This window comes from bacterium (assembly GCA_041649255.1).
GTDB lineage: Bacteria > Hydrothermota > UBA3073 > JACQXS01 > JAQTXJ01 > JAQTXJ01.
Genome location: JBAZNK010000018.1, coordinates 1 through 57671 on the forward strand (window position 1 = coordinate 1; position 57671 = coordinate 57671).

40 protein-coding genes and 1 tRNA gene (1 of these 41 running past the window's edge) are annotated in these 57671 nt (G+C 37.8%); 20 read left to right on the plus strand and 21 right to left on the minus strand.

Annotated features, from left to right (window positions below):
- From WC614_11450 to WC614_11485, 8 genes are all read left to right on the plus strand, one after another.
- The coding region (locus tag WC614_11450; protein ID MFA5033619.1) for an SBBP repeat-containing protein at positions 1-857 on the plus strand (857 nt) is incomplete at its 5' end.
- Positions 858-1166: 309 nt separating this feature from the next.
- Positions 1167-2270, plus strand: coding sequence for a glycosyltransferase (locus WC614_11455; GenBank protein MFA5033620.1), 1104 nt, complete (start codon positions 1167-1169; stop codon positions 2268-2270).
- A 24-nt stretch (positions 2271-2294) separates the two neighbouring features.
- Positions 2295-3488, plus strand: a complete 1194-nt coding sequence (locus tag WC614_11460) for a glycosyltransferase family 4 protein (GenBank protein ID MFA5033621.1) — start codon at positions 2295-2297, stop codon at positions 3486-3488.
- Positions 3489-3551: 63 nt separating this feature from the next.
- The gene (locus tag WC614_11465; protein ID MFA5033622.1) at positions 3552-5369 is read left to right on the plus strand and encodes a HEAT repeat domain-containing protein; all 1818 of its coding nucleotides are present in this window, start codon (positions 3552-3554) and stop codon (positions 5367-5369) included.
- A 97-nt stretch (positions 5370-5466) separates the two neighbouring features.
- Positions 5467-6807 (plus strand): electron transport complex subunit RsxC, encoded by a 1341-nt coding sequence (rsxC, locus tag WC614_11470; protein ID MFA5033623.1) that lies wholly within the window; start codon positions 5467-5469, stop codon positions 6805-6807.
- Positions 6808-6845: 38 nt separating this feature from the next.
- The gene (locus tag WC614_11475) at positions 6846-7898 is read left to right on the plus strand and encodes a hypothetical protein (GenBank protein MFA5033624.1); all 1053 of its coding nucleotides are present in this window, start codon (positions 6846-6848) and stop codon (positions 7896-7898) included.
- Positions 7899-7966: 68 nt separating this feature from the next.
- Positions 7967-8896, plus strand: coding sequence for a glycosidase (locus WC614_11480; GenBank protein MFA5033625.1), 930 nt, complete (start codon positions 7967-7969; stop codon positions 8894-8896).
- 100 nt (positions 8897-8996) lie between these two features.
- On the plus strand, positions 8997-12062 hold the full coding sequence (locus WC614_11485) for a hypothetical protein (protein MFA5033626.1): 3066 nt from the start codon (positions 8997-8999) through the stop codon (positions 12060-12062).
- Between the two features lie 81 nt (positions 12063-12143).
- Here the strand turns inward: WC614_11485 and WC614_11490 are convergent, their stop codons facing one another.
- Positions 12144-13331: a phosphotransferase gene (locus WC614_11490; GenBank protein MFA5033627.1), complete on the minus strand. Its 1188-nt coding sequence runs from the start codon at positions 13329-13331 to the stop codon at positions 12144-12146.
- 9 nt (positions 13332-13340) lie between these two features.
- On the minus strand, positions 13341-14294 hold the full coding sequence (locus tag WC614_11495; protein ID MFA5033628.1) for an NDP-sugar synthase: 954 nt from the start codon (positions 14292-14294) through the stop codon (positions 13341-13343).
- Between the two features lie 138 nt (positions 14295-14432).
- On the opposite strand from WC614_11495, the gene WC614_11500 reads away from it, so the two are divergent.
- Positions 14433-14693 (plus strand): hypothetical protein, encoded by a 261-nt coding sequence (locus tag WC614_11500; protein ID MFA5033629.1) that lies wholly within the window; start codon positions 14433-14435, stop codon positions 14691-14693.
- A gap of 151 nt (positions 14694-14844) precedes the next feature.
- Here WC614_11500 and WC614_11505 read toward each other — a convergent pair whose 3' ends face one another.
- The 10 genes from WC614_11505 to WC614_11550 all read right to left on the minus strand — a co-directional run bounded on the left by WC614_11505 (position 14845) and on the right by WC614_11550 (position 27886).
- The gene (locus WC614_11505) at positions 14845-15951 is read right to left on the minus strand and encodes an LptF/LptG family permease (GenBank protein MFA5033630.1); all 1107 of its coding nucleotides are present in this window, start codon (positions 15949-15951) and stop codon (positions 14845-14847) included.
- Positions 15952-16025: 74 nt separating this feature from the next.
- Positions 16026-17912: a DNA topoisomerase (ATP-hydrolyzing) subunit B gene (gene gyrB, locus WC614_11510; protein ID MFA5033631.1), complete on the minus strand. Its 1887-nt coding sequence runs from the start codon at positions 17910-17912 to the stop codon at positions 16026-16028.
- Positions 17913-17987: 75 nt separating this feature from the next.
- A complete protein-coding gene (locus WC614_11515; GenBank protein MFA5033632.1) occupies positions 17988-18302 on the minus strand; it encodes a DUF721 domain-containing protein in 315 nt (104 codons plus the stop codon).
- Positions 18303-18304: 2 nt separating this feature from the next.
- The gene (hutU, locus tag WC614_11520) at positions 18305-19942 is read right to left on the minus strand and encodes a urocanate hydratase (GenBank protein MFA5033633.1); all 1638 of its coding nucleotides are present in this window, start codon (positions 19940-19942) and stop codon (positions 18305-18307) included.
- 12 nt (positions 19943-19954) lie between these two features.
- Positions 19955-20383, minus strand: a complete 429-nt coding sequence (locus WC614_11525) for a hypothetical protein (GenBank protein MFA5033634.1) — start codon at positions 20381-20383, stop codon at positions 19955-19957.
- 1 nt (position 20384) lies between these two features.
- A complete protein-coding gene (locus tag WC614_11530; protein MFA5033635.1) occupies positions 20385-21080 on the minus strand; it encodes a hypothetical protein in 696 nt (231 codons plus the stop codon).
- A gap of 47 nt (positions 21081-21127) precedes the next feature.
- Positions 21128-22480, minus strand: coding sequence for a TldD/PmbA family protein (locus WC614_11535; protein ID MFA5033636.1), 1353 nt, complete (start codon positions 22478-22480; stop codon positions 21128-21130).
- Between the two features lie 202 nt (positions 22481-22682).
- A complete protein-coding gene (locus tag WC614_11540; GenBank protein ID MFA5033637.1) occupies positions 22683-26264 on the minus strand; it encodes a S8 family serine peptidase in 3582 nt (1193 codons plus the stop codon).
- Positions 26265-26282: 18 nt separating this feature from the next.
- Positions 26283-26825: an RNA 2',3'-cyclic phosphodiesterase gene (thpR, locus tag WC614_11545; protein ID MFA5033638.1), complete on the minus strand. Its 543-nt coding sequence runs from the start codon at positions 26823-26825 to the stop codon at positions 26283-26285.
- Complete coding sequence (locus tag WC614_11550) at positions 26810-27886, minus strand: aminopeptidase P family protein (protein MFA5033639.1); 1077 nt, start codon at positions 27884-27886, stop codon at positions 26810-26812. Before WC614_11550 ends, thpR begins: the two co-directional genes overlap by 16 nt.
- 454 nt (positions 27887-28340) lie before the next feature.
- Here WC614_11550 and WC614_11555 point away from each other — a divergent pair, with 454 nt between their 5' ends.
- From WC614_11555 to WC614_11580, 6 genes are all read left to right on the plus strand, one after another.
- Positions 28341-29591 (plus strand): T9SS type A sorting domain-containing protein, encoded by a 1251-nt coding sequence (locus WC614_11555; GenBank protein MFA5033640.1) that lies wholly within the window; start codon positions 28341-28343, stop codon positions 29589-29591.
- 42 nt (positions 29592-29633) lie between these two features.
- Entirely contained in the window at positions 29634-30218 is a 585-nt protein-coding gene (locus WC614_11560) for a hypothetical protein (protein ID MFA5033641.1), read from the plus strand.
- A gap of 683 nt (positions 30219-30901) precedes the next feature.
- The gene (locus WC614_11565; protein MFA5033642.1) at positions 30902-32074 is read left to right on the plus strand and encodes a hypothetical protein; all 1173 of its coding nucleotides are present in this window, start codon (positions 30902-30904) and stop codon (positions 32072-32074) included.
- Positions 32075-32565: 491 nt separating this feature from the next.
- Positions 32566-33762 (plus strand): hypothetical protein, encoded by a 1197-nt coding sequence (locus WC614_11570; GenBank protein MFA5033643.1) that lies wholly within the window; start codon positions 32566-32568, stop codon positions 33760-33762.
- 226 nt (positions 33763-33988) lie between these two features.
- Entirely contained in the window at positions 33989-34189 is a 201-nt protein-coding gene (locus WC614_11575) for a hypothetical protein (protein MFA5033644.1), read from the plus strand.
- Between the two features lie 50 nt (positions 34190-34239).
- The gene (locus WC614_11580) at positions 34240-35457 is read left to right on the plus strand and encodes a hypothetical protein (GenBank protein ID MFA5033645.1); all 1218 of its coding nucleotides are present in this window, start codon (positions 34240-34242) and stop codon (positions 35455-35457) included.
- A gap of 746 nt (positions 35458-36203) precedes the next feature.
- On the opposite strand, the gene WC614_11585 is transcribed toward WC614_11580, so the two are convergent.
- On the minus strand, positions 36204-36908 hold the full coding sequence (locus WC614_11585; GenBank protein MFA5033646.1) for a hypothetical protein: 705 nt from the start codon (positions 36906-36908) through the stop codon (positions 36204-36206).
- Positions 36909-37651: 743 nt separating this feature from the next.
- On the opposite strand from WC614_11585, the gene rlmD reads away from it, so the two are divergent.
- A complete protein-coding gene (gene rlmD / locus WC614_11590) occupies positions 37652-39589 on the plus strand; it encodes a 23S rRNA (uracil(1939)-C(5))-methyltransferase RlmD (protein MFA5033647.1) in 1938 nt (645 codons plus the stop codon).
- Between the two features lie 762 nt (positions 39590-40351).
- Here rlmD and WC614_11595 read toward each other — a convergent pair.
- The 8 genes from WC614_11595 to WC614_11630 form a co-directional block, all read right to left on the minus strand.
- Positions 40352-41758: a pitrilysin family protein gene (locus tag WC614_11595; protein MFA5033648.1), complete on the minus strand. Its 1407-nt coding sequence runs from the start codon at positions 41756-41758 to the stop codon at positions 40352-40354.
- A complete protein-coding gene (locus WC614_11600) occupies positions 41755-43443 on the minus strand; it encodes a pitrilysin family protein (protein MFA5033649.1) in 1689 nt (562 codons plus the stop codon). Before WC614_11600 ends, WC614_11595 begins: the two co-directional genes overlap by 4 nt.
- Positions 43444-44029: 586 nt before the next feature.
- Complete coding sequence (locus WC614_11605) at positions 44030-44446, minus strand: hypothetical protein (GenBank protein MFA5033650.1); 417 nt, start codon at positions 44444-44446, stop codon at positions 44030-44032.
- Positions 44443-44868 carry a hypothetical protein gene (locus tag WC614_11610; GenBank protein ID MFA5033651.1) on the minus strand — a complete coding sequence of 142 codons (426 nt, stop codon included), beginning with the start codon at positions 44866-44868 and terminating at the stop codon, positions 44443-44445. Before WC614_11610 ends, WC614_11605 begins: the two co-directional genes overlap by 4 nt.
- A 275-nt stretch (positions 44869-45143) precedes the next feature.
- Complete coding sequence (locus WC614_11615) at positions 45144-45653, minus strand: hypothetical protein (protein MFA5033652.1); 510 nt, start codon at positions 45651-45653, stop codon at positions 45144-45146.
- Between the two features lie 57 nt (positions 45654-45710).
- Entirely contained in the window at positions 45711-46271 is a 561-nt protein-coding gene (gene efp, locus WC614_11620; GenBank protein MFA5033653.1) for an elongation factor P, read from the minus strand.
- 39 nt (positions 46272-46310) lie between these two features.
- Positions 46311-46393: transfer RNA gene (locus tag WC614_11625), tRNA-Leu, on the minus strand.
- Positions 46394-46995: 602 nt separating this feature from the next.
- Positions 46996-48102 carry a nitronate monooxygenase gene (locus WC614_11630; GenBank protein ID MFA5033654.1) on the minus strand — a complete coding sequence of 369 codons (1107 nt, stop codon included), beginning with the start codon at positions 48100-48102 and terminating at the stop codon, positions 46996-46998.
- Between the two features lie 1626 nt (positions 48103-49728).
- Here WC614_11630 and WC614_11635 point away from each other — a divergent pair.
- The 4 genes from WC614_11635 to rpsL form a co-directional block, all read left to right on the plus strand.
- Positions 49729-49860: a hypothetical protein gene (locus tag WC614_11635; protein ID MFA5033655.1), complete on the plus strand. Its 132-nt coding sequence runs from the start codon at positions 49729-49731 to the stop codon at positions 49858-49860.
- A 33-nt stretch (positions 49861-49893) separates the two neighbouring features.
- A complete protein-coding gene (gene rpoB / locus WC614_11640; GenBank protein MFA5033656.1) occupies positions 49894-53235 on the plus strand; it encodes a DNA-directed RNA polymerase subunit beta in 3342 nt (1113 codons plus the stop codon).
- A gap of 205 nt (positions 53236-53440) precedes the next feature.
- On the plus strand, positions 53441-57538 hold the full coding sequence (gene rpoC / locus WC614_11645; GenBank protein MFA5033657.1) for a DNA-directed RNA polymerase subunit beta': 4098 nt from the start codon (positions 53441-53443) through the stop codon (positions 57536-57538).
- 10 nt (positions 57539-57548) lie between these two features.
- Positions 57549-57671 carry the start of a 30S ribosomal protein S12 gene (gene rpsL / locus WC614_11650; GenBank protein MFA5033658.1) on the plus strand. 255 nt of this gene lie beyond the right edge of the window, so 123 of the gene's 378 nt are visible here — the first part of the coding sequence; the start codon lies at positions 57549-57551; the stop codon falls past the right edge of the window.

A 57671-nucleotide genomic window follows, 5' to 3' on the forward strand; every position in this document is an offset into this window, starting at 1 on the left:
TGTATGTTGCAGGATGTCATTGGGGAACGGATAGTAGTTATGTAACAATAAAATATAACAATTCAGGGGATACGATGTGGGTCAGAAAATACCGTGGTTCTGGCAATAGTGGCAAAATAGACGAAGCAACTGCACTTGCTATAGATAACAGTGGCAATGTGTATGTAACGGGAAAAAGCTATGGAATTGGAACCAATTATGACTATACTACAATAAAATATGACGGTTCAGGGGATACAATGTGGGTTAGAAGATATGGTGGACCCGGGAATGGTGAGGATTGTGCAACGGGAATTGTATTAGATAGTAGTGGAAATGTATATGTAACAGGATACAGTGAGGGGAATGGAACATATCTTGATTATGCGACGATAAAATATAACGGTTCAGGAAGTGAAGAATGGGTACAAAGATATAACGGACCACCAGGTAATGGAGACGACAGAGCTTATTCAATTGCATTGTATAACAACAATTATGTATATGTAACCGGAATGAGTACTGGTTTTGATATTTCTGGCTACGCAACTCATTACGCTACAATCAAATATTCGTGTGTAGGGATAGAGGAACCATCAAATTTGGATTTTGGAATGGGGAATGGGGATTTGAAAATAATTAAAAACCCATTTATTAATTCCACTACTATTAAATACTCTGTTGCTCTTCCGAGCATGATATCATTGACAATCTATAATATCACAGGTGTAGCGGTGAAAACATTAATCAATGAGAAAAAAGAAATTGGAACTTATGAAGTTAATTTTTCCGGGAAAGGATTAACTACAGGTATTTATTTTGTAAAATTGACGGCAGGCACATTAAAAGAAACAAAGAAACTCATATTGATGAAGTAGAGCCCAGCCCCAGCTAAGCTGGACAACAAACTCTAAGGATTGTATCCAAGAGTTTGTAGCTGAGCTGGATAAGCTAGAGTAATGTTTCTGACGAAACAAACTCTAGCTAAACGAAAAACGTCTGGGTAGGTTGACCGACGTCGGTCAACCTACCCAGAAGGAAGCCCTTCTGCTAAACACAGGAAGGCTTCTTATGAAGCAATACCGCAAAGCAAACAACAGCTTGACAAATTATTGAATTTACCCTATGAATGTAAATGTGTTTAGTGGCTAAATTAACACTGTGTTCTATAAAAACAATCAATCATAATGCATAAATTTTTATTTTTAGTCAATGGCAGCCCTGACAGTTGGGCGGGGATAAGAGCAAAGAGATTTTTAGGTTTTGTGGATGATTTTTACCAGACTGCGATACATTATAAAACTGAAACAAAAATCAAAACAGTATTAAAGTTTATTAAAGTTGTATTAAAGAATAAACCCTCATTAATATATGTTTTACAGGTTGGATATGTTAATTCTATTCCTGCTCTTTTGGCAAAAATTATTTTTAAGACAAAAATAATTATTGATATAGGAGACATAAACTATGAAGTAGCAAAAATTAACGGGGATAGATTATGGATAGAGATTATGTTTATAAAAAATATGGAAAAATTATTATGGAGATTATCAAACATAATTATTGTCAGAGGAACATATCATAAAATATATTTTGATGTGCTTGGTTATAAAAACGTGTATTTTATCCCTGATGGTGTGGATACGAATGTTGTAAAACCAATAGAAGACAGCGGGGCTTTTAGAAAAGAATTTGGTTTGGATGATTCTTTTACAGTAGGAGTTTTGGGAAGCATTAACTGGAGTAAATCATTGGAAATGTGTTACGGATGGGAAATAGTAGAAGTAATAAAATTGCTTAACGATATGGATGTGAAGAGAAAAATAAAAGGTATAATAATAGGCGAAGGTGACGGGGTTCCGATATTAAAAAAGAAAGCAGAAGAGTATGGAATACAGGATAAGATATTATTTCTCGGGAATATTAAATACGAAGAAGTATATAAATATATTAGTCTTATGGATATATGTATTTCCACTCAAACCAATAATATTTTGGGCTGGATGAGGACTACGGGTAAAATACCGATATATTTATCCTGCAATAAGTATATTTTAGCGACCAAAGTAGGAACCGTTGTTGGATTATTGCCCGAAGCAATGTTAGTTCCTTATTCCGGAATGAAAGATTTGAATTATCCTTTGGAATTAGTTGATAGAATTTGTAAAATTTATGATAATCGTGATTTATTGTCATTGGGAAATAGTAGTAGAGAAATTGCGAAGAAACATTTTGAATATAAAATACTCGGGGAAAAAGTAGGGGATATTGTCCGGAATAGCTTTCAATAAAGATTTTTTGTCCAGGATTATAATATGGGGTATAAAAAAAAGATAGGAATTTCTAATCCGCCAGAGGCGGAAAGAGCTTCCTATAAAGTTATTTTAGTAACGCCGGATTTTCCGCCTGAAAATGGGGGAATTCAGAATGTATTATATGGAATTGCAAAAAGCATGGGAATAGATGTGATTGCACCGAATAGTCCGGGGGCAAGAGAGTTTGACAGGAAACAGAGTTTTAGAATTTATCGTGTGCCTTATGTTAAAGGGGATAAGAAATTATCATTACCTTTTATTATTGTAAAAACTATATTATTAATCCGACTCAGGCGGACCGACTTTTTAATTTGTGGGCATATCCTTACGGCAATTGTGGGAGTATTAGCGTTAAAACCATATATAGTATATACTTATGGGATGGAAGTAACTACTTTTAGGTACAGGTTATTAATGAGATGGTTAATGATGAAAGCATACAGAGTAATTACTATATCAGAGTTTACGAAGAAATATTTATTAAAGTTAGGGATACCTTTATCAAAAATAGTGAAGATTTATCCCGTAGTGGATATGAGAGTTTTTAATTTAGGGGTTGATGAAACTCCTGTCGTTAAAAAATATAATCTTTATAATAAGTCCCAAGGCGGTGGGATGTCCAACAAGTCAATTATGTTAACTGTGGGGCGTATGTCAAAGGAAGAGAGATATAAAGGGCATGATGTTATGATAAAAATATTACCTGAAATAATTAAAAAAATTCCTGATGTTGTTTGGGTAGTTGTCGGGACCGGGGATGATTATGATAGATTTAGAGAAGATATAAATAATTTGAAATTATCGGAGTATGTTGTATTTACTGGAAAGGTAAGCCAGGAAGAATTAGCCGGTTTATACAAAGCTGCGAACGTGTTTGTGATGCCAAGCATTGAAAAGTCTGTATCAGAAGGGGTTAAGGGAGAAGGATTTGGAATAGTGTATATAGAGGCAAATGCCTGCGGGACACCTGTAGTTGCATATAAAACGGGTGGGGTTTCGGAAGCGATAATAGATGGTGTTACGGGAATTTTAGTAGAGCAGGGAGATAGTAAGAAACTTGCCGAATCAATAATTAAATTATTGCTGGATAAAAAGCTTTCAGAAAAGTTAGGACTTCAGGGGAACCAGAGAGTTAGTAAAGAGCTGAATATAGAATTGTTAAGGGAGAGATTTGAGAGTTTAATAAAATTATAATTAAGACTTGACATTTTTCTCTCTTGAAATACAAGTATATAGTAGATTTTAGATAAAAAGTTAATGATAATAAAAGAATTAAGGGTAGCGTTAAGCAATATACTATTATATCCACCTGATAGTGAAATCATAAAGCAATCCCTGGAAAATTGCAGTGCGGATATATTGAATTTTCTTAAAATACAGCCTTCTCTTACTATTAGTGAGTCGGAAGGCAAGTTGCTTGTAAATGACAAGTCAACTGAAACGGCGGGCGGGATATTTTTTGATTGTCTTGCTGCTTGTACAATAAGAAGTATAACTTTTAAACCCGGTTTTACCCAGCAAGAGCTTTATAACTTTTTACATAAGCTTTCTCTTAAACAAAAACCGGAACCATCAGAACATATAAGCATAAATGAAAAATTATATATGCCTATGGGGGATAACGATATTCTTATAGCAAAAGGGCAGGACTTATTGGGAATAAAAGATAAGGTATTATTATATGCCGATGAAATCGCTAAACTTATAGATAAGGTTGAAGATTCCGGCGTCAAATCGGATTTAAAAAATAAAGTGATAGAGAAACTCGGAACGGAAGTTTTTTCTAATAAAGTAGAAACTCAAGTAGTTGCGGATAAACGTCCTATTCCTGATAAACTTGAAATAAAAGACTTTTTGGATATGGACAATAAAGATATGATAGAAGAAGAGTTGTTGAATAAACTACCTTCTTTACTGGAAAGTTTACGTTCGCCGGAAGAATTGGAACAAGCGAGTGATTTATGCAATAAATTAGCATCTAATTTGGAAGCAAGTGTTACAGATATAAGATTGAAAGCAATAATAGCCTTCAAGAAACTATATTCAGTTATTGAGTTTATCAGAGAGCCTAAGATTATAAAAGATATAGACAAAAAGTTTGTTGAAGTCGGGCGGAAAGAGACGAACGGGGAAATTTATAAAGAAATAGTAAATATTCTTGGTAATGCAGCAACAAGATATCTTAAGCAGGGAGACTATGCCTCTACTCATATGATTACGGAAATGCTTGGAGCGCATGCAAGTTCTACGGAATTTGATGAAAGAAGAGAAAGTGCAAAATCTACAATTGACAGTCTTATAGGGACCGAGTTTACGCGGTTATTAGTCTATGATTTACATAGTGATGATGAATCGAGGAGAGAGAAGGCGATATCAATATTATTAGATATCGGAGATTCCTGTATAAAACCATTAATAGCCGAATTAAAAGAAGTGACAGATATAAGGTTACGAAAGGCGATTGCGGATATTCTTATGAAAATAGGGAAATCAGGAATTATCCAATTAATGGAGGAAATAAGGGTAGAACCTTTGCCCGTTGCGATTTCAAAAATGCTTGATGTCTTAGATGGTATTGGTTATGAGGAACAGGTAGTAGAGGGATTGAAGAAGATAGTGCATCATCCTAATTTTTATGTTCGCAGGAAAGTCGTGGATATTCTTTATAAGATAGGCACAGAATCCGCAAAACAATTATTATTTGAGGAAATAAACGATGAAATAAGCGCAATTAAAGAAAGAGTAATTACTTATTTAGGCGAACTTCATTATTTCCCTTTAGCTGTAAAGTTGGTTGAGATGCTGGATAAACGTAAAGATGAAAAAGAAACGGTACAAATATGTGCATGCAAGGCTTTGATTGAATTAGGGGATGCGAGTTCAACACCTGTGCTTTTAAAGGTAGCAATGCCCGGGAGTATGTTTAGACAGGCGAGATCAAGAGAAGTAAGAATGGCAGCCATAGAAGCGCTTATTATGTTAGGGGACAAAAGGGTTCATCAGTTTATGAATGATAAAGATAAGGCTGTGCAGAGGTTTGTTCGTGAACTTATTGGGAATAAACAAGATAAATGAATACAATTCTAGTGACAACAATCTCTAAAAAAAAGAGAGTGCGGTAGGCGTAGATAAGAAGCTCTAAAAAAGGTAAGAGCTTATAAAAGGAGTTTATATGCAGGTTAGAACATTTTTAGGTGGAGTAAGTCCTCACAGCAAGAAAATTACACAAAATAATACTATTGAAATAATGCCTGTTTCTGAAATGGTTATTATTCCTTTATCCCAACATATGGGGATTCCTGCAAAACCTATTATTGAAGCTAAAATGAAAGTAAAAGCCGGGACAAAAATAGGTAAAATTGATGGGGATCTATCATCTCCAGCGAGCTGGACAAGAATCCCTAATCGTCCGTATGAGGCTGACTCAAGGGCTTCCTGTAATATACATTCAAGTATTTCGGGGACAGTAAAAGGCATTGAGCCTTATTTTTCTTCTTCCGGGGAAAAAGTACTTTCTGTGGTGATAGAATCGGATGGGAAAGATGAAATGGAATTATATTCTGACGAGGCAGTTTCTCCCGATGAAATTATAAAACGGGTGGAGGATGCCGGTATTGTAGGGATGGGGGGAAGAGCTTCCCCGACATATATAAAACTAATTCCACAAAAAGACAAATCAATAAATACTATAATCTTAAATGTATGTGAATCGGAACCATATTTAACGGGAGATTCTAGATTGATAATGGAAAAAACAAGAGAAATATTTGAAGGAGTCAAACTTATAATGAGTGTTGTTGGTGCGAAAAGATGTTTTGTTGGGATAGGAAATAATAAAATTAAAAATTTATGGCAAATCAAAGCAATTGCGAAGGAATTTGGTTTTTACGTTCATATATTGAGAGCAAAATATCCTCAAGGAGAGGAAAAACAACTTGTACCGGTTGTTACCGGTAGAAAAGTGCCACCGGGAGGATTCTCTTTTGATGTTGGTGTTTCGGTGTATAATGTAAGCACTGTTTATGCAATATATGAAGCCTGTAAAATCAAGAAACCCTTAATAGAGAGGGTAATAACAGTTACGGGCAGGGTAAAACAACCCAAAAACATTAAAGTAAGAATAGGAACATTATTTAAAGATGCAATTGAATTTTGTGGCGGGTATAGTGAAGAACCGGCTAAAATTATAATGGGTGGTCCAATGATGGGGATTGCCCAAGCTGATGATAATGTACCTGTAATAAAAACAACATCAGGTATTCTTGTACAAAGCAAACGAGATGTTTCTTTATATGAGGAGTATCCCTGTATAAGATGTGGCGCGTGTGTTTCTGTTTGTCCGACGGGATTAATCCCATCAAGGATTGCAGATTGTGTTGAAAAAAATAAGTTTGACGAAGCAAAAAAACTTTGTATAATGGACTGTATTGAATGTGGTAGTTGTGCTTATATATGTCCATCAAAAAGGAATTTAGTACATTTGATAAAATACGGGAAAATTAAAATAAAATAAAGAGCCCTAATGTAAGTTGGGGGAAAGGTAATTTAATAATGAAAATAGGAATGATGGGGGGATGGAATACTAATTCAGGTTCTTCTTTTCATGCCGAACTTATTGGGAAAGAATGGATAGAAAGCGGGCACAAATTAGAAATTTTTACTTTTTATGACTATGCATTTCATGGGACAGCAATTACAGCTATAGATGAACCTTATGTCACAAGGTGTTTTACCGTATCGAGTTATATTCCTCCGAAATTAGATCCTATTCCATTTTTAACTTCAGAATGTGAAGTATTTGTTACACAGGATTTAGGAATGCTGCCTAAAAATGAATTAGGAAAGATTTTTAAAAGGATAAAAAAACGTTCAAAATGTGTAACTGTAATTCACGATGGTAATTTGTCTAAAAACCCTGATTTTTATCAGTTTGGATGGGATTCTGTCGTATGTTTTGATAAAAGATATAAAGAATTTTTAGAACCGGTATATGGAGATAAAACTCGTATAATTCCGTATCCTTGTTTACCATGGAATCCCGGCAATAAAGGAAATGCAAGAAGAAAATTAGATTTGCCGATGGATAAAAAGATTGTTTTTTCTTTTGGTCCGGCGGCAAAGCACATAATAGATATTATTCCGGATATTGCAGAACTTGGTAAGAAGTATCCTTTGCTGTTACTTATTGTGTCAAAAGAAAAGGATATCGTCAATTTTTTAAAAAGTTGTTTACCTGTTATTCCTATGCCCGTCAAGATTATAGAAGAAATACCGGATACAAATAAGTTATATGATTATTTATATGCAGCGGATGCTTTGATTTTTAATAAACCTTCTGCTTCACAGGTTGTTGTGTCAAGCACTGCTTTTCAATGTCTTGGTTCCGGATGTCCTATGATAACACGAAATTCAAATTTTGCTGAATATTTTGATAAAGAAGTAATGAAATTTTCGGATACGGATGAATTAAAGCATCAATTGATTTCCGTGTTTGAAGAAAAAGAAGAATATAGAAAAACATTAGAATCTGCAAAACTATATGTAACTGAAAATTCCTATAAGGAGATAGGAAGAAAATTTATAGAGCTTTTTAAAAGTCTTTAAGAAGAATATAAGAAGAGTAATATAAATAATATTAGCAAGTAATATGCTTTCTAGCTCGTAAAAAAACTATGAATAATATTTTAAAGAGATATAGTGGGAACCCGATTTTAGAACCCATATTTAAAAATTCATGGGAAGCCCGTATGGTATATAATTGTGCGGCATTATATGAAGGTGGAAAAGTTCATCTTGTGTATAGGGCAAGAGGTGTAGATGGCGGAGTGTCAAGATTTGGGTATGCTTCAAGTAAAGATGGTTTTCATATTGATGAAAGATTAGCAGAGCCAATTTTTACCGGAGATTCTTCGAGTGATTTTGAATGTTTTGGATGCGAAGATCCAAGATTAACAAGGATAGAAGATAGAATATATATGTGTTATACGGCTTTCGGGCAAGTTCCGGGTATTAGCAGACGGGTAAATTCAATACAATTGGGAATGACGTCTATTTCTTTACGTGATTTTTTGAGCAAGAGATGGAACTGGGAAAAGCCCTGGTATCCATTTTTCAGAGTAGACAATAAGGATGCTTTTTTATTTCCCGAACGTATTAAAGGGAAATATGTTTTATATCATAGAATACCGCCTCATATGTGGATAAGTTATTCAAAAGACTTGAAAAACTGGGATGAAGCTAAAATAATAATGAAGATTCGTCCCGGGTGGGAAAACTTTAAGATAGGTGGAGGCGCTCCGCCTATTAGAACTAAGAAAGGTTGGCTTATTGTATATCATGGAGTAAATGAAAAATTTCATTATCAATTGGGCATTGCTATGGCATCATTAGATGACCCGTCTAAAATTATATATAGATATTCAGAGCCATTTTTGAGTCCCAGTGAAAGTTATGAGAAAGAGGGGTTAGTTCCGAATGTAGTTTTTACGTGTGGTGCAGTAGTAATAAAAGATACACTTTTTGTTTATTATGGTGGTGCGGATACGGTTATTTGTGTTGCAACTGCAGATATGAAAGAGTTATTGAATAAAATAAAAATATAGTATAAATGAAGATAAGTAAGGATATAAGACAGATTAAAAAGCTATAACAAAGCGGGATAACAAGTTATGAACATATCCAGCTTGTAAAGAGGAGAGGATTATGATAATATTATTTCTAATTATGACACAACAATGGACGAGTTTTTTAAATCCACAACCAATATATAATATTGCATCAAATGGCGAAAACATATGGGCGGCTACTAATGGTGGAATATTAGGGTATAAGAAGTCAACAACGGATACTACTTTCCAACGTATTACAAATACAAGCGGATTACCCAATAATCAAATAGTAAATGTTGCTATTGATAAATATGGTAATATGTGGTTTCTCTGTGCAAGTAGTACCGGTGGAGTAATTGTTATGTCTTCCGATATAAGCAAAAAAAGACTTTTTACATATACGGAGAGGTTGCCAAGTTATAATTTTTCATCAATTTGTATAGATGGTGATTCAGTGTGGGTAGGGACAGAAGATAATACTAAAATATGGCTTTATGATATGAAAGGGGATCCTTTTAATATTAATCAGCAGGGAGTTGTGCTTAAAAATCTTCAGCCGAGTAACGAAGTTAAAAAAATAAAAATATTTGAAGGTATAGATATCTGGAGGCGGTATAATGCATCAAATTCCGGTTTATCTAACAACAATATTTCTGGAATTATAATAGAAGGCAGCGCGAAGTGGATAGGCACAGATGGTGGTGGGTTAGTGAAGTTTGACGGGAATAACTGGACTGTGTTCAACGAATCAAATTCCGGTTTATCGGATAACCATATTCGAGCTCTTGCAATAGAGGGGACGACTGGCTCAAAATGGATAGGCACTTTAGATGGTGGGTTAGTGAAGTTTGACGGGAATAGCTGGGTGGTTTATGACACATCAAATTCCGGTTTATCGGATAATAATATTTCTGCGATTATAATAGAAGACAGTACTGGTGTAAAATGGATAGGCACAGATGGTGGTGGGTTAGTGAAGTTTGACGGGACTAACTGGACTGTGTTCAACGAATCAAACTCCGGTTTATCGGATAACAATATTCAGGCACTTGCAATAGAAGGGACGACTGGTGTAAAATGGATAGGCACAGATGGTGGTGGGTTAGTGAAGTTTGACGGCACAACCTGGACTGTTTATACTCAAGCTAATTCAGGGTTGCCTGATAATGATATTCGCGCTCTTGCAACAGAGGGAAGCGCAAAGTGGATAGGTACATATGGTGGAGGCTTAGCGAAGTTTGACGGCACAACCTGGGCTGTTTATGATACCACAAATTCAGGGTTGCCTGATAATGATGTTCGCATTCTTGCGATAGAAGGGAGCGCAAAATGGATAGGCACAGATGGTGGTGGGTTAGTGAAGTTTGACAGCAATAGCTGGGTGGTTTATGACACATCAAATTCCAGTTTGCCTAACAACAATATTTCTGGGGTTATAACAGAAGGGACGACTGGCGCAAAGTGGATAGGTGTAGATGGTGGTGGGGTAGTGAAATTTGATATTACTAAGATGTGGGTTGGGACAAATAGTGGAATCGGGGTGTCAAACAGGGTTTTTGATGATTTGATGGTATTTAACAATAAAAATGGATTACCCAATGATACAGTATATGCTATTGAAAAGTGGAATAACTATATATGGGCAGGAACTAAGAAGGGAATAGCAAGAATCCTTATTGATAGTATAAGATTGGGAGACAGCGTATTGTGGGATATTGTAGATACTAATTTCAAGGTAAATGATTTTTGCGTTGTAGATACTGCTTTGTGGATGGCATGTGCACAAGGAACTTACAGGTGTGAATTAGTTGGAGATACTTCTTGCAATTGGATACAAATTGCAAATTATGATTCGAGGGCTTTGTTATTTGACGGGACATTATGGATTGGAACTGCATGGAATGGAATTGTAAAATATGCCGATCCTATTCAAGAATACAAGCCGGAAGGACCTGCTGCTAACTATTTTCTTAATATGGCAATGGATTTGGATGGCGGTATTTGGTCAAGTCATTGGGGAGAGCCTGGATGGACACATAATAAAGTTAGTAAGTTATACAAAGTTGGAAATAATTGGAAATGGAAAGTATATTCATTTTCAGTTCCCTTTGTTACGAATGTTATGGTAGATAAAAGTAATAATAAATGGATAATAATGGCAGACTGGAACGACCCTGCGGTATGTGCGGTAGCAAGAATATTTCCAAACGATTCAATAATTCAAATAACAATAGATGCACCGGGGGGTGCAAATTTTGTTACCGGTTCTTGTTTGGATGAAAATGACGATTTATGGATTGCGAGTACGGATGGATATATTCGTAGGATCAGATCCAGCACAAATCAAGTTGATACGGCTTTTTCTGACCCTAATGGGTATACGTCATGGGTATGTCCACTAATGATGGATGCCGATAACAATTTATGGCTAGGCAGTATAAGACCTCAGTGTTTAGTAATACTGAAAAAAGATGGAACTATGCAGAAAGAGTTAATAGCAGAGGAATTTTATTTTTTCAACAAGGGAAGGGCGGGGGAAGTATGGGTAGGTTCTACCAGTGGTGCATACCAGTTTAAGAATATGCAAATTGTTAATTCTTACACCATAAGTGAACTTGGTGGAAGTCCTCGTGGGATGACAGTAGATTCTACCGATATATGGTTTGCGATATCTAAATCTACAGAAACAGATGAAGGTGGAATAAGGAAACTTTCCGGTGACGGTTTTGAAAAATATACAACTCAAGATGGTTTAGTGAATGACCTTGCAAAATCAGTAAAGTTTGACCATATAAATAATATTTTATGGGTTGGGACTGAAAATGGGCTATCAAGATTTTGTATCGGATCGCCCAATTCTCTTGATACTTTATCTAAAATTATAGTATGTCCGAATCCATTTATGGCATCAAAACAGAAAGAAATAGTATTTTACATAGGCTCGGCAGGTATTTCGGGCGATGATTCGGGCGGAGAAGTTAGGATATATACTTTATCCGGGAGATTACTGAAAAAGATAGAGCATATTAATTCTTCTAAAGTTGTATGGGATGGTAAAGATATGACGGGAAACAAAATTTCATCGGGAGTTTATTTAGTCATCGCCTTTAATGCTAAAACTAATAAAAAATATCTTACAAAATTTGCAGTTATTAAGTGATCCGGTAGAGTTGGACAACAGAGTTCAGCAGAACTGAATAACCTGTCTGAAATGGACTAGTCGTTATCATTCAGGGGCTTTCTAAAATAAAGGTATTGAATTTACTATTTTTTTTAGCACTGGAAACTCAGTGGTGTCAGACAGGGCTTTTTTCAGGTAATTAACCCCGGCCGGGATATACTGAAGGAATGAAGATTTATTTTTTACAAGAGAAAGGAATGAAAATGCGCCAAGTGCCTGCATATTTCGTTGAAGCCCGGTGTAAAGAAAAGTTTGTTTAAATTGTTCCATATTTATATTTATTTTCCATATATTTGTCAGGGAATCAGTATAATAATTGATAAGTTCTTCTCTTGTTTTGTCTTCCAATAACATATAGGGGTCTTTTAGTAATGAGACTATATCATAAGCAAGTAATCCTTGTCTTGCTCCCTGAAAGTCTAAAATGTATATCGTATAATCATTTGTCGTCAACGATATAGTATTGTGGATGGACTTTTCGGGTTGTTTCGGGCTAAAGCCCGAGAGATTATGTGAAGTTAGTTTTATGCCCTCGCCCTGAAGGGCAGGGTAATTTATACCTGCTTGACGGCAGGCAGAGAAGGACTTCCTATTTTGTTTTAAGAAGATATTTTTAGATTGAAAGTCTCTATGCATAAAGTAAAATGGCTCATTTACGAGTTTCATTGCCAGATTATGAAATTCAGTCTGCAAAAGTTGGTTATTTTCTATATCTTTTATAACGGCTAAGGCGGGATGTTCCATTTTACAATATTTACCGAGAAAATATTGAGTAAAATATTGAGTTTCCCATCTAAAGGTATCGTAATCAAATTTACGGGTAATTATGGGGGGGCAGTGTGAACTTTTTGATAACCCCATTATTTGCATATTTAAAAGTGTGTCAATGACCTGTTTATAAGTTTCCGGAACGGGATAATTATGTTTTTTTATAGCAAGTTCAAGGCTTAAGTCTCCCACATCTTCCGCAAGCAGGAAGTGCTCTTTTTTATCATAATAGTAAATTTCAGGAATTGGCGTGTTTGTCTCTTTGAGGACAGATGCAATTGCAATATAATTGTCAAATTCCTGCTCACTGCCGGGGCGGGATGTTCTATTTTCGGCAGTATCTAGCAGAAGTATAACAGACTTATTGTCTTCTTTAACCCTATAAAATTCCCGGGTCGAGCCACCGTCTGTTAATTGTTGTATGTCAAAGTTGTCGTGGAAACCAAGATTTCGAATAGCTTTTTTTATGATGTCTTTCATTTAGTAATATTATTTACTACTCAATCCGCCTGCCTGACGGTAGGGAGGGAAGCTTGAGTTACTATAAAATATTTTATTTTTATCATTTGTATTATTAGCGATTGTAATATTATCCCATACAATACAATTTTCTAAAACCACATTTTCTCCAATTATGCAATTTTGTCCTATAGAAACAAAGCCTTTTAGTATAGTAGTTTTAGGTATGTTAGAATCTTTTCCAATGTGAATATTACCGGAGGGGCGAGGAATCGACAGATTAACCCTGTTAAAAACTATAGATTTATGGGTTTCGAGGTAGCTTTCAGGAGTTCCTATGTCTGACCAGAAATGATTTTGGGAAATATAGCCTTTTATAGCGCGCAGGTCGATTAATTTATTATAAACGGGTATAATATCCGCCGACGTCTTATTATCCGGTAAAAAATCAAGTATTTTGTTTGACATAATAGAAATTCCTGTAAATGCAAGAGATTTTGGATTAGCAGGAGCATTAATACTTGAAATATTGTTGGGGGAGAGGGGAGAAGATAGCGTTACTTTGTTAAATGTTTTATAGTCGTGTAATATGAGTGTAATTATTGCATTTTCTCTTCTATGGAATTCAATTGCGGGCTCGAGGTTAATATTACTTAAAATATCTCCATTATGAACGATAAATATGTCTTCGGAATGTAAAAATTCTTTTATGTTTCCGATACCTCCTGCGATACCAAGTATTTGAGGTTCATAAGAGAAATTAAAAGTTGCTTTGAATTTAGCGCTTGATAATACATAATTTTTTATTTTATCTGCCAGATGGTGTGTATTTATAGAAAATTCAGAGATATTTAACGATTTTAGGTAAAAAATGATATTATCAATGATAGGTTGTCCAAATATAGGGAATAGGGGTTTGGGGAGGTAATTTGTTAATGGCATTACCCTTGTTCCATAGCCTGCAGAAAGTATAACTGCCTTCATAAGATTGATCTTAATATTTTTATAAAGAAAGGCAAGAAAATTTATAAGAAGCTCTAAAAAAAAAGAATAAGAGCTTCAAAAAAAAATAAATTATTTTTTATTAAAGTTTTTACAAAAGCATACGATAATGATTATAGAATGGGAATAGATAAAATAAAAAGCATTATAGATGAGTCGAAAGTCTCGTCTTCAAAATCCAAGAGTACGGATAAGGCTACGACTGATAGAAATAGTGCGAATGGTGATATAAATGGGATTCAAAAGGTCCTTTTTGAATCATTAGATATAAGAGAGGACAAGATTAGAGAAGTAAAGGAAAGAATAAATCAAAATTTTTACAATAGAGATGATGTAAAGAAAGAAGCTGTTGAGAACTTGCTGAATATTTTCGATTCGTAGATTCCCTCGTTGGTATAATCTTTGAGTAAAACGTTTCCGTCTAAGTCGGATTTGATGGATGGATTCAACATATCCAATTTAGTATCTTAATAAGACTTTTGATGTTGTAGGGATATTATTTACTGCTCAAGCTGGAAGCTTGAGTTACAATTCAGGATAATTTATTTGCCCTGAAGGTTGCAACTATTGCAATTATCAACAATGCGGCGTTTGCAAACCACATTGCAATCCAGGGTTGAACCACGCCTCTATCCCCTAAACTTTCTCCACCTACAAGGCATACATAATAGAATATAAAGAATAACAGGGGTAAACCGAAACCTACACCTACGCCTCTTTTTTTTACCCTGATTGCTAATGGGCAACCTAACAGAATAAATATGAAAGAGGCTGCCGGGATTGAGTATTTTTTATGGTATTCTACCAGCATTGAGTATATTTTACCATTTTTAACCTTCTTATTTGGTTTGGATTTTTGTAATTCCCTGTTTATATCTTTTTTTAGTGCTTGAGCGGAGAGTTCCCGTTCTCCTCTGAAGTCTTTTTGTATTCTAATTTCTTCGTTATCCATAGGAATATAAATACGATGCTCTTTAAAGCTTATTTTACGGTATCGCTTATCTTTAATCAATTCGTGAATCTCGCCATTATTTAATACCAATATAATTTTGTTGCCAGAAGTAATAAATTTGCCGTTTTGGGCAAAAATTTCTCGTTCGGTAGATTTTTCTAGTAATCTGACACGTTCAATTTGTCCTGATTTATAATTAACAGCTCCTACATTTAGGTAATATCCTTCAAAATCAGTAAATGTCACGAAAGGTTTTATTTGTAAACTTGGTTTTTTTTGTGCCAATTCAAGCATTATATTTTTTAGTTTATGATTAGCTTCAGGTAAAGTATGATTGTTGAACCATATCATAAAAAGTGCGAGTCCTGTACCCATAATTAGGGGAAGCGTATTAAGTTTTAACGGGTTAATCCCTGAGCTTCTTATTGCCGTAATTTCAAAATCCGAAGACAATCTACCAAATGCCATACAGGATGCTACCATTACGCTCATAGGAATAGTTAATGCGAAAATAGAAGGCAAATATAAAAGTAATATATACAATACAGTTAAGAAAGGAACGCCTTTGCCAATTACATCCCATATAAGAAGAAAGATTTGATTCATAAGCAATATGGATGTGAGGGCTAAAAATCCGATAAAAAAAGGGGCGATATGTTCTTTTACTACGTAAAGGCTAAGAATCATAAATTACAGGGAATACGGTAATAATCAATATCTCTCAAACGCTTTTAATTGGCAACTATTTAAGGATTATGAAATTAGACATCCAGATTTTGCACGTATTTTGCGTTTTGTTCAATGAAATTACGGCGAGGTTCAACCTTATCTCCCATTAAGACAGTGAACATTCTTTCAGCTTCTACGGAATCTTCCATTGTAATTTGTTTTAAGGTTCTTGTGTTCGGGTCCATTGTTGTAGAGAACAACTCTTCCGGATTCATTTCACCTAATCCTTTATATCTCTGGACATCAGGTTTGGGATCTTTTCCACCGATTAAATCATTTAGTTCTTCATCCGTATAGATATAATGACTTTTGCTCTTAATTTTTACACGGTATAGAGGAGGCTGGGCGATATAGATATGACCTTTTTCTATGAGGTCTTTTGCGTGTCTATAGAACAGGGTAAGCAAGAGTGTTCTTATATGTAATCCATCAACGTCCGCATCGGTCATTATAATTACTTTATAATAGCGTAATTCTTTCTTTTCATCACTAAGTCCAAGCGCTTTCATTATGGCTTTTATTTCTTCCGATTCCCATATTTTATCTTCGCTTGCTTTTTCTACATTTAATATTTTACCTTTTATCGGCAGTATTGCCTGGAATTTTCTATCTCTGCCTTGTTTAGCGGAACCGCCTGCGGAATCTCCTTCTACGATATAAATTTCAGTAAGTTCGGGGTTGCTATCGGAGCAATCTGCAAGTTTCCCGGGTAAAGGTGATTGGTCGAAGATATTTTTTTTACGGCTAAGGTCTCTTGCCTGTTGGGCAGCCATTCTTGTTTTAGTCGTACTTAAAATTTTATTTACAATGCTTTCCGCGATTTTGGGGTTTTCTTCAAAGAATATTGACAGATAGCCATTTGTTATAGATTCAACGGTTCCTTTAATATCAGAATTCCCAAGTTTAGTTTTGGTCTGACCTTCAAACTGCGGGTCTCTTACCTTTACGGATATAACGGCAGTAATGCCTTCTCTGGTATCGTCACCGGTAACTTCAAGGTTTTTGGATAGGTTATGTTCTTTTATATAATTGGTTATTACCCTTGTTAGTCCTGCTTTGAATCCGATAAGATGTGTCCCGCCTTCTTTTGTATTGATATTATTTGCGTAGCTGAACATATTTTCGGTATAAGACGTAGTGTATTGGAAACAGACTTCGGTATCTATGCCTTCTTTTTCCAGTTGAAAATAAATAGGAGTGTGCAAAGTTTCTTTGTCCTGTGTAACGAAAGTAATGAATTCAACTATCCCACCTTTGTAAAAGAATTCCTGAACTTTATCTGTTCTTGCATCGGTAAGGGTTAAAGTGACTCCTTTATTCAGGAAAGCCAATTCACGAAGTCTTTCTGCGAGTATATCATAACTAAATTTGACCAGAGAAAATATTTCTTTATCCGGCATAAAATGAATTTCCGTTCCATTTGCAAGCGTATCGCCTTCTTCTATGACGGTTAATTTAGTAACGGGTTTTCCTTTTTCATATCTCTGGTGATACATCTTATTTTCACGCACTACTTTTACTTCAAGCCATTCCGATAGAGCATTTACTACGGAAAGTCCGACTCCGTGTAATCCGCCTGAAACTTTATAAGCTTTGTGGTCAAATTTACCGCCGGCGTGAAGGATGGTCATCACAACTTCCAGCGCTGATTTCTTTTCTTCAGGATGTTCATCAACAGGTATTCCCCTGCCGTTATCTTTAACGGTAATGCTTTCATCTTTACCAATAGTAACTTCTATTCTATTGCAATATCCTACAATAGCTTCATCTATAGAATTATCAGTTATTTCAAAAACGAGATGATGAAGGCCGTATTTTTCAGTATCTCCTATATACATTGAAGGGCGATGTCTTACCGCTTCAATATCCTGTAACACTTTTATTTCATCTGCGGAATAACCCTTATTAGATTTTTGCATCTTTTCTCCTCTTTATCCTATCTAACTCCGGATAAGAATCCCTAATCGTCCGCTTGATGCGGACTCAAGGGCTTCCTATCTTTGATTATTGTTTTGAAGAAATTTAATACCTCTTAATTTACTTGTTTCCAGATGTTCATTGATTTTAAGCAGGATTTGGGATTTCAAGAATTCCAGTTCCTGGAGCCATATTGAATCATCTACCAGTACGAACAAAACACCAAATTTTATCCATCCCGGTGTAGTGTGAGCAGCGATAGTTTTTCCTACAATTTGATTCCATATTAACAATGATTTATGTTGTTCTATGCCTGTTTTTATTCCCAATGAGGTGAGCAGTTGAGGTAATATTACTCCTATTTTGTCTACAGTTTTAGATTTTTTTGCCATAATTAAGGTAATTTAATATTTTTTTCTTTTGCCGTATTTATTGCTTTTTCGTATCCTGCATCTAAATGTCTCATCACGCCTATTCCCGGGTCATTAGTAAGCACGCGGTCAAGGCGTTCTTCCATTTCTTTTGTTCCGTCCGCTACGGTTACCTGTCCTGCGTGTATTGAATTTCCGATACCTACGCCGCCGCCGTGGTGAACGGACACCCACGTTGCGCCGGAAGCAGTGTTTAGAAGGGCATTTAATATAGGCCAATCCGCTATAGCGTCGGAGCCATCTTTCATACCTTCAGTTTCCCGAGCAGGCGAGGCAACCGAGCCCGTATCAAGGTGGTCTCTGCCTATCACTATTGGGGCAGAGATTTTTCCGGTTTTTACCAAGTTATTTATTACTTTTCCGAATCTTGCGCGTTCTCCGTAACCGAGCCAGCATATTCTTGCGGGCAGTCCCTGGAACTGAATTTTTTCTCTTGCCAGTTTAATCCATCGTTTCAGTGTTTCATCTTCGGGGAATTCTTTAAGAACGGCTTCATCCGTAGCGTAGATATCTTTAGGGTCTCCGGATAATGCTGCCCATCTGAAAGGACCTTTGCCTTCACAGAAAAGAGGGCGAATGTATTCCTGAACGAATCCCGGAATTTTAAAAGCATCTTTAAAACCTGCTTTTTGTGCCTGACCTCTTATATTATTACCGTAATCAAAAACTATTGCTCCCTGTTTTTGCATTTCAAGCATAGCGGATAGGTGTTTAACGATAGATTCAAAGGAAAGTTTTATATATTCTTCGGGATTATTTTTCCGTAGTTCAAGGGCTTTTTCGAGAGGCATTCCCGAAGGAACGTATCCGTTTAATTCGTCATGAGCGGAAGTTTGGTCGGTAACTATATCCGGAATAATTCCGCGTTTTAGGAGTTCGGGATGAATTTCGGCTGCATTACCGACGAGTCCGATAGATTTTGGTGTTTTGGTTTTACGTGCATCATCTACGAGTTTTAATGCATCATCCAGATTATATGATATTACGTCACAAAATCCCTGTTTAATTCTGCGTTCAATTTTATTTTTATCAACTTCAACGTCAAGGATAACGGCAGAGTTCATAGTTGCTGCAAGGGGTTGAGCTCCGCTCATACCGCCCATACCTGCGGTAAGTATGAATTTCCCTGCGAGCGAGTTCGAGAAGTATTTTTTTGCGCAGGCGGCAAAAGTTTCATAAGTTCCCTGAAGTATTCCTTGAGTTCCTATATAAATCCAGCTTCCGGCGGTCATCTGCCCGTACATTGTCAATCCCATAGCTTCAAGGCGATTGAATTCGCTCCATGTAGCCCATTTGGGGACGAGTAAGGAATTTGCGATTAGCACTCGCGGGGCGTGTTCAAAGGTTTTAAATATTCCCACGGGTTTACCGGACTGGACTAATAAGGTTTCGTCACTTTTAAGGTTTTGCAGTGCATTTACAATTTTATCGAAGCATTCCCAGTTTCTTGCGGCTTTACCTGTTCCACCGTAGACTATGAGTTGTTCGGGCATTTCGGCAACGTCTTTATCCAGATTATTCATCAGCATACGCATAGCTGCTTCGGTTGCCCATGATTTACAACTTATATTTACGCCTGTTGGCGCTTTTACGTCTCTCATTTCAGTGCAAAGTTACTGCAATTGTTTTTGTATTCGGCTCTGGATATCTATATTTATTGAATCTGCGAGTGCTCCGCCTATCCAATTAAATTCATCTTCTCCAAGACTTGCTTTATCATAAGCGCTAAGTTCTGCTCTACGCCACTGGTCTTGTAAGCGGTTCCATGATTTAACAACCTGTGGATTTTTTTCAGTGTAAGTTGAGTCAGAAAGTTCGGATAAATCATTTGACAGTTTCCATCTTTTTATAAATTTCTGAAGAGATGTTTCCTGTTTTTTTATAGCTTCCATAAGGAATTTAGAAGCCTGGACATAAGAATCTGCCTTATCTGTAGTAATTTTATTGTCCACCGGCGGTGTAAATTCTTTTTTAGGCGGGGTACTATTGTTTCCGCAACCTACGATAACCAAAACAGCAATGCCTGCAAGCAAGCGTTTCATTCTAACCTCCCTTTTTAAGTGACATATCCAATCCTAAAATATGCGTTAGTCCCAGTTCGGAATGGGTTCTTGCATAATAGGAAATATTAAAGTTTTTATAATTCAATTTTATTCCTCCCGTAAAAGAATCGGGATTGTTTTTTACTCCTAAGTCTATGGATAATGCGTTTGATACTTTAATTTCATTCATAAGTCTTACTTCGTTAGAGAATTTTCCTATGGAACATAATTGGATAGAAGTTTTTAGTTCATTAGTAGGGGAGAGGAGTAATTCATAAGTATTTGTTTGGGGAATTTCTTCAAGGGAATTAAAGTTTTGCATAGTAAAGTTACAGCTGACGGAGCTTGTGAATTTTGCGCTTATTCCTGCTCCTATTCCGATATATAGGTCTTGAGCATCGTCTACATACATTTTCATTCCTTGAAGGGAAGCTCCTATTCTTAGCATTTTTATATTATGTGCATATCCGAGAACGAATTGGTTTTCCGTATAAAGTTCATTTCCGAAATTTGATATTCCGAGTCCGATTCCTTTCGGCAGGTAGAATTCTGCTCTTACGTAAGGCAGTATTCCAAAGTTATTCATATACAGACTGTGAACAGAAGGCTGGAATGATGCTACAGGAGTCTCGAAAATACCTTCTCTCGCACAATCTATCGGTTCAAATGCCAGTTGTAACATTAGAATTAAAATCATCGAGAATATTAAGTGTTATTCTAAATTTGTCAAGCCTTTAAGATAATTTAATGTTCACTTACTCCGGTAAAGTTCCAGTCTTTAATTTTGAGTGCCGGGACGACGCTTCCGTTTAAGTAAGGGACACCATAATTCATAGAACCCGGGATAGGAAGAGCTTTTGATAGTTCTAGTACCTGTGACAACGCTTCTATTACGGATTGAGTGAATCTTAAGTTTTTCAATGATTTTGTAACTTTCCCATTTTCTATAAGGTAAGTTCCGTCTCTTGTCATTCCCGTTAACGCGACGGTCATCGGGTCTATAATATTCGTATACCAGAATCTTGTAACCAAAATTGCTTTAGAGGATTTTGAGACCATTGATTCCAGAGTATTATTATCGCCTTTCATAAACAAATTAGAAGGAGATGCGCCATAAGCGCTGTTCCCGCTTGAGTGTCCCGTAGAAGTTTTCCCTTCTTTTTTAGCCGACCTGAGGTCATATACCATATTTTTTACTACGCCATTTTCGACCAGCATAACTTTTTGCACCGGTGTTCCTTCGGAATCAAATGGGAACGGGAAGCCTTTTGCGTCCAGTCCATCATCCCATATAGTTATATTATCTCCCATCAGTTTCTGTCCTAATTTACCGGAAAACGGGCTTCTGCCTTCCTGATAACTTAGCGCGTTAAATCCGAGCCAGGAAAGGAATTCAAGGAGTTCCACTACCGCCAGAGGTTCAAGTATTACTTCATATTTGCCGGGTTCGATTTTAACTGGATTTTGTGACAATACTGCTTTTTTCACTGCAATTTCTGCTACGTCGTTATAATTTATTTGTCTTACATCTCGGCTACCTGCGGCGGCATAGCCTGTTCCGGATTTTCCTATAATTGTCGTAGATATCGTTGCGGAAGTAGCTTTATTGTAAACGAAGAGTCCGTTTGAGTTTGCGATACATCCTTCCATAGTGCCGCTGACGAAACTTCCGTACGCCTGTAAATCTTTTCCTTCTGCGGTTGCCCTGTCAATAATAGTTTTGCATCCTTTCGCTCTTTCTTCAGGGGTAAATTTTTGTGTTTCAGGGATAAAAGTATTTGCTTCCGCTATTGGCGATTGATTAGCAAAACCGGGCCATTCCGGATTTGGAGGGCAGAGTTTGGATATTTCGTTGGCTTTGCTTATTGTCCCGTCAATTTTATCCAGAGAATTGGTATTTGCGTTACCAATTTTTTTATTATTTACGCATTGTGTGCTAATGCTGATATTTTCTTCACTTACATTCTGATGAATGTAGGATGTAGCGAATCTCGTCAAGCCCGAATCCCATGCCCAAATAGTAAGCTGGGTAGCTTCTGCGGACGAGTGTTTTAATGCTTTTTCTGCAATTTCTTTTAATTTGTTTTCTCCTAACATATAACCCCCTTGTATCAAAAATTCCCCGCAATAGCGGGATAAGAATCCCTAATGGCTAAAGCCAAAGGGCTTCTAAAAAAATCAAATATTTCCAGCTGAGCTGGATATCCCGCCAAGGCGGGATTCAATATATTTGTCAGACAAGAATCCTCCAAACATACTGTCCTGACCTACCACAAAAGGCAGAACTGACCCTACAAATTTATTTCATTAAAACTAATTTCTTTGTTTCCTTATAGCTGCCAGCTGCGAACTTGGCAAAGTAAATTCCGGCAGGATAATCTTTTGATTTTAAGTCTACTTTGTAATAACCCGGTATTTTTATTTCGTCAACTAATGTTTTAATACATCTGCCGGTTAAGTCAAAAAGCCGTAAAGATACGTTACTTTTCACCGGGAGTTGGTACATAAGAGTTGAGTGATTAGTAAACGGATTTGGATTAGGGTTTGAGAGGGCAAAGACTTTAGGGACAGAAAGTTCTTCTACTCCAACAGTGGCAGATGCTTCACTTGAATAACTGCTTTCCTTAAAATTATTATCAAGAATTGTATAGACATAATAAGAAGTTTTCCCGTGGGGCGTAGTGGTATCGGTATAAGCGGTGTCAGTAATTACAGTTGAGTTCACGAGTTTATAAGGGCCGCCGGATAATGTATCCCTGTAAATATTATACCCAAGAAGATTTATGACGGATGAATGATGCCATGAAAGTTTTATTCCGGCAGGTACGTTTGCCGTAATAAGTTCTCTCGACACGCTTCCTGCGGTATAGACACGGAATATCCCACGAGTATCCGTTAGAATAGGGAATGGGAACGAGTCATCGCGTGCATCGCTTACTTTTATTCTATAAGTAGTATCCATTACCATTGCATCTACAACGTAATATCCGTTCCAATGCATTGAGTCAGCCCATAATCCATCAAAACTATGCGTATTTAAAGTGTCGAATACCGGGGCATCAATTGCAAACAAAACTTTAGGTGCGACGTTTATATTCATAGGTTTGCTGAAAGTAAGATATACTTTTAAAGTTTCAATTCCCACAGGGTTTGGATTAACTCGTATACTATCCAAGTATGGCGGTGCGGAACGAGACGGAGAGGTTAGGAATGGAGTATAATTTACGGTGCCGAGATTAAAGTCCTCATTAAAGTCATAAATAAGGCTATCGATTTTTGCCGTCTTAGTTGTTCCCCAGTAGTTAGAACCTGCCGGGATATTATTAACGTTCATGTTACGAATTGCGCAATGGGTTGCAAGTAAATTATTAAAACGTAGTGAATCTATCCCATATATGGCACAAAAACTGGTAGTATCTACTATGGTGTTATTGCGAATAATTGTAGAATTAACGGAAGCCTGAAAAGCGTTAATACTACTCCCATTTTGTGAAGAAAAGTTATTTAAAAATAGATTATTGCTTATCGTTATCTCTGTCCCCCATGATGTAGAAACACCACCACCATGATTGTGAGATATCATACTATTAGTTACAATGAGCGAACCTTGATTTATGTTTACAATACCACCCATATTGCCGGAGTTATCAGATATTTTGCTATTAGTTACAATGAGCGAACCTCCATAATTTGCATTTCCATCATTACATATACCACCGCCATAGTCAGAGGCATAGTTGTTAGATACTGTGCTGTTGGTTATAGTCATTACCCCACTATTAGAAATACCGCCCCCCCAACCAGAAGAAAGGTTATTCGATATTGTGCTGTTTGCTACATAGAGCGTATCTCCATCATCACTATCTATCCCCGATTTACCTGCCCATTCAATCCGGCAATACTGAAGGTTGCTTTTCGCACCGGATTTAAAGTTCAATGTTCCCCATCTTTTAGTTGTATCAGGGCTATTTTTTGTAAATATAATTGAATCTGTCTCTGTTCCAATGGCATTTAAAGTTCCATCTATCATTATGGTTTTTGCCGAATCCAGTTTTATTTCGGTCCCGGGCTCTATTGTTAAGGTTATACCGGAATTAACTTTAACATTGCCTTTAACTATATGAGTTCCTTTTTTCCAGATAGTATTTGTTGATATTACGCCGGTCTCATCGCGGGTATTTGATGTTGCGATAGAGAATTCAACAGTGTCCGTATACGCACCTGCGCTTAGATATAATTTAAATAACACATTATGTTGCGGGCAGCTATCGGATACGGAGAATGTAAATACGTCTGCCGAATTTGATTTATTTTCTCTTGCCAGAAGGTTACCAAAAACGGCCGTAGAGTCTGAGATTGTAATGTCAATATCATCGGCATGCAAAATCGCGGAAACTCCGTTCACATCCATTCCATTATTTTGAAGTATAAGTATTAAATTTGCGGTTTCGCTAATATCCGGCACTCCATCATTATCACCGGTCGGGTCTTTTATGGTATCATTAAATACAACAAGTTTCGGATTCGTACTCCCCGTAAGCGCGAGGTAAGCATTTAATCTGCCCGTTCCTAATTTGCCTGCATAAGTTGGGTTTAAGCTGTCTATAAAGTCGGTATTAGCCGTTATCATATTCATAATTGCACCGGGGGAGAACGTAGGATTATATGTTGCAACGAGTGCGGCAACGCCTGAGACAAAAGGTGCGGAGCAGGAAGTCCCGGTAAATCTTGCATAACCGTTTAGTTTTGTAGTATTGTATATATTATACCCGGGTGCGGACAAATCAACCCAGAAGCCATAATTCGAGCCATCCCATTTTTTGTCTAAGGAATCCGTAGCGGAAACTGCAAGAACCATAGGAAGAGCGGCAGGATAAAAAGAGTCGGATTTTGCATCATTCCCGGCAGCTCCTACCAGGACTGATGTTATGTAAGCATTTGTAAGAGCGGCTTCCCATGTAGGCGAATAGAAATATCCACCCAAGCTCATATTTATAATTTTTGCGCCGTTTTGTGCCGCATAAACAATACCTTCTTCAATATCCGAATAAGTTCCGGAACCGTTATTATTTAATACTTTTACTGCCATAAGTTTTGATTTCCAGCTAACTCCTGCAACTCCGGCGGCATTATTTGTAACTGCGCCTGCAGTTCCTGCGCAATGTGTTCCGTGGCCTGCGCCGTCATTCGGATTATTATTATTATCTACGAAATTCCATCCGTATACATCATCAACAAAACCATTCCCGTCGTCATCGATACTGTTGTCGGGGGTTTCGTCTTTATTTATCCATAGATTGTTTACAATGTCAGGATGAGCGGTATCAATTCCGGTATCAATAAATCCTATAATAACGGAAGAGTCTCCTGTAGTTGTATCCCATGCAGCTTCTGCCTGTATTTTATTTAGTCCCCATTGTTCACCAAAATATGAGTCATTTGGAGTTGTACAGCTATGGGCAATATAATCAGGCTCAGCATATAGGACACCGGGCATTTTTGAATACTCTTTAACTGCTTTGAGGATATCCGTATTCTCGTTTAGAGTTAATTTGTAGATATTTGTGAGAGTTGGAACTTTTACAGTTTTACCTTGTATGATTACTTCTCTATTGGCTTTAGCGGGTTTATAGTTTTGGAAAAGTTTATCTGCAGATTTAACGCTATACTTTTCGGTTAATCTGTCAATTGATTCAATTCCTGTTGTAATGTAGCCTTTTTCGGCAGAGACTTTAACTTCCGGAGCGAACTTAACAATTAATGTGCCTTTTGCGAAGTCCTGAGCGTTTAAAACTAAACTACTTACAAGCAAGATGCTTGTAAATACATTTTTACTTACAAGCAGGATGCTTGTAGATACTTTATGAAAAAATTTTTCCATGATTTCTCCTGACTTAAGTTATTTTACTAATACAAATTCTTTAATATCGGTATAAATTGGTTTATCGCGGGTAAGTTCACTTTTTATAAGGTATATGTTATTTATTTCAAAGGGTTCCGAAGTGAAGGGGGGATATTGAAGATTTGAAAGGGGAGATTTTACTCTACCGATGGTTAGATGCGGGGATAATTCGCGGGTTTCAAATTCAAATCCTATATCTGCGAGTTTTTCATTAAGGGATATCATTAGTTTCATAACTTTTTCCCTACCTTCTTTTAAGTCTACCCACAGAATTTTAGGAAATTGCAAGTTTGGAAAAGCGCCTGCGCCGTCGAATGAAATTTGAAAAGGTTTTATATTATTAATGCAGGATTGGATGACAGTATTTATGGATTCTATTTGTTCTTGTTTGGTTTCGCCGATGAAATTCAGTGTCAAGTGAATGTTTTCGGGTTCGACCCATTTAATTTGTTTCGTAAATTGGGATTTTAATTTGTTTTGGAAAGAGAAGATATCTTTTTTAACGGGTTCGGGTATTTTTAATGCTATAAATGTGCGCATTTGTTGGATTTTGTAAGTATTTTTACTCCTTTATCCGTAACCAATACAAGGTCTTCTATTCTTACGCCGAGTTTTCCGGGTAAATATATTCCCGGTTCTACACTAAACACCATTCCCGGTTTAGCGTAATCTTCGCTTTTTGGGGAAGATTTTGGTGACTCGTGAACATCGAGACCGATTCCGTGTCCAAGGGAATGTCCGAAATATTTTCCGTAACCGGCTTTAGTTATTATATTTCTTGCGATGGTATCAATTTTTTTTAAGGAGACTCCCGGTTTTATGGCTTTGATTGCCGTTTCTTGTGCGTTGAGGACTATTTTATAAACTTTTTCAGCGAGAGGGTTTTTACCGATTATGAGTGTTCGTGTCATATCCGAGCAGTATTTTTTGTATATTGCTCCGCAATCGAAAACAACGGTATCGCCGTTTTTTATTTTTCTTGAACCTGCGATAGCGTGGGGGAGTGCGGCATTTAGACCGGAAGCTACGATTGTCGGGAAGGAAATGCCTGAGCCGCCATTTTTGCGTATTTGATATTCGAATTCGACTGCGATTTCTTCTTCAGATATGCCGGGTTTTATGAGGCGGGTTATGGAGGCGAATACGGTATCGGCGATTTCGACGGCTTTAGTTATGGTTGCGATTTCGTAATCATTTTTTATGGTTCGGAAGTCTTCTATTTTATTTCTTAGAGGGATAAGTTTTTTGCCTTTTAGTTTAGTTTTCAGGTATTCATAAGCTGAGTAGTCTATGCTATATTCAAATCCTATTTTTTTTACGCCTTTGAAAATGGAATGGGATATGATTTCAGTCCACAAGGAATTTTTTACTATAACGATTTTAGCGGAACTTGCCTCTCGGCAGTCGAGTTTAACTTCGCGGGCGCTTTGTTCTTTGTATCGGAAGTCGGTAAAGAAAACGGCATCTTTTTTAGTTACGAGGAGAACGGCGCTGGAGCCGGTAAATCCGGTAAGGTAGAAGATGTTGTTTATGCCGGTAATAAGGAACAAATCGACTTCTTTTATATTTTTTTGTAATGCGGTTATTTTATTGTTATTCATAGTGTTTGGAAGTTTAATTCTAGAATATGGAAATGTCAAACTTTTATTGGGGAAAAAGATTAGAGAGCATAAGAACATAAATAATAAGATTATCACAGAACAAAAAGCCGCAGAGGTCGCAGAGTAAAGTAAAACATAGAGTATATCAGAGGATCAGAATATCAGTCCAGCTGGGCTGGATACGAATCCCTAATCACTATCGTTCAAGGGCTTCTTATAGGAAGGGTATCAGGTTATCAGAAAATCAGAGAACAGAAAACTTTGACAGGATTAACCCTCCTGCGGCGGGCAGGCAGGATTAATGCCTACCAAGAAAAAACGGTAGGCAGGTGCGATTTGCACAAGATTGAAAAATAACAGAAAGAAATTGACAAGGGAGTTGATTAAAAGTATTTTAGTATTAGAAATGTTAGAAGGGAATAGGGGTGTTTTTAATACAAAAAGAGGAGGGGAGATGAGGAAAATAATTAGTAGGAACATTATGGTTATTACTGTTTTGATTTGTAATTTTTTTATTAGTAGTTTAATTTTTGCGGGGATGAACTGGACACAGGCGACAAATTCGGCGGGATGGTCAGCAAGGGTAAGCCAAACATCAGTTGTATTTGATTATAAAATGTGGGCGTTTGGAGGAATGGGAGAGCTTGGTAATTATAACGATGTTTGGTATTCTACGGATGGAGCGAGCTGGACGCAGGCAACATCATTGGCAGGATGGTCAAAAAGAAATGGGCATACATCAGTTGTGTTTGATAATAAGATGTGGGTGATTGGAGGTGTCGATTATACATATAGAAATGATACATGGTATTCTATTGATGGGATAAGCTGGACACAAGCGACGGATTCAGCAGAATGGTCAGGAAGGTCATATCCCGCATTGGTTGTGTTTGATAATAAGATATGGGTGCTTGGAGGGATGAATGATAGTGGTAGTTATGATGATGTCTGGTATTCTACAGATGGGATAAGTTGGACGCAGGCAACAGATTCAGCAGGATGGTCAAAAAGATATCTTTATACATCAGTTGTGTTTGATAATAAGATGTGGGTGATTGGAGGAATGAATGATAGTGTTGTTTATAATGATGTTTGGTACTCCACAGATGGGATAAGTTGGACACAGGCTACGGCATTGGCGGGATGGGCAGCAAGAACTGCTCATACATCAGTTGTATTTGATAATAAGATGTGGGTGCTTGGAGGAAGGAATGGGATTGGTTTTTATAATGATGTCTGGTATTCCACGGATGGGGTGAACTGGACACAAGCAACAGATTCAGCAGGATGGGTAGGAAGAGGTCTTCATACATCAGTTATCTTTGATAATAAGATGTGGGTGATTGGAGGATTGTATCTTGATGCTTATAATGATGTGTGGTCTTCGACGGGGCTGGGGGTAGAGGAGAAATCAAATCCCGCCAAGGCGGGATCAAAAATAGACATATCACCTAATCCGTTTATTGAAAGAACTAGTATTTATTATAACATTCCGAGCAAAACACAGGTATTAATTACAATTCATGATATTACCGGAAGAGTTATTAAAACTTTGGTAAATGAGGAGGGGAAAGAAGCGGGAAGTTATAATGTAGAATTTTCTAAATCGGATGTGGGCAGAGGGAAACTATCATCCGGCGTGTATTTTGTGAGTTTAAAAGCCGGCAATCGTTTAGATAGCAAGAGATTGATATTGGTGAAATAATATTAAAAATATTTTGAAAGTGTTGCAAAGAGGGGTAAGAATATGAACTCTTATAGAAAGAATTTAACGACGGGGATAGTTGTGATTAGTATTATAGCATTAGGTGTGGGTTGTTTATTATATTTTTTCTGGAAGCCGTGGGGGAAAATAATTCCCTGGGGTGTAATGCTTTTCTGCGGGTTTATTTGCTTTAGAGTGGGGATACAATTTTGGCGTAAGGCAAAGCTATTTTATATTGGTCTGGGATATATATTTCTAGCAATAGGTGGCTCATTAAATGCTCTGTCGCATCTTGTATCTGAACAGAGTAGATTTTTATATAACGTTGGAACATTATTTTTTTTAATATCTTTTGTATTAATTCTTGGATTAGGAAATTTTTTAGACCGTAAAAAACAGCCGGAGAATGTAAAAAAGTGGGAAGATTGGGTATATGGAGGGGAATGGTACAAAGGCTCATTTAAGGAAAACCTGAGATTGAAATATCTGGATATTTTTGAATATCCGCGTGATAGTAAGAAATGTTTTTATTGTAGGTATACTCAGGTGGGGATGGGGAGAGTATGCGGGTTGGATGATAAGCCGAAAGAGTTGAGTGATGGGTGTGAGAGGTTTGCGAGGAAGTAGGTGAAAAAGTTTAGACAGTATAGATTGTGTAGACAGTAAAAACTGTCCAGCGGAGCTGGATATCAATACCTAAAGGCTATCGCCTAAGGGCTTGTTATAATTTATTGTAAAATATAACAAATAAAAAATTAGTATCCACGAATGCCTGCCTGCGGTAGGCAGGGGCGCGAATTAACACGAATAAAAATTTCACCGCAGAGTCGCAAAGCTCGCAGAGAAAAGAAAAATAGAGAGTTCTAACAGGGATTTGAAGCCCCGTTTTGCGGGATAGCAATCCCTAATCCAGTAAAACTGGAAAGGGCTTGCTAAGACTTTAAGAGATTAAAAAAAAGAATAGATTTGTTAGCCACCCCGCCACAGCGGGGTAAACTCCTTTTACACGGATTGCCACGGATAATAAATAATTAATAAAACTAAAAAATTGACAAAGTGATTGTTTTAGAGTATTTTAGTTTTATACCTAAAGATGCTATATATATGAGTTTATTGTATAATTCCAAGTAAGCTAACCCAAAAGATTGTTAGCAACTTGGTATTAGAAATGGTAGAGGGGATTGGGGGAGATGGGTGGTGGAGCTGATGTTAACTTAATTTTATAATTTATGAGGTTGATTATAATCGGGATATTGATATTGCAATGTTTGTTGTTTTCCTCTAGGGGATATTCATCTAGACTTGCAGGAATGGGAAGTCTTAGTCTTGCAGTAGAAGATGAATCTAATGAATTAAATCTGTACGATTTCGGGTTCAATGTAGCAGGACTTATAGAAGACGATTCAAATTACTCATTGATAGAGGGCGAAGGTTCATATTATCAAGAAAAAGAGGAAGGAGATGACCGGGTTCGTTTTTTCCCAAGTAAAGGGATAGGTAATGAAACTACTTACCGGACATCTAAAATGGCATTTAGTCTGGAGCCATATTATAGGGATTGGTCCTTACAGGAAGTTTACTCTACATCCAATAAATCTTATGAGAGGAATTTCAAGTTTCCAGAATTTTCTTTATCCGGTGCTTATAAGTTGCCATGGTTTACTATTGGCGAAGAGTTTGAAATGTCCTGGGATTATGAGAAAAAGAATGACTCTATCAACTATAAAAAAAATGATGATATCAAAAAAATCATCACAGGAATAAGCTCTAATCCAATTAAGATAATTAGAGGGAATCTTATTTTAGGATTCACTTTTGCTTATCAAATCCAGGAGATGCAGTCAAGTACAGGGATAAGTAAAACAGAAGGAATACAGGCAATCTATTCATTGGAAGACAGGTTGAAAGTTGGGATAAATTCAGGAATTACACAAATGACTTCTTCAGGTTGGTTGAAAAACGTAGATATTAGAGGTGTTTATAGTATAAAAAGTGGGGAGAACAAGATTAATATAGGCAGTGAATTTGATTTTACAGCAGGGAACAATGCTTACATGTCATACGAATATAAAACGATAGAATACAGGGGAGGCATTTTTTATTCATACGCTCAAAAAGTAGGGCTTGGGATAGAGTTTTTGGTAGATAAAAATCCGTTTGGGATGAACCAAGAAAATGAGAAAGATTGGTGTACGGAAATCCTGGTAGGAGGGGAATTTAATATAAAAAAATACTTTTATCTAAGAAGCGGTTATAATATGGAAAATATTTTCCAAGCAAGTCCATCCCTTGAAGTTATACAACCAATAGAATCTTATACTGCAGGTTTGGGGATAAAGATGCGTAATTTCAAATTAGATATTGCTTATAAGTTTGGTAGTAGGAATTTTTATGACACATATTATTCTTCTAATGGATATTACTTAAATTCAACATTCAATACTATTAGACTCGCGGCGACTTTTTACCCATGGAAAAAATAAGTAAAGATATGGATTTCAAGAGGAAGAGGGTGGAAACGAATCAAACATTCACTGGGACATTGTAAAGGATTTGAGGTTGGATTGCACTGTCTATATTGATGATGAAGTTGTGTTTGAAAATGGTGGGTGGAAAAGGTAGAAAGACACGAAAACAGAGAATTTTTGGACGCAGATTTACGCAGATGCACGCAGACAAAAAATTAGAAAATTGAAAAACATAAAGAGTAATTGAATATAGAAAAACAAATAAACAGATAAAAAAAGATTTTCATATAGATTATCGCAGAGCACAGAAAGAATTTCGGGCTAAAAAATAACATATAAAAAAATTGACAAGGGGATTGTTTAAAAGTATTTTAGTTATAGAAATGATGGAGAAGGGAGTGGGGTAAAAAGACAGAGGGCTGGAGGAAGGGGGACGCGGAATGAAGAATAAAAATAGAACACCACGTCTTGGCGGGGATAGTCCCTGTCCCTAATTTGCTTTCTATATGGAAAACAATAAAAGATATCTTGAACTAAAAGGCAAAAAGGCAGAAGAGATGCTTTATAACTTAGCACAAAAGACCTTTTTAACTGATTGGTGTTATTTAAATCCTAAATTACCAGACAATAAAGAGCTTTGCGATTTACTAATAGTTTTTGATAATATTGCAATCATTTGGCAAGTTAAAGATTTAAAAATAGACAGCGATGGAAAATATAATCAATCTGAAGTAAAGAAAAATTTAAGACAACTTTCCGGAGCCAAAAGACAATTATTTGATTTAAAAACCTCAATTCAATTAGCAAATCCCAAAAGGGGAAAGGAGGATTTTAATCCTAAAGAAATCAAGGAAATTTATTTGATTTCTTTATTAATGGGACAACAAGAGGTGTTTTATTGCCCTATTGATACAGTAAAAAAATTAATAGTCCCTACTTTTAATAAGGAATCTATTAAAATTATATTAAATGAGTTAGATACAATTTCTGATTTTTGTAAATATTTAAAACAAAGAGAAAAATTGTTTACTAGAAAAAACTTTGAATTAGTTGTTTCAGGAGGAGAAAAAGAACTATTAGCGTACTATTTAATGAACGAATACAATTTCGATTCTTGGGATAAATGTACTGGTGTTTTCTTAGAAGAAGGCTGTTGGAATGCTTTAAAAGATAAACCAGAATATAAATTAAAACAAGAAGAAAATAAGATTAGTTATGGTTGGGACAGTATGATTGACCGAGCGCATGAGTCTAATAATCCAGAATATGAAAAAATTGCAAGAGAGATGGCAAAGTTATCTCGTTTTGAAAGAAGAATTCTAGCTAAGAGTTTTTTAGAAATAGCTTTAAAAGCTCATAAAGATATAGAAAATAATGTATTCAGACGAGTTCAAAATATTTTGGGAGTAACATACGCGTTTTTATTTATTGATGATAAAACTCCAATAACTCAAAGAGAAGAAGCATTAAGAACATTTTGTTATGTTTGCAGGGGAACATTCAAGGATAACAGAAAAGTTATTGGCATTGCTACAGAAAAGGGAATAAAACCAACATGCTCATATTGTTTTGGTTTACTTGATATGCCAGAGTGGACAGAAGAGAATGAATTACAAATGAAAAGGATTCAAAAAGATACTGGAATTTTAACTAATCCTAACTGGAAACAATTTCAAGAGAATGAATATCCTAAGATCAGTTAAGGAATGTTCTGCTAAGTTTTAACAATATAATTTCTTCTTGACGCAGTGAAATAATTCTCTTAAATAACATAAAAAAGCAACAAAAATGAAAAAATTTGAAGAGATAAAAACCGGATGGATAAGAAGACATATCAAAAATTAAAATGCAAATATCAAAATTGACAAAGAAACAGCAGAAAAAAGAAGAGAAGGTTAAGATTTTGGATTTTTGATTGCGGATTTCGGAATGAAAAGATTAACAAATTACAGAGAACAAATAAGATGCCTGCCTGCGGTAGGCAGGGATTCCCGTCACCGCCAAGGAGGCGGGATCTACGATTTTCATGGGAATGTCCAGCTGAGCTGGATAAGTTGGAGTAACGTTCCTACGTTACGAACTCCAACTAAACGAAACGAGGTAAGAGATTCTTCGCTACGCTCAGAATGACAGAATGGGAAAACCACAGATGAAATGAAAGGAAAAGCCAAAAATAACAGATGAAAAAGTTTGAAGAAATAAAAACGGGATGGGCACGGTTAGATAAGGCGAAACAAGATAAACTTCGCGCAATGGGAATACGAAGTTTAGGCAGGACGCCCGGAAAACTGCTTACCGGAAGAGGAGCTATACCCGGAGTACTGGGGTCTTTCGGGACGGTATACGGGAAATTGAGCTGGACGGGAAATAAGGCAGAAGCAAATATGGGGTTCAGACCGAAAGAAGGCGCAACCGGTGTTTTGTTATCAAGACGAAGATACGTTGATAATAACGGAAAAGTAAGAAGCGGGATATTTGCGATGAGTTTGATGCCGTGGAAACCTACGGTTACAAAAGATGCAAAGCGCGGACATATGCGGATGAACGTGTTGGGGAAAATAGCGTCCAATTATAATAAAGATATGATTTATCCTATATGGGAACCGCTTGTGAAAAACAAGAATATGAAACCATACACGGGGTATCATTATTTTATGAGCGTGAATAACCAGAATATAGGAAACGACCTCCGATGGGAGAAACTTCAAATATCAAATGGACCGCTGGAACCGCCCAAATGCGTATGCGCAAACAGATACGATATGGATAAAAAAGAGATTCAAATATTCGTACCGCGAACTATGGGAAGAAAACCAATAACGGTTAACCAAATCGGAATAGGCATATTTGACAGGATAACGGGAGACTTTTTTCACATATCGCCGGAACAGTTTAATGAAGAACTGGAAAAGAAACTTAAAACTTCCGGACTGACAGTTAATGATTTGGAAAGAGTCCGTGTGAATTCAGTTATAGAACCTCTGAGGTTTAAATGGCAAATACGAGAAGTAATGGAAAGTATGAATTTTAGAGTTTGGAATTCGGATTTTGGAATTAAAGAAACTGAAAAAAAGAGTATGAAGGAACGGGCGGGAAACTTGGGGGTATATGGGGTAGTACCAAAAAGGGAAGTCGTTTCTCAAAAACCTAATTTCAGGGAAGTTGTAATTGAATATGATAACCCTTATATTAAAAGGGGGAAGCGGATGCGAAGCGAACATTTGCGGTTTTATATTCATTATTATTACAAGAGAGTATCGCCAGAAACAGGGAAACCCGAATACAGTCCGTCAATATGCAGACGGGTGATAAGGGGGTTGCCCGGGAACGAAGAGGATAGGATAGACGGGAAACACAGCGTGCCGGTGGTGATTGAGGTTTTTGAGACAGTAAAGTGAGTTGAGTAAGTATAGTAGGTTAAGTGGGTTAAGTAGGAAGAAAACAAAGAACAGAAAACAGGGAACAGAAAACAGGGAACGAAAAGATTTCACTGCAGAGCCCAAAGAGCTGGATAGAAATCCCTCCGGCAAAAGATTCCGGACAACAAGCTCTAACTAAAGTAAGAGCTTGTAAGTAATCTGCCAGAGGCGAAAAGGGCTTCTTATAAGTTTCTATCGGAACAAACTCCAAGTAAGGACGCAGATTGGCCCTCCTACGGCGGGCAGGCACGGAGAAGGGGAAATTTTGGATTTTGGACTGCGGATTTTGGAATTAAAAGATTAACAAATCACAGAAAAAGATAAGATGCCTGCCTGCGGTAGGCAGGGATTCCCGTCACCGCCAAGGAGGCGGGATCTACGATTTTCACGGGAATGACACCCAGCGGAGATGAGGGAGACGGGGAAGTGGTGACACGGAGATGGACAGAAAGTCCTGCGCCCCGTTGGGGCTTGAGCTGTGGGGAATTGAATTATCGGGGATTTCATCCCCGCCTATAATCCAATCATCCCTTCGGGATTGAAAGACGGAAGATTGCAGAGAATAAATAAGATGGATTTCCGCCTACGGCGGACAAGCCTGTCACCGCTCCGCCTGAGGCGGACGGGGTCTACGACTTTCGCGGGAATGACAAAATGTGGATAGGCGAATAGAAAGATAGACAGAGGTTGATCTGCTTTTTGGGAAAGTTTACCCGACTTGTTTTTTATACTAAGAGGTTGAGGGATAAGCCTTTTAAGAACATATCTGTCTGTCCATTGGTATAGCTGAAATTATCAATGGAAGTATTTTGAGCATTATTAAGATTTACTGTTTTGTTTGCGGGACTATTTATAGATAAGTTAGTGATACTTTTTTCTACATACTTTAATTTGGTTTCAAGCTCTTTTCTTGCTTTTTCCAGTTCCTGCTTTTTTGCCTCAGAAGAAGGGGAATCATCTCCCATAAGTTGCATTTCCTGAAGTTTTAGAGCATTAAGTTTTGCAGTTAGAACTTTATCTGCAGTCTCAAGTTTATCCACTAATTTTTTGTTCCCGTCTTCTTGATTATTTTCATCAAGTGAAGGAGCTTTCAATGATTCTTCCGGTTTCTTTTTGTTTTCTTTATTCTCAACGTTTTCAAGGGAAGGATTTGTCGTTTTTAGCGATATGTCATTTTTATCTACCGGGTGTGATATAGTGACTTCTGTTTCTCCTTGTACAGCCGCTACAAACGGGCCTTCAAGTTGCGTCGTAAGACTAATTTTTGCGGAAACCAGCGTTCCGCCTTCTTTAATCGCTTCCATTCTGAAACGATTGAGGTTACCTAACTCGTGGCCGATTACTCTTATACCGGAGTTGCTGGCACTTGCGGAAAACGGAACTCCAAATTCCCCGGGGTCAAGTTTGTAACCGACTACAGGATTAATCATATATATAGTAGTGCTATTTTTTTATTGAATTGTCAATAGAAAAAGAATAAAAATTCAAAACAAAGACTTGCAAATAGCTTCATATAAAGTTTTGTAACTGAGGTCTAACTAAACAGACGGGGGAGTTGCCCTGTCCTACTCCGCCTGAGGCGGATTTCCAACCAACTAATTTTGGATAAAAATCTCTCCAGTAAAAAACTCCGGACAAACAATCCCTAATTGACATAAGGGCTTGTAAGTAATCCGCCAGAGGCGGAAAGAGCTTTTAATCGCCAATGCTCAACCAATCAAGAAAGAAAAGGGCGAATGCCCACCGCCTGAGCGGGGTCTTCGACATTCACCCCTACAAAAAGAGAATACAATAACAGAAAAGATAAACGGGGTAATTTAAAAAGATTCTCAAGCATATAAGTTGAAGCGAGGGCTTCAACCTACCCCAATAAAGTAAAGATGCGGAACGGGCATGCCCGTTCCCTACGGACAGATATTATATCATTTTCATATACGAAAGTAAAAAAGTAGAGTAGGGCATTAAATCCGCCTCAGGCGGACTACTCTACCCTATGTGGACACGATAAATCGTGTCCCTACAAACAGGCAATTCCAAAAGAAGAAAAGTAAAAAATGAGATTCTTCACTTCGTTCAGAATGACAAACAAAAGGCAGACAATCCCAAAAGAAGAAAAAAGGGATAACGAATAACATTGACTTTTGTGGAATTGGCATTAGGATAATAAAATACAATGTTAAAAAACAGAACTTTTCTACCTGCGGTTAGGTTGATTCTCGCGAGCAGTTCCCCGAGACGGATAGAAATGATGAAGGCAGTATTCCCGACAATAGAAGTTATGAGTCCTGAAGTTGACGAAAACATAACTAATATGCTGCCGGAAGATTATGTCCTGACGGTTGCGGAGAAAAAAGCTATGAGCGTCGTCAAGAAAGTAGACGACAGCATTGTGGTTTCTGCGGATACCATAGTTACCTTAGATAACAAGATATTCGGGAAACCGAAAAACGAAGAAGAAGCTCGGGATATGTTGAAAACGCTTCGCGGGAAAGAACATTTGGTTTACACGGGAGTTTTTGTCGTAAAGACTCAAGGGAATATGGAACATCCCGCTCAGGCGGTGATTGTGCGGAACTTTGTGTTTAAGAGTATAGTGAAAATAAAAATGTTGAGTGATTCCGAACTGGATGAGTACATAAAAACGGCTTCATGGCAGGATAAAGCCGGGGCTTACGGGATACAGGAAGAGCCAAACATTGTAGAATCTTACAAAGGGGATTATAATAATATTGTTGGTCTGCCGATAGATAAAACCGTTGAGACCGTGAACAGGCTTGCTAACACTTCCCTGTTAACGGCAGAAGACATAGCATTCCCGGAAGGAAGCGGAGTAGTTAAAAAAGATAAGCTTGTAATATTCGTACCGAATATGATACCGGGGGACAAAGGCGAAATCAGAATTATAAAGAATAAGAAATCTTACGCGGAAGGGTTTATGGACGTTCTTGTTGAACCCTCCCCGAACAGGATAAAACCCGAATGTTCGCATTTTGGAATGTGCGGCGGGTGTATAATGCAAAACTGTGATTACGCGTCACAGTTGAAATATAAAGAAAAATGGGTAAAAGATAACATTCATAAGACATTAAAGTCAGAACCTGTCGTGCATCCGATTGTTGCATCCCCGGATATATGGAATTACAGAAATAAAATGGAGTTTTCTTTTGGAGTAGATATCAGGGGAGAGTTGAATTTAGGTCTGCATAAAGCGGGTTCGTTCAGCAAGATAGTGGACATTAAAGAATGCAAAATATTTTCTCCGTATGTTTCCGAGATACTGGAGTTCATCCGCGAGTATGCAAAAAAGACGGGACTTCCTATGTATGATTCGTTTACGCATAGAGGGTTCTGGAGATATATCGTAGTTCGTAAAGGGATTAATAATAGTATGTTGTTGAATATCGTAACAAGATATGAGGATGCTCAAGTGGTTTATGAATTAGCAAAAAAATTGACGGAAAAATTTAACTTTATTAAAGGTGTTTTGTGGACGCTTGCTTCGAGCATAGGCGACGCGATAAAAGTGGAAAAAACGGAATTAATGATAGGCATTGATTACCTTGAAGAGCAAATCGGGTCGAGCAAATACAGGTTTGGCGTATTTTCTTTCATACAAACGAACATAAAAACAACGGAACAAATATACGATAAACTTCTTTCTTATATTAAACCTGAAGACAGCGTGCTTGATTTGTATTCGGGGATAGGGAGCATAGCGATTTACGTTGCGAAAAAGGCGAAATCCGTTGTCGGGATAGAGCTTTTGCAGGAATGTATAAAATGGGCGGACGGGAATGCGGGATTGAATAACATAAAGAATGTGTCTTTTATGCAGGGAGACGTGAAGAAGGTTTTACTTGATTACAAGGATGAAGTAAGTACAGTGATTTTAGATCCGCCGCGTGGCGGGATAGCGCAGAAAGTGGTTGAGCGGATAGTGGAATTGAAGCCATCAAGGATTTTGTATCTTTCCTGTCAGCCGGCTACGTTTACGAGGGATTTGAATTATTTTGAAGAGAATAATTATATTACGAAAGAGATTTTCCCGTACGATATGTTCCCGCATACGGGGCATCTGGAGAGCTTGGCGGTAGTGGAGAGGAAAGGATAGAAATTTTAGAATTTGGATTTCGGATTGCGGAATTGAAGAAGAACAGAAAACAGAGTAGGAATTTTAGATTTCGGAATTTGGATTTTGGATTGCGGAATTGAAGATAGTAGAATAAAAAACCTGCCACCCTTCGACAAGTTCAGGGTAAACTCCAGCACGAAAACACGAAGAAAAAACCACAAAAAACGGAAAATATTTTAGCCACAGATAGACACAGAATGGCACAGAAAAACAAAATAACAACCATAAAATTACAAAAAAATAGAAAAATTAAAAAAGGGATTGGAAGAGAATAGAAGAGATTGAAAAAGAAAGAACTCGCCACGAAAGCACGAAATCACGAAAAAAGACCACAAAATAGTAACCACGAGATTTCCAGCTGAGCAGGATAACTTGGAGTAATGTTCATGCAGAACAAACTCCAAGTAATCACAGATTTACACAAGATAAGAACAGAAACAGACGAAATTATTAGCCACCCCGATCACCGCCAGGGCGGGATGTTCCATCTTCGACACGGCGGGATAAACTCCGGACACAGAGAACGAAAAACAGACAACAGAAAAGATTACCACGAAAGTACGAAATATAGAAGGACACGAAAAAGAGACAACAAAGACAGAAAAGGCCTAACGGAAGTCAGGAATCAAGTCCCTACGAAGAGAAAATACAGTAGGAACAGAGGCTCCTACCTACCCAATAAACAAACAAAAAAGGGGCGAAGCAGCACTTCGCCCCTACGAAGACAGATATATGTCGAAATTATTTTTCGAGTTTAATTTTTTCTACGGTGCCGAGAGTGGAGAGGGATTTGTCAAAGTATTTAGCATTTCCCACGACGAGAATTTCCATTTTATCTGCGAATAGGTTTTGTTTTAGAGCATCAAGCATAGAAGTTCTTGTAACTTTATCTATATTCCCGAGATATTTGTCATAGAAATCCAGAGGCATATTAAAGAATTCGAGAGAAGCCTGGTTCATTACTATATCAAAAGGAGACTCGAATTTGAATATGAACCTATTTTTGATAGCGTCTTTAGTTTTGGCGAATTCAATGCTATCTACTTCCGTTTTGGTAATTCTATCTATTTCACTAAGAATAATCTCTACTGTTTTTACGGTATTTTTCGCATCGGTCTGGGAGAATGCTCCGATATTTCCTCTATATAACTGTCCCGGCGTAAAGTAGCTATTTATAAGGTAAGCCAGTCCTGCATTATCTCTTACTGCCCTGTGAAGCCAGCTACTCATACTACCTCCGAGTATATAGTTTCCTATTTCGAGAGGGTATAAGTTGGGGTCTTTTTTTAAGATACCTAAATGACCCATTATTATGGTACTCTGGGATACATCTTTTTCAACGTAATAGACTTTTCTTTCGTATTTAAGAGGTATATCAGGAATAACCGGAAGTTTGACATTAGTTTTTTTCCATTCTTTAAAGGCAACGTTTAATTCGTTAACGATTGAGTCTGCGTTGAAGTCACCGGCTATAGCGATTATTGCGCCATCGGGGACATAATATTTTTTATGAAAAGCGATTACGTCTTTACGGGAAATATTATTTACAGTTTCCAGTGTAGTGAACCATCCTGTGGGGTGTCCTTTACGGAGTTTTTTTGTAAAGTTTGTGAGCCCTGCATCGACGGGCGAATCGTTTCTTCTTCTTATACCTTCCTGCACAGAAGTAACTTCTGCTTTGAATTTATCTTCCTGGAAAGCAGGATTCATAAGGATATCTACGAGCAGGTTTAGGGTGGCATCGAAATTTTCTTTCAGAGCAGCAAAAGAGCAATGAACATAAGAGCCGGAAGTATTAAATTCGATTTCCGAAGCATCATATTCCAATTTATTATTTATTTCATCGGGAGAGATATTTTTAGTTCCGCCTGCTCTGAGTGTTTGTGCCGTTAAGGCAGCGAGTCCTACTTTATCTTTAGTGTCGTAGAGGGCACCTGCTTTAATATACATACCTGCATCGATGAAAGGCAATTCGTGGTCTTCCAGCAGGTATACGACGATACCGTTATCGAGCTGGCGTCTGATGGGTTTTTGAGGAGTCCAGTTAATCGGTTTATAAGTAAGTCCGGCGATATCCGGGTATTGGAATGTTTCGGCGGACAAGCCGGCTGCGAAAAATAGTATGAGAGCTATTTTTAGGTATTTCATTTTCCCTCCCCACCGGTGACTCTATCCAGCACCTGGCGAATAATTTTAAGTTTTTGTTCATCGGGCACCTTTTGACCGCCAGCTTTTTCAGTTTGGTTTAGATTATCTATGAGCATATTTAATTTGCCAAGCGTATCATCGTCTATTTTTTTACCTGTTTTCTTTTCGTAGTATTCAATGGAGGAATCGAGTATTGATTTGCCCGATTCTTTTTTCACGGAAGTGATAACGGTTCTATTTTCTTTTGTGAAATATTTATTTGCCACGTTAATGATATCCTGAGCGGTAACTTTATCAATAATTTTCGTATAATCATTAAGTTTTTCCCAACCGCCCCAGAAACCTTCGTAGTATAGAAGTTGAGAAACCAACGACTGGTTACTGGACATTATGCTCAGGAACTGCGCTTTGACGTCATTTTTTATTCGATTAAGTTCCCAATCGGTTACGGGTTCGGTTTTCATTTTGTCAATTTCTTTATAGAAGAGATTTTCTATTTCTGCAATTGTATGGGAAGCTGCGGGAGCGCCTTTGAAAACAAAGAGATTCGGGTATCTTTTGCCGGGTGCGCCTGTGTACGTGTATGCGGAGGCGGCGATATTCGTTTCTACAAATTGTTTATGAAGGCGGGAAGTTCTTCCTCTTGAGAGAACGGAAGACAAGACATCCAGGATATAGGCATCGGGGTTGGAATCGGAATAAGTGGGAGTATGGTAACCGATTAGTATTTGGGGTTCAGCCGGGAGTTCCAGAGTTACTCTTCTTTCGGAAGTCTGTACAGGTTCGGGTTTCCATGTTGGAGGGGGGAGTTTTTTCTTTGGGAAGTGGGAGAAGTATTTAGTTATGATAGTTTTTGCTTCATCGAAGCTTACATCTCCGACTATGCCGATAATTCCGTTAGAAGGGATATAATAGGATTTGCAAAAAGCCGTTAAGTCATCTTTATTTATGTCGGAGACGGTTTCTACCTGGCCTGCTATGAGTTTCCCGTAAGGATGGACTTTAAAAGCAGTTTTGAATAATTCGTCATTCATCAGGCTTGAGGGTTCATCTTTGTGCATTTTTACTTCCTGTATTACCACGTTTTTTTCTTCGTAGAATCCTCTAAAAACGGTATTTTCGATTATATCGGCGGTCACCCTTGCCCAGAGTTCGAGTTTGTTGGAGGGTATTTGCAGAACGTACATAGTATAATCTTTACTGGTTGCGGCGTTTAAACCAACGGCACCGGCTTTTTCATAGATTTCGGATATTTCTCTTTGTTTTATATATTCTCTTGCGAGAGCGCAGGCAGAGTCAAGTTCCTGTTGAAGTTTTGTTAATTTCAGAGAATCGGGTTTTGATTTTTTAGATTCTTTTTTTAATTTAGCATACAAACTATCTTGTTTAAGGAGGAGAGGGAGTTCTTTGTTGTAATCTTTAGTGCCGAAAGTTTTGGTACCTTTGAACATCATATGTTCTATAAGGTGAGCGAGACCTGTTTTATTTGCAGGTTCGTCGGTGCTACCGGAAAGGAATAACAGTCTGATTGCGATTGTGGGTGAATAGGGACGTTGCATATATATAACGCGCCACCCGTTATCGAGAGTGAACTCTTTTACTTTATCATTAAGGTCAAAGGCGTGAAGCGAGCCCGACAAAGCAAAGAGGGTGAGAAGTGCGAATACAGATTTTTTGATACGCATAAAGCCTCCTTTTATCAAATCTCCAGCTGAGCTGGATAGAATTCCCTAAGAGCTAAAGCTCTAAGGGCCGTCTAAAATATTAAATATCAAAAATTAAATATACAAATTAACAGAGAACAGAAAGATTAACCACAGAGAACACAGAGAGAAAATAAAAACAGAAACAGAGAACGGAAAGTCTGAGGATTGAGAGTAAAAAGTAGAGAGCACAGAGAGAAGAGCAGAGAGAAGAACAGAAAGAGACAGAACAGATTTGTTTTTAACAGGGATTGGATGAGAATTTAAGAGACTTAAGACAGAACACATAATTTAATTTATTTCATTAAGATTATTTTCTTTGTTATTGTATAATTATTAGTGGAGAGTTTAATAAAGTAAACGCCTGATGTCAAGTTTTTTGAGTTTAGGGGGAAGAATATTAACTGTAAAAAATATTGCCACTAAAACACTAAAGCACAAAAAACAGAGCACAAAATTAAAACAGATCTAGCAAAGGACTCTGAACTAGAGTAATAAAACACAGAAAAACAGGGAATGGGACATATAGGACATATAAGTCATATAGGACAGATAGAAAAAAATATTTTTAAGCGGGGTGGGAGTTGAGTTTTTTGTGTTTTTTGAGTAGGTATATGATAATTGTTGAGGAAGCTAATATAGATATACAGAATGCAGATATAAAGAATACATTATGATATTTGATATAGTTTCCACGTGAAGTGAAATACAAATAAAAATAAGTGTATGATAAAAGAAGAAGGGCGTTAGAATATAAAACGGTGAGAATTATTTTTAGTTTTAAGTTGTTTTGCAACCAATTACTACGAGTAAGTATGCGTATGTTTTCTCCTAAGCCTATTCCTATAATAAAATCTCCTATATAAGTTAATACAAAAAAAGCTTCTTTTCCAAGAGAGCTTGTCATATAGAATATTCCGGGGGTTAAGGATATTGCAAAGGCAATTAAAGTAATTACAAAAATGTCTTTTTCTCTTTGATTCATTTTTTAAGAGGGTTGTTAAGTTTTTTGTGTTTTTTGATTATGGATATGATATCAGTTGTGGAAATTGCTATAGAGGCACATAAATAAACTATAAAAAATGATTTCATACTGTGATACTTAGTATAATTCGAACATTGAGTAAGGTACAAGTAGTCATTAAAATACCAGAGAGCAAGAAGGGCATTGGAATATAAAACACTAAGGATTATTTTTCGTTTTAAGTTGTTTTGCAACCAATTACTAAGGGTAAGTGTACGTATATTTATTCCTAACCCCCCAATGAAAATCCATTTTCCAATATAATTAAATACCTCAAAAAGTTCTTCCCCGATACAGTTTGTTATATACAATAATCCCGGTATTGATGCAAGTATAAGACCAATCAGGCTAAATACAAAAATATCTTTTTCTTCCTGGTTCATAGGTTTATTCTAGTCTTGAGAAGACATAAAAAATAGATTCTTCACTTCGTTCAGAATGACAAAGTACATGGTAAAATATGAGAAGACATAAAAAAAATAGATTCTTCCTACGCCATGCTTCTGGATAACAGTCTCTAATGGCGCTATCGCCCAAGAGTCTGTAATCACTTCGTTCAGAATGACAAAGTACCGGATAAATGGAAGTCCACAGCCAATTCAATCTACCTGTTTTCTTTCCATGCATACTCTTTTTTATTATAGGGGCCTACCTCCCCTTACTGTTTATCTTTTTTAATGGCGAGTTTAAAAGCCGTTAATCCGCCGAGCATAGCGCTAGTCCACATAACATAAGGATAATGGTCTACTTCTCCTTCACCTGCGATTTTTAATAATGCGCCATATCCGGCTATTCCACCGACAAGCGCACCTAAGAAAGTAAATAAGAAAGAGCTTTGTTCTTTTTCCACGAGTTCGCCTCCGATTAGCCATATAGCATAGGCGGCACCGGGGACAGTTCCGACTGCGCCTGCGTTTCTGCCCATTGTTTTTGCGCCGCTGGGGGTGAAAGAATTTTTTGTGGAAGCATATCCGAGCCAGTATCCTACTCCGTAACCTATTGCTCCTCCGACAAATCCGGCTGCGGGTTCCGTGAAAACCCATGAATAGTCTTTGATTTTATCGGGGAAATATAATCCAAGAACGGGGTCAAACTGTAATTCATTATAAACGGGAAGAGTTGAGAGTTGGGGGGTGGTTTGTAGGGTAAGTAGTAAGAATAAGAGCATTTTAGTTTATGACAGGAAACAGACGTTTCACTTTTATATAGATGTGATAATCTTTTTTTACTGGACTCTTGAAATATATTCGTCTGTTCGTGTATCTATTTTTATTACTTCGCCTGCCTCTACGAATAGGGGGACCTGAACGATTGCGCCGGTTTCCAATTTTGCCGGTTTAAGACCGCCGGATATACGAGCGCTTTTCAAAGGAGGTTCGGTCTCTATTATTTTGAGTTCGCAGGAATTTTGTAATCTGACGCCGAGTATTTCTTCATCAGCCATTAGCACGAGGATGGTCATTTGTTCTTTTAGGTATTTTAGGATATCCTTTATGATATTTTCAGCAAGGGGAGTTTGTTCATAGGTAGTTGGGTCCATAAAGTAATAGAATCCGCTTTCTTTGTAGAGATATTGCATAGGTTTTTCATTAACCTTTACTATTTCAATATTTTCATCCGGGTTGTAGGTATTTTCGGTAACGGCTCCGGTTTTAACACTTTTCATTTTGACACGTTGAACAGCGCCGCCTCTGCCCATTTTAATGTGGGCATAGTCAACTATAGTGTAGTATTCGTTATTAATTCTTACGAAAGTGCCTTTTTTAAGGTCTTTAATGATAGCCATCTAGTGCCTCCCGAATATTATGACTTATTTAGTTAAGAGTGGGCAAGGAGGGACTCGAACCCTCAATCCCTTGCGGGCAACGGATTTTAAGTCCGTTGCGTATACCGTTCCGCCACTTGCCCATAGTAATTGGGTATGATATTAATTTTTAGAGAAGTGTCAAGAATTTTTAATTATCAAAAAGAATACAGAAAGATTAGCCACAGATTAACACAGAATTACACGGAAAAAGATTAAGACAGATAAAAAGAATACAGAAATATTGGCACACAGATTAACACAGAATTACACGGAAAAAGATTAAGACAGATAAAAAGAATACAGAAATATTGGCACACAGATTAACACAGAATTACACGGAAAAAGATTAAGACAGATAAAAAGAATACAGAAATATTGGCACACAGATTAACACAGAATAGAGATGGAATGGCACAGAACCACAAAACCAGAAAGGATTTTAGCTACAGAGTACACAGATATAAAATATAGATAGTACAAAGAAACAGAAGACGAAAACAAAAGCCACAGATAGACACAGAATAGCACAGAAAAAAGAACAGATAAGAATACGACAGGATTAACAGGATAAACAAAAAAGATAGTTCATAGAGTAACAGAAAAAAAGAAAGAGGGCACCGAGAAGAATAAAATTATCCTGACGTCTCTGTGTTCTCTGTGGTTGGGTTTTACCTGTTTGTTTTTGCTGTTGGGGAGGAAAGGTCTAGGCGGGGGAGAGGGAGGAAGCTTTTTTATATTCTGCCAGTAGGCTGTCGATTAGTTCTTTTACGGAGATTATTTTATCTACGCGGTATGCATTTGCGCCTGCAAAACAGAAACCCTCTTTATTATTTCCGAGTTTAGCTTTAGTAAGCGCAAGAGCGATGCAGTAGGGGGCTTTTCTAAAATTGCAAGTTCTTAAACATTTCCATGGGCATACAAGAGGGTTATTCATCTTTTTAGAAACATTTTCTAAAAATTGATTTATTATTGCTCTTCCCGGCAGTCCCACAGGACTATCAATTATGCCGATATCTTTTTTCTCACATTTTAGATATTTTTGTCTAAACGCCAGAGAAGCATCACACTCGTGAGTTGCAACGAATCTTGTTGCCATCTGGACTCCGTCTGCGCCTAATTTCATAATTTTATAAATATCCGTTCCCGTATAAATACCACCAGCGGCTACTACCGGGATATTTTTATTGAATTGTTTTTCAAAAGGTTTTATTGCAGAAACAACTTCAGGGACTAGCTGTTCCAGAGCATAAGTAGGGTTGTCGATATTTTCTCTTTTAAAGCCGAGGTGTCCGCCGGCGAGTGGGCCTTCAACTACTACGGCATTGGGAACGGATTTGTAATGTTCTGCCCAGTATTGAAATATAATATGTGCGCTTCTTGCGGAAGACACTATAGGAATAATTTTAGCTAAGGCTTTTGTCAATCTATCGGGAGGCATATTTTTTGGGTTTTTTAGAGGAAGTCCAGCGCCGAGGAAAATCAAATCCACGTTTTCATCTATTGCGGCAAGTACAAGTTCATCACAATCGGAAAGAGCCACGAGTATATTTACGCCAATAATTCCTTTTGTCAGTTTTTTTGCGTTTCGGATTTCGTTTTGGAGCGCTCTTTTATTGGCGGCGCTAACGTTTTTGACAAAATCCGGTTCAAGCATACCGATACCGGCACTTCCGATAACTCCGATACCGCCTTCGTTTGCGACTGCAGATGCAAGTCCGGAGAGGGAAATTCCGATACTCATTCCGCCTTGAATGATGGGGATTGTGGCTTCAAAGTTGCCGATTTTTAATTTTGGGATTGTTGGATTCATAAATTAAAGTATATAAAAAAGGGGCACGTGTTATATGCAAATAAAAAAGTATTTAGTTCCATTACGGTTAATAAAAAACAACGGACAATGATATGGAAACGTAAGGAAATTGTCAAGTTTTAATTGTAGGAGTAGAGTGAGAAAAAACAGAGAACAGAAAATTTTTGGGACGCAGAATTGCGCAGATAACAAAAAGATTAATTAAAAACACAGAAAAGACAGCAAATACAAAGGCAGAATTCTCAGAGTTAAACCAGAAAGAAAAAACAGATATAAACATAGGATCAACAGATAAGGATTGCCGCAGAAAACAGAACAAAAAATTTAAACAGTGATTGAAAGAGACTTGTAAGAGATTAACACAAAAAACAGAATAAAAATTGTAACCAAATGCCAAATAGAGTGGCGGGCAGGAGACCCTACGAAGTTAAAATACATTAGGAGCAGAGGCTCCTGCCTATCCAACAAAAAAATAGGGACAGCAAGAAAGGTGGGGTGACGTCACCCCACCTACCCACAGGCAGGAAAGTGGGGTAGAAAAGAGAGGGCTAAAGCCCGAAAACCCTCCACTAAAGTGGGGTAGAAAAAAGAGGAAAATAAGACAGATAGAGAAGAAACAAAAAGGGCGAACAGCCCACCGCCATGGCGGGATCTTCGACGTTCGCCTCTACGAATAGAAAATACAATAACAGGAAAAGGCGGGGCAGTTGCTCCTACGGAAAAATCAGCATCGGGAGATGCTTCCCACATTTCATGCTCCTACGAAGCTAACGTTCAAAGAGCACAATTTGAAATTGTGCCTACAAACTACGAAGTTCAAAGAGCACTACGAAGCTAACGTTCGAAGAGCACAATCACCGCCAAAAACGGTCGCCGCCTGAGCGGGATGTCCCAGATGTTCCATTTGAAATCCTGACTGCCGTCAGGCAAGTTGTGCCTACAAACTAATGTCGATACGGAACTTAATATTCTGATTCTGAAAGAGTATTTTTGTCAATCTTTTTGTCGGAGAGTGGAAAAGAAACAAAGATTTGCCCCCCCGCACAATACACATGCGGGGTAAACTCCAACATTAATGTACAAAAAAAGAAACACACATAAAATTCTGACAGGATTAACAGGATTATACATGAAGACTGAAAGTTAAAACAAAAATAATTTTATCCACAAATTAACGCGAATTAACACGAATAGAATTCTCGTGTCCCTCAAAATGCGGGGTAATCCGCTTGAGGCGGAAACTGACCCAACTTGTAAACAAAACGGGCGAACGCTGTTCGCTCCTACGAATACAAACATACAATAAATTGGGATAAATTTGAAGAAGACAACAATATATGGTAGTTAAAAAATAATAAGGAAAAAAAGTATAAAAAAGTGTAAAAAAAGGTTGACAAGCAAATTTTATTTATATAGGATAATAACCTTTCTGTTTAAAAACTAACTCTTATAATAAGATAAGTAAGGGGGTATTATCGGGCTAAGTAGGTTTGAATATATTCCCAATTGTCTTTCATATCAAAACTCTTCGAAAGATTTTTATTATTTTTCCATACTCGTCTATCGTCAAGTAGGCGCTTTCTAACATTAAAATATTGGATTCCCGTTTTTTGCGGGAAAACCAGAATGAATAAAATAATAACAATATTACAGATAAGATGGATTCCCGCTTTCGCCATGTCTACGGCAGGCAGGCAGGCAGGGAATGCCCAGCAGAGTCTGGATAACAAGCTCTATGATAAAAATGAGGGCTTGTAAACAAACGAAATAAATAGAAGGAGGTAGACCCACATGATAAAAAGGTTTACCAAGGTAAAGCAGTTAGCGTTACAAGCGAATCTAATTCAATTACAAATAGATTCGTACAATGAGTTTTTGCAACCCGGTACGGACATAAGTAATAGAGAAGAAAAGGGATTACAGGCAGCTTTTATGGCGATATTTCCCATAGAGGATACGCATCAAAGGTACAGGGTAGAGTTTGTTTCGTATGACATAGGGTCGAATGTATGTAAGGATGGCGAGGCTATAAGAGAGGGGAGGACATTTAGTTGTCCATTGCATGCGAAGTTTAAACTTTATGCAAGAGAACCCGAAGGAGACTTAAGAGAGGCCATAGAGCAGAACGTATATCTCGGGCAGCTTCCTGCAATCACCGAGAGAGGGACATTTATAATAAACGGGGTAGAGAGAGTAGTAGTAAACCAGTTAAGAAGAGCCCCGGGCGCGTATTTTTCGGAAGAATTACATGCTTCCGGGAAACGTCTTTTTATGGGAGAAATAATACCATACAGAGGCCCGTGGATAAGGTATTACACTGATGTAAACGACATATTATGGATAAATCTTGACAAGGGGCATAAATTACTTGTTACGACACTTTTGAAGGTGCTTGGTTATGCGACACTTGAAGAGCAGTTGAAGTTATTTAAGAAGGGTTCGAAAGAGGTTCCATTTATAGAAGCGACGTGGAACAAGGACAAAGTGCCTGACAGGGATACGGCATTATTGAAAATATATTTATTATTAAGGGGTGTAAAGATATCGGACGTAAAATTAGCGGAGAAGTTTTTCAAGGAATTATATTTTAGCGCAACGAGATTTAATTTAGCGAAAGTAGGGCGTAGGAAATTGAATGAGAGGTTTGGCACTACCGGTAAGGAGTTAAGTTTAACGCCGGATGATTTCATCAATGTTATTCGCGGGTTAATGGCATTTTCTGAAGGAAACGAGAAAGAGGATGACCTTGACCATTTGGGGAACAAACAGCTTTGCCGCGCAGGCGAGTTGCTTGAAGACCAGTTTAAGATAGCGTTATCGAGGCTTACGTGGGTAATGAAAGAAAGGATGTTATTAGAAGAGAAGGAGAAGGTAACGCCATCAGGGGTAATGGATCCGACGATTATAGAGCGAGTATTACAGAAATTTTTTGGAACATCGCAGTTATCGCAGTATGTGGAACAAACGAATCCGCTTGCAGAATTAACGCACAAGCGTAGGATTTCAAGGTTAGGGCCAGGCGGGTTAACGAGGGAAACTGCGGGTCTGGAAGTAAGGGACGTACATCATTCGCATTATGGTAGGATATGTCCGATAGAGACGCCGGAAGGTCAGAACATAGGAATCATAACTTCGCTTGCGATATTTGCGAGAATAAACGTAGACGGGGAAATGGAAGCGCCGTATTACAAAGTGAAGAAGGGAGTAATAACGGATGAAATAATATATTTGTCGTCAGACGATGAGGACAAATATTATATAGCGCATGCGAATGTTCCCGTTGACAAAGACGGAAAATTTAAAGAGCCATTAATTTTAGTAAGAAGAGGTGTAGATTATCCGATAGTTAAGCGGGAAGAGATAGATTTCATAGATGTTTCACCTCAGGAATTCATTTCGGTAAGCACAGCATTAATACCGTTTCTTGAGCATGACGATGCGAACAGGGCGTTGATGGGATCAAACATGCAAAGGCAGGCGGTACCTCTTTTATTCCCTGAAGTTCCTTTAGTCGGGACGGATATGGAAAGTTATGTAGCTCGTGACTCGGGAAGTGTAACGATAGCGAGGAACAACGGCAAGGTAGTAAGGGCCGATGCGGATGAGATAATAGTAAAGAGGGACAAAGGGGATGATTTTGATTATTACAGATTGGTAAAATTTTACAGGACAAACCAGGATACGTGTATAAATCAGAATATTTCTGTAAAACCAGGGATGAGTGTAAAGAAAGGCGATATATTATCGGACGGATGCGCAACTAAAGACGGAAAATTAGCTCTTGGTTGTAATATTTTTGTAGCATTCATGCCGTGGTTAGGGAACAATTTTAATGATGCTATGGCGATTTCCGAGAACTTATTACGGGAAGACAAGTTTACATCGGTAAGCATACAGGAATTTGAATGTGAAGTCAGGGATACGTTATTAGGGCCGGAAGAAATCACATCAGACATACCGAGTGTTCCTGAAGAAGCTTTAGCATATCTGGATGAATTTGGAATAATAAAAGTAGGGGCAGAAGTAGATTATGACGATATTCTTGTAGGGAAAGTATCACCGAAAGGGGAACGAGAATTTACGCCTGAAGAGAGATTATTGCAGGCAATATTTGGAGAAAAAGCAAGGGATGTAAAGGACACTTCTCTAAGAGTTCCGCCGGGAGGGTACGGGAAGATCATAGACGTACAGATATTGTCAAGAAAAGGGGAAGACGGATTATACAAGAAAGAAATAGAACGACGAGCGGAAGAGATAAAAAACAGAATAGAAAGATTATCCAAATATGTAAAAGGATTAAACATAGATGCGAAAGTAAAGACGAAGCGTCTTCGCGAGTTAAAAAAGCAAGAAGAGACGGAGATAGAAAGGATATCGCGCGGGGATGAATTACCGCATGGTGTATTAAAAAAGGTTAAAGTATATATAGCGCAGAGAAGGAATGCGATGATAGGGGATAAGCTTTCGGGAAGGCATGGGAACAAAGGAATAGTTGCGAGAATAGTTGCAAGAGAGGACATGCCGCATCTTGAGGACGGAACTCCTATAGACATAGTTTTGAATCCTTTAAGCGTTCCATCCAGAATGAATGTCGGGCAGATATTGGAAGCTACATTAGGTCTTGCGGCGAAGACGTTAGGGTATGAAGCAGTAACTCCCGGATTCAACGGCGCTTCGATAGAAGACATCGTAAGAGAATTAAAAAGCGCGGGATTAGAAGGGGATGGGAAAGCATTATTAATAGATGGAAGAACGGGAGAGCCATTTAAAGAGAAAGTAACAGTAGGATATATGTATATGATAAAGTTGAATCACATGGTAGAAGATAAGATACACGCACGTTCGACCGGTTCATATACGTTAATAACGCAGCAACCATTAGGTGGAAAGGCGTATTTTGGAGGCCAGCGATTTGGAGAAATGGAAGTATGGGCTCTTGAGGCATACGGTGCGGCATATACGTTACAGGAAATGTTAACAATAAAAGCCGACGACGTTCCCGGCAGACGAGAATTATACGAGTCAATCATAAAGGGGCACAAGATGCCAGAGCCAAGAATTCCGGCTTCATTTAATGTATTGGTAAAAGAATTAAACAGTCTTTGTCTTGAAACTTTATTTTTGAAAGAATAAACTCTGTTTGGGGAAGGAGTTTTAGAGAACTTCTAACCCAGCGGAGCTGAGATGACGGGTTTTAAGCGAGTTAGTGGGGTTTGTAATCCAGCGATGCTGGATAACGAGCCCTGAGCAAGCTAAGAGCTCGTAACCCCGCGGAGCGGGATAAGAAGCTCTAAGTTCGCCCGAAGCGGACTAAGAGGCTTCTAAAGGAGATAAAAAGATGGATTTTAATACAATACAAATAAAATTAGCTTCTCCCGATACTATTCGCAACTGGTCAAGAGGTGAAGTGACCAAAGCTGAGACTATAAACTATAGGACTCAGAAGCCTGAACCGGATGGGTTGTTTTGTGAACGAATATTTGGGCCGGTGCATGATTACGAGTGTAGTTGTGGAAAGTATAAAGGGATAAGGTATCGTGGGATATTATGCGAGCACTGTAAGGTAGAAGTTGGTCCATCGAAGATGAGGCGAGACAGGATGGGGCATGTAAATCTTGCGGCCAAAGTTGTGCATATATGGTATTACAAAGTTCCGCCATCGAAAATCGGATTATTATTGGATTTATCAGTGAATGAGCTTGAGCGAATAATTTATTATGAATCGTATATAGTAATAGACCCAGGTAATACGGATTATAAGAAGGGATCCATTATATCGGAGAAAGATTATCAGGATGTAAGAATGAGTCTTCAAAAGATGGGAGAGGAAGGTAAAAAAGAAGATTCGAAACAGGATAAAAGAGAATTCACCGTAGGGATGGGTGGGGATACGATTTATAATTTATTAAAAGAGCTTGACATGGAGGAATTATCTACTGAATTAAGAACATTAATAAAGGTAGAAACTTCTGCAGAGAAGCGCAAGAAATTATTATCCCGTTTGAGTGTTGTAGAGGGTTTAAGGGAAGCGCATATTAAACCTGAATGGGGAGTTTTAGAAGTTATTCCCGTTATACCTGCGGATTTAAGGCCACTTGTTGGATTAGAAGGCGGCAGGTATGCGAATGCGGATTTGAATGACCTATATAGAAGGGTAATTACAAGAAACAATCGTTTAAAAAATTTAAGAAACATAAAAGCTCCTGAAGTTATAATAAAGAACGAATGCAGGCTTTTGCAAGAGGCAGTAGACGCTCTTTTCGACAATTTACGACGACAGGTTCCGGTAAAAGGGAAAGGGGACAGGCCGCTTAAATCGTTATCTGATGCGTTAAGAGGGAAGCAGGGGCGATTCCGTAAAAATTTATTAGGAAAAAGGGTAGATTATTCAGGAAGGTCTGTTATTGTGGTTGACCCCGAGTTAAAGCTCTATGAATGTGGTGTTCCCAAAGCGATGGCAGTTGAGCTTTTCAAACCTTTTATTATAAGAGAATTAGAAAAAGAGGGATATGCACAAACGGTAAAAGTAGCGAGGCGATTATTAGAAGAGGGTGCGAAGGAAGTTTGGGAGATTCTGGAACGCATCATACAGAAACATCCTGTATTATTGAATCGTGCGCCGACTTTGCATCGTTTGTCGGTACAGGCCTTTTTCCCAAAATTAGTAGAAGGGAAGGCTCTTCGTATTTCGCCATTAATTTGTGAGCCATTTAATGCGGACTTTGACGGAGATACGATGTCCATTCATGTGCCATTATCGGTTGAGGCGCAGATGGAGTCTTTGATATTAATACTTTCGGCAAATAATATTTTATCTCCTTCCAATGGAAAACCATTATCCGTTCCTATACAGGACGCAGTTATAGGGATATACTGGTTAACCAAGGAAAAATCGGGTGAAATAGGAGAAGGGAAGGTATTTGACGATATAAATGCGATAGAAGCTGCATTGAATTATAACGTTGTTACTTTCCATACCAAGATAAAGTATCTTATAGAAGAGAAGAAGGGAGATAAGGTTATTAAATCCTTTATAGACACCACTCCGGGAAGGGTTATTTTAAATCAGATAACTCCGGAGGAATTAGGGTTTATGAATAAGACTATGGATAGAAAGGGTATCGGCAGGTTAATAAGCGATACTCATAAAAAAATAGGTAATACCAGAACGGTAAAATTATTAGATGACCTTAAAGATATGGGTTATAAATATGCGACGAAGGCGGGGCTAACGATAGGAATAGATGACATGGTAACTCTTCCGCATAAAGCGACGATAGTGCAGGGTGCGTATCACGAAGTAGAGAGAGTGAATGACGTTCACAAGCAGGGGCAAATAACAGAAAGCGAAAGATACAACACGGTTATAGATATCTGGACGAAAGCAACAACACAGATAGAAAACGAGACTTTAAGTATGCTTAAAAAAGATAAGAATGGGTTTAATCCTTTGTATATGATGGCAAGTTCGGGAGCAAGAGGAAATATGGATCAGGTTCGTCAGATAGTTGGAAACAGAGGATTGATGACGAGACCGAGATTAGGCGGGAAAGTAGGAGAAATTATAGAAACGCCGATTAACTCGAACTTTAAAGAGGGTTTAAACGTGCTTGAATATTTTATTTCGACACACGGAGCTCGAAAGGGATTATCGGATACGGCGTTAAAAACAGCTCAAGCAGGGCATCTTACGAGAAAGCTTGTAGACGTTGCGCAGGATGTTATAATAACGGAAGAGGATTGTGGAACTATAATGGGAGTACAAGTAAAAGCGATTAAAGAAGAAGAGAAGACAATAGAATCTCTTGCGGACAGAATAAAAGGAAGTTCTGCTCTGGAAGATGTGATTAACCCGATAACTTCACAGATTATAGTATTTGCAGGTTCAGAAATTACGGATGAAAAGGCAAAAGAGATAGAAGAGTGTGGAATAGAGAGAGTGACTATAAGGTCGGTTCTTTCCTGTGAATCGAAGACGGGTATATGTCGGAAATGTTATGGCAGGGATTTATCTGCGGGCAGGTTAGTAGAGATAGGAGAGCCGGTAGGAGTTATTGCGGCTCAATCAATAGGAGAACCGGGAACGCAGTTAACGTTGAGAACATTCCACATCGGGGGTATTGCAACAAGGATTATAGAAGAGTATGAAATGACTGCTTCTTTTGACGGTCAGATAAAATTTGAAAATTTAGTAATCTCGAAAAAGAAAACGGGAGAGAACATAGTTATACAAAAAGACGGCAAAATGATACTTACGGCTGACAATAACAGATTAAGATACAAAGTTCCTTATGGAGCGATAGTTGTTGTGGATGATGGTGGGAAGGTAGCGAAGGATACGGTTTTATTCAAATGGGATCCTTATTCGATAGTAATACTTTCGGAGATAGAAGGAGAAGTCAGATATCACGAATTAAAAGAGAATTTAACATACAGATTGGAATATGATGAAAGAACCGGGAGAAAGCATCCTGTAGTAGTTATGCACAGGAAGATTCACCCGACATTGGAAATATGTGATGCAAAGGGAAAGGTGTTAAAATCATATCCTATGCCGGCGAAAGCGCACATACTTATTCCAGAAGGTAGCAAGGTAAATCCGGGAGATTTGTTAGCAAAAATACCGCGAGACACTTCAAAGACAAGGGATATTACCGGAGGATTACCAAGGGTTGTGGAATTATTTGAAGCAAGGCATCCCAAGGAAAAGGCGATAGTTACGGAGATAGACGGGACAGTAGAATTCAAGGCACCTGAGCGCGGGTATCGAATTGTTGAAATACACGGGACGCATGAATCGAGGAAATATCGTGTGCAGTATGGCAAGCATTTACTTGTTTACAATGGTGAAGAAGTAATAGCAGGTGACAAGCTTACAGAGGGGCCTGTAGATCCGCATGATATATTGTCAATAAAGGGAGTCCAGGAAACCCAGGAATTTCTTGTCAACCAGATACAGGAAGTATATAGGTTGCAGGGAGTGGATATTTCGGACAAGCACATAGGGATAATAGTTCGACAGATGTTATCAAGAATTCGTATAAAAGAGCCCGGTGATACATCATTTGTGGAAAGTCAAATCGTGGACAAGATAAAATTAAAAGAAGAAAACGAGAAGCTTGTAAACGTTGGCGGAAAAGGTGCTACGTTTGAACCGATACTTGTAGGAGTTACGCAAGCGATATTGACGGTAGAGTCATTTATATCTGCTGCATCTTTCCAGGAAACGACAAGAGTATTAGCTGAGGCAGCATTCTGTGGTAAAAAGGATAGATTAAGAGGAATAAAAGAGAACGTAATATTGGGAAGCTTGATACCTGCGGGTACAGGGATGAAGAAGTTAAGGGCGGAGCCAGTACCTGTGATACCGATTCCTGCGGTAGAAAAAGCTTCAAATATTTTTATAAAAGAAACTGCTTTAATGCCGGAAAAATAAAGGAGAAAAAATGCCAACAATAAATCAACTTGTAAGAAAACCGCGACGAGTAGTTACAACAAAATCTAAAGCGCCAGCTTTAAAAAGAGCTCCACAAAGAAGAGGAGTATGCGTAAAGGTGTATACGGTAACT

What these genes read in the sequence shown, in the direction of transcription:
- WC614_11585 (MFA5033646.1), bottom strand. Translation starts at nt 36,908, where the DNA reads ATGATTAATCCTGTAGTCGGTTACAAACTTGACCCCGGGGAATTTGGA.
- WC614_11565 (MFA5033642.1), top strand. Translation starts at nt 30,902, where the DNA reads ATGGGAAGTCTTAGTCTTGCAGTAGAAGATGAATCTAATGAATTAAAT.
- WC614_11480 (MFA5033625.1), top strand. Translation starts at nt 7,967, where the DNA reads ATGAATAATATTTTAAAGAGATATAGTGGGAACCCGATTTTAGAACCC.
- WC614_11485 (MFA5033626.1), top strand. Translation starts at nt 8,997, where the DNA reads ATGATAATATTATTTCTAATTATGACACAACAATGGACGAGTTTTTTA.
- rlmD (MFA5033647.1), top strand. Translation starts at nt 37,652, where the DNA reads ATGTTAAAAAACAGAACTTTTCTACCTGCGGTTAGGTTGATTCTCGCG.
- rsxC (MFA5033623.1), top strand. Translation starts at nt 5,467, where the DNA reads ATGCAGGTTAGAACATTTTTAGGTGGAGTAAGTCCTCACAGCAAGAAA.
- WC614_11595 (MFA5033648.1), bottom strand. Translation starts at nt 41,758, where the DNA reads ATGAAATACCTAAAAATAGCTCTCATACTATTTTTCGCAGCCGGCTTG.
- WC614_11515 (MFA5033632.1), bottom strand. Translation starts at nt 18,302, where the DNA reads ATGGCAAAAAAATCTAAAACTGTAGACAAAATAGGAGTAATATTACCT.
- WC614_11525 (MFA5033634.1), bottom strand. Translation starts at nt 20,383, where the DNA reads ATGAAACGCTTGCTTGCAGGCATTGCTGTTTTGGTTATCGTAGGTTGC.
- WC614_11560 (MFA5033641.1), top strand. Translation starts at nt 29,634, where the DNA reads ATGAACTCTTATAGAAAGAATTTAACGACGGGGATAGTTGTGATTAGT.
- WC614_11465 (MFA5033622.1), top strand. Translation starts at nt 3,552, where the DNA reads ATGATAATAAAAGAATTAAGGGTAGCGTTAAGCAATATACTATTATAT.
- WC614_11495 (MFA5033628.1), bottom strand. Translation starts at nt 14,294, where the DNA reads ATGAAGGCAGTTATACTTTCTGCAGGCTATGGAACAAGGGTAATGCCA.
- WC614_11500 (MFA5033629.1), top strand. Translation starts at nt 14,433, where the DNA reads ATGGGAATAGATAAAATAAAAAGCATTATAGATGAGTCGAAAGTCTCG.
- rpoB (MFA5033656.1), top strand. Translation starts at nt 49,894, where the DNA reads ATGATAAAAAGGTTTACCAAGGTAAAGCAGTTAGCGTTACAAGCGAAT.
- gyrB (MFA5033631.1), bottom strand. Translation starts at nt 17,912, where the DNA reads ATGCAAAAATCTAATAAGGGTTATTCCGCAGATGAAATAAAAGTGTTA.
- WC614_11460 (MFA5033621.1), top strand. Translation starts at nt 2,295, where the DNA reads ATGGGGTATAAAAAAAAGATAGGAATTTCTAATCCGCCAGAGGCGGAA.
- WC614_11535 (MFA5033636.1), bottom strand. Translation starts at nt 22,480, where the DNA reads ATGTTAGGAGAAAACAAATTAAAAGAAATTGCAGAAAAAGCATTAAAA.
- WC614_11540 (MFA5033637.1), bottom strand. Translation starts at nt 26,264, where the DNA reads ATGGAAAAATTTTTTCATAAAGTATCTACAAGCATCCTGCTTGTAAGT.
- WC614_11555 (MFA5033640.1), top strand. Translation starts at nt 28,341, where the DNA reads ATGAGGAAAATAATTAGTAGGAACATTATGGTTATTACTGTTTTGATT.
- rpoC (MFA5033657.1), top strand. Translation starts at nt 53,441, where the DNA reads ATGGATTTTAATACAATACAAATAAAATTAGCTTCTCCCGATACTATT.
- WC614_11550 (MFA5033639.1), bottom strand. Translation starts at nt 27,886, where the DNA reads ATGAATAACAATAAAATAACCGCATTACAAAAAAATATAAAAGAAGTC.
- WC614_11610 (MFA5033651.1), bottom strand. Translation starts at nt 44,868, where the DNA reads ATGAACCAGGAAGAAAAAGATATTTTTGTATTTAGCCTGATTGGTCTT.
- WC614_11575 (MFA5033644.1), top strand. Translation starts at nt 33,989, where the DNA reads ATGAAAAGATTAACAAATTACAGAGAACAAATAAGATGCCTGCCTGCG.
- WC614_11490 (MFA5033627.1), bottom strand. Translation starts at nt 13,331, where the DNA reads ATGAAAGACATCATAAAAAAAGCTATTCGAAATCTTGGTTTCCACGAC.
- WC614_11505 (MFA5033630.1), bottom strand. Translation starts at nt 15,951, where the DNA reads ATGATTCTTAGCCTTTACGTAGTAAAAGAACATATCGCCCCTTTTTTT.
- WC614_11570 (MFA5033643.1), top strand. Translation starts at nt 32,566, where the DNA reads ATGGAAAACAATAAAAGATATCTTGAACTAAAAGGCAAAAAGGCAGAA.
- thpR (MFA5033638.1), bottom strand. Translation starts at nt 26,825, where the DNA reads ATGCGCACATTTATAGCATTAAAAATACCCGAACCCGTTAAAAAAGAT.
- WC614_11635 (MFA5033655.1), top strand. Translation starts at nt 49,729, where the DNA reads ATGAATAAAATAATAACAATATTACAGATAAGATGGATTCCCGCTTTC.
- WC614_11530 (MFA5033635.1), bottom strand. Translation starts at nt 21,080, where the DNA reads ATGATTTTAATTCTAATGTTACAACTGGCATTTGAACCGATAGATTGT.
- WC614_11600 (MFA5033649.1), bottom strand. Translation starts at nt 43,443, where the DNA reads ATGCGTATCAAAAAATCTGTATTCGCACTTCTCACCCTCTTTGCTTTG.
- efp (MFA5033653.1), bottom strand. Translation starts at nt 46,271, where the DNA reads ATGGCTATCATTAAAGACCTTAAAAAAGGCACTTTCGTAAGAATTAAT.
- WC614_11475 (MFA5033624.1), top strand. Translation starts at nt 6,846, where the DNA reads ATGAAAATAGGAATGATGGGGGGATGGAATACTAATTCAGGTTCTTCT.
- WC614_11580 (MFA5033645.1), top strand. Translation starts at nt 34,240, where the DNA reads ATGAAAAAGTTTGAAGAAATAAAAACGGGATGGGCACGGTTAGATAAG.
- WC614_11615 (MFA5033652.1), bottom strand. Translation starts at nt 45,653, where the DNA reads ATGCTCTTATTCTTACTACTTACCCTACAAACCACCCCCCAACTCTCA.
- WC614_11630 (MFA5033654.1), bottom strand. Translation starts at nt 48,102, where the DNA reads ATGAATCCAACAATCCCAAAATTAAAAATCGGCAACTTTGAAGCCACA.
- WC614_11605 (MFA5033650.1), bottom strand. Translation starts at nt 44,446, where the DNA reads ATGAATCAAAGAGAAAAAGACATTTTTGTAATTACTTTAATTGCCTTT.
- hutU (MFA5033633.1), bottom strand. Translation starts at nt 19,942, where the DNA reads ATGAGAGACGTAAAAGCGCCAACAGGCGTAAATATAAGTTGTAAATCA.
- WC614_11455 (MFA5033620.1), top strand. Translation starts at nt 1,167, where the DNA reads ATGCATAAATTTTTATTTTTAGTCAATGGCAGCCCTGACAGTTGGGCG.